Origin of the sequence: Bacterioplanes sanyensis (assembly GCF_014652515.1) — a bacterium.
Taxonomy (GTDB): Bacteria; Pseudomonadota; Gammaproteobacteria; order Pseudomonadales; family Oceanobacteraceae; genus Bacterioplanes; species Bacterioplanes sanyensis.
In genome coordinates, this window is the sequence record NZ_BMYY01000006.1 from 113,144 (window position 1) to 170,814 (window position 57,671).

Here is a 57,671-nt window from a genome sequence, read left to right on the forward strand (position 1 = left end):
TAGCCAAGTATTGGAGCAGGCCAGTGGTCGCTTTGATCTGCTGCTGTCGACGGTCAACGTCAAACTCGATTGGAATGCCTACCTCAACACACTCAAACCCAAAGGTCGTTTGCACCTTGTTGGTGCTGTGTTGGAACCGCTGGATATCAGCGTATTCCCATTGCTGGCCGGCCAGCGCAGTGTGTCCAGCTCGCCTGTGGGCAGCCCGGCGACCATTGCGCAAATGCTGGAGTTTGCAGCGCGCCACGACATCAAACCACAGGTGGAAGTCTTCGATATGCAAGACGTTAACCAAGCCGTTGAGCGCTTGCGTAATGGCAGCCCACGCTACCGGGTAGTACTGAAACGGTGATGAACATCTGATGCAACCCGCGCTGGAGCTCCGTCGCTATAGCCAGGAAACCAAGTCCCATCAGCATGACTATCATCAGCTGGTACTGCCGGTGCAGGGCCAGCTGGAAATGACGCTGGAAGGGCGAGGGGGCTGTGCCGACGAGTCGCATCTGGCGCTGGTATCGGCTGGTATTCGCCACGGGTTTGCGGCGCCGGTGAGCAATTGCTTTATCGTCGCCGATATTCCCACCGATTGGGTGCAAGGGCTGGAAAACTGGCCTGCGTTTCAACAGTTAGACGCCCCGTTGCGACAGTATGTGCAGTTCTTGTATGCCCAGCTGCAGCAGCATCCGGGCGGTGCTGCTGAACGCCATATGCTGATGCTACTGGTGCAACTGCTGCAGCAACGGCAAGGCGGTGATGCGGCCAAAGGGCCGGATCAGCGCATGCTGGCGGTGCGCAGTTACATCGACGAGCAGTTTAATCAACCGCTGACCCTGGCACGCTTGGCTGCCGTGGCTAACTTGAGCGTGCGCCAGCTATCCACGCGTTTTCGCGAGTTTCAAGGTGAAACCCCGCTGCAGTATTTGACCCGTTTGCGCATGCAGCGAGCGCAATGGTTGCTGCAAGCAACGCCGCTGCCGATTCAGCAAGTGGCCGAAGCGGTGGGCTACAGCAGTTTGGCGGCTTTCAGCGATCGCTTTCGTCAATTTAGCGGTCAGTCGCCGCGTTATTATCGCCAGCACGCCCCACGTTAACGCGAATAACCGCCAGATCGGCAAAGTATTCCTCCGGATGGGCAAAGACATCCACTCGCTCCGCGCTATCCTATGCACATTGCAAATCGGCTCAGTGCTTCGCTTTATATAGGTGTTCATCGGTATTTAGCGTGCTGATCGTCATTCGCAGAGTTGTTTTGGACATTGCTCGCAATGTCTATGTCATGTTTTCTCGTACTACCTCGCTCAGACTCTGATCTCTCTCCGCTGTGTGGATCAGCTTGAGGCGCCGCTTCTCCGTTGTGAGGAGCGGCTTTTTTTATGCCGATAATAAGTTGGCGGTGTAACACAACCCGTTACATCGAATCTTCCGGCGGCAAGCCAAGTTCGATCAGGCCGCCTGCGGCGCGCAGCTGCTTTAGGCCTTGATTAAAACGCCGTACCAAATCTGGGCCGTCGCTCTTTTTTTTCGACATCAGCAACAAGCCACCATCCTGGCGAATGGGTTTGGGGTGATAGGTGATTTGGGCACGCTGTTCGGCGCTGAACTCTTCTAAGAGGCCCATGCCGGCAATGCGGTCGATGGGGAATAAATCAATGCGATCATGCAATAGCATGGTGAACAGCATGCGATCATCGTGCGCGGCATGCAGGGTGGCCACGCCTTGTTCGTGTATCCGTGAGAAATCTTTGCCATAGCCGTCGCCGGTCAACGCATATTGAGCAACGCCGATGCGCATGCCTTTAAGATCGCTGTACTCCTGCCAATCAAACTCACGGTCAGAGCGGTGAAAGAATACGGTTTGCGCCATCATCACCGGGTCGCTCATGTGAAAGAGTTGTCGCCTTTCTTCGCTGTCGTACCAAACCGCGGTGGCATCAAACTCGCCGCTGGCGGCAATCTTGTAGGCTCGATTCCAGGGAAAAAAAGAAAACTCGACGTTAATGCCTTGGTTGGCAAAAGCTTGCTGGATGGCATGGGAGGCCAGACCAGCATGAGGGGCTTGGCTATCGTGGTAGGGCGGCCACTCACCGATGGCAATGCGCACGGTTTCAGCACCGGCATGGGTGGCTAGGCACAGTAGTAAACAAACAAGGATCTGGCGCATAGAACCTCCGACGGTTGGGCTAACCATAGTTCCAACTGTCGGAGTTAGGAAGGCTGATGCCAGCCAGTCAGCTCACCTCTTCTGGCAATGGAAGGCGATGCACTGACTGGCAAGACGCGTTACAGCAGCTCAATGGCCATAGCCGTGGCTTCACCGCCACCAATGCACAGCGCAGCAACGCCTTTGCTACCGCCGGTGTTTTTCAGTGCATTCATCAGCGTCACGATCAAGCGCGAGCCAGTGGAGCCTACCGGATGGCCTTGGGCGCAAGCACCGCCATAAATGTTGACCTTGTTGGCATCCAGCCCCAGCTCATCAATCGGCATCATGGCGACCATGGCGAAGGCTTCGTTGATCTCGTACAGGTCGACATCGTCTGTGCTCCAGCCGGTTTTTTCCAGCAGGGTTTTAATCGCACCAACCGGTGCACAGGTGAACTCGCTGGGGTGCTGAGACTGGGTGCTGTGCGCAACGATGCGTGCCAGTGGCTGTAGGCCTTTCGCTTTTGCCGCCGATTCGCTCATTAGCAACAAAGCCGAGGCGCCGTCGGAAATAGACGAAGCGTTGGCGGCGGTCACGGTGCCGTCTTTTTTAAAGGCCGGGCGCAGGGATGGAATTTTCTCGATATTGGCGTTAAACGGTTGCTCGTCTTGCTCTACCAAGGTTTCGCCTTTGCGCGTTTTTACCGTGACTGGCACGATCTCGGCGTTATTCAGGCCTTGCTCGATGGCGTCTTTAGCGCGGGTCAGTGAACGAATGGCGTAATCGTCCATTTGCTCACGGGTGTAGCCTTTTTGATCGGCCATGTCTTGGGCAAAGGCGCCCATCAACTTACCGGTTTCTGCGTCCTCCAGGCCATCCAGGAACATATGGTCTTTCGGTGCCGAACCATGACCCATGCGGTAGCCGGTGCGCGCGTTTTCCAGAATATATGGGGCATTGGACATCGACTCCATGCCGCCAGCGACAGCGATTTCAACCGAGCCTGCTTTGATGGCATCGTGGGCCATCATGGTGGCTTTCATACCAGAGCCACACAGTTTGTTGATGGTGGTGGCACCGGTGGCGTCAGGCAGGCCTGCCTGGCGCATGGCTTGGCGCGCAGGGCCTTGCTTAAGACCCGCTGGCAATACGTTACCCATGATGACTTCTTGCACGTCGGCAGCTTCGATTCCCGCGCGCTTAACCACTTCGGCGATGGCGATGGCACCCAGTTCGGTGGCCGGAACAGCCGCTAAGCTGCCTTGGAAGCCGCCCATCGGCGTGCGTGCGCCGGCGACAATAACAACAGCATCCTGATTAGACATACCACATGCTCCTAACGATTGGTGAATGGCGCATTCTAGGCTAAGCGACAGCCGCTGGACAGTTGCGGTCAATCGGGGGAACTACTAGGTCGTCTGGTACCGTCGACAATGTCCTATTAGCAGCGGCTGAAATGGTCCAGAAAAATGCGGCCCCATAAGCGTTGTTTCCCCATGCTGGCGGGGCTGAGCAAGCTTTGTTGCCCGCTGTCTCAGGCTGCCATCATGGCGTGCAATGTTACATTTAGATACAAAAACTGCAGAGGGATAAGCCGGAATCATACTTTCGAGTGATGAGGGTGAATGCGCGCCACCTTATAGTCGTCATATCTTTTTAGAACCATCCTGGCGTTCTGAAAGTGCACCGATAACCATAAAAACACAGACAGGTAGCAATATGGTGAAGAAGACCCTTCTCAGTCTGGCCGTCGCAGCGTCCGCTGTTGGCATGGCCGGTTGTCAGCTCAGTAGCGTTGATGGCAACGATAAAGTCGATGACAAGCCGATTACCTCTGGCCAAGAGGGCGCCGAGCGTAGCTCTGTCTCTCCGGTATTCTCACCGGCTAATTCATTACTGCCGCCCAACATTGATTTGCTGTTTGCGCAAGCGGCATCCACCGATGGCACGGCACAATTGAGCTCAGCCAGCTTGCCACCAGAAGTGGCCATTAATAAGCTGCCTGGCTTCTCTACGACGGCCGCATTTTACCTGCCATTTAACGGTGCACTGGATGCTGACAGCGTTGCCGCTGGCAGCACTGTCTTTCTGGTCAAGCTGAAAAATCAGGATGACGATGCCAGCATTGATCCGCTGGACATCACCTCGATCGTCGCTGCCTTCCCGCAAAACCCAATCGCCGAAGACAGCATTCAGTCTGGCTTCCAGGCGGATTACGTGGAGCTGGCTGATGGCACCCATACCATTCGCATTATGCCAACCGAACCGCTCGACCCGCGCACCAAGTACATCGTTGCTTTGACCGACGGCATTAAGGGTGCAGACGGCTTGCCGGTGCGTCCATCGGCGGATTATGAATTGTTAAGCGGTGATCTAGAGCTGCCTTCGTCAGCCCTGGCACCTGTGCGTGAGGCCGTTAAAGGTTGGGAGCAAATCGCCGGTGGTTTCTTGGCGCAAGCTTCTTCTGGCGCGTTGACTCAAGATAACGTCATCATGAGCTACGCCTTTACCACCAACTCAGATGCCAAAGGCCTGACCCGCTATGCGGCGCCAGGGCTGTTTGTGAAAGACCAGTTGCCGTTGGCGCAAGCGGAAGGCTTACTGGACGGTGCACAACCCGGGACTACCGACTTAATTGCCGCGGGCGTGGTACAAGCCGGCGGCGGTAATCCAACGGATCCTGCGCAAGTGGCAGCTGCCAAGCAATCACCTCAGTATGAAGCGGCGCTGTACAACACCATTATCTCTTTGGATGAAGAACTGGGCTTGCCAGCAGGGCTGAACATTAACAGCGCGGTGCGTGCACCGGCACCACGCAGTGTCGATATTATTGACGTCACTGCAGCCGTGGGCGCCATGGGTGTACCCGCAAACACCCTGAATCCAGCACTGCCAGCAACGGCCAGTGTTTATCAGGGCCAGATTCAGCTGCCGAACTTCCTAGAACTGCCAGTTAAAACCAGCGAAATGACGCCGACGGGCATCGCTGCGGCGATGTCGATGGATGCGGATTGGGAGGCCAATACAGGCGTCGGCGCGATTCTGGACGGAGCCTTCGGCAATCCATCGGGTACCACACCGCCGAAAGACGCTGACGGCAGCACCAACGTAACTTGGCGCTATCCGTTCCCGCAGCCGGTAGAAACCAATAACGGCATGAACTACGTGCCGTTGATGGTGACCTTGCCCAACTCGGGCGCGTGCGGTGAAGAAGTGCCTGTGGTGATGTTTGTTCACGGCATTACCTCGAACCGTGCGTCTTCTCTGGCTTATGCCTCTAATATGGCAGCCAACTGTGTCGCCACGGTGGCGATTGACTTGCCGTTGCACGGTATTGCTCCGGTGACCTCAGACAGCAACGGACAAGCGGTGGATAACTCCTTGCTGGGCTTAAGTGTTGATCCGGCAAATGCTGCATTTACCGGCTCGCCTTGGGCGGGTGTAGCGGCACAGAGCGGAGCCTTCCCGAACCTGCAAGAGCGTCATGGCAACATTTATCAGGATGGCAATAACATCCGTAAAGACATGGTGTTCGATGCCTCGCCACTGGCGACGGCGGCAGAAGGTGACGCCGTGCGCGAAGGTACCTCAGGCTCGACCTTTATTAATCTGAGCAACTTCACTCGTACCCGTGACAACATGCAGCAAGCGGTGGTGGATCTGCTGAACCTGAATGCGTCACTGGACAACATCGACAATACCCTGCCGATTAACTTCGATCTGGACAAAGTCTATGTGGCTGGCCACTCGTTGGGTGCGATTTTGGGCACGACTTACGCGGCGGTGAACAACGATGCTGAGGTGCTGGCGTATAACCAGAACCTGAACCGCATTCAGGGCGTGATCTTGGCAAATGGCGGCACCCATGTCTCCAAGCTGCTGGAAAACTCCATTGCCTTTGGCCCAACCATTTTGGGCGGCTTGAAAGCAGCCGGTGTTGAGCAGGGGACTGCCAACTTCGAAACCTTTATGCACGTGATCCAAGCCACCATCGACGTGGTAGACCCCGCCAACTCAGCGCAGAAACTGGCTGCTTCGGGTACGCCGGTCGCTCTGTTTAACATGGTCGGTGGTGCTCCGCTGCCAGCCGATGCCTCAGGTGTGAGCTTCCCGGATGCCTTGAAAGCGGCGAACATGTTCTTGCCTGACCACACGGTGCCAAACTTCGACTACTTCGGCAATGAGGCCACCAACCCATACGCTGCTTTTGCACCAGCACTGGGTCTGCAAGCGGGCATCATGACAGCACAGGCGCCCATGGTCGGTACCACAGGTCAGGCACAGCTGATGGGCTTGGATACTGTAAATGCCGCCACGGACGTGACCGCCTTGACCGCACCAGTACAGGTTCAAGTGCGCTTTAACCAGGGCACACACAGCACCTTCGCGGCCGGCGATGTACCTGCGGCCTTCGGTGAAATGGTGCGCCAGTCGCTGATGATGGTGAACGGTGCCTATAACACTGCGGCGAACACATTGAACACCAGTGTTCTGGAATCTAACTAAGGTCTGGCGGAGTAATAACAATGACAAGCAAAGCCAAGCAAACAATGTTTAAAAAAGCCCCGCTGGCACTGGCCCTGATGGGGGCGATGCAAGCCCAAGCGGCGGAATTTTATTTCGGTGATGTTTACGCCCAGTGGGACAACACCGTCAGTTACGGTGTGGGTTGGCGGCTAGAGGACCGAGATGAATATCAAATTATGCCGGGCAATGGCGGCAAAGGTTCGTCTTACAACTATGACGATGGCACGCTGAACTACGACAAGGGCGACATTTACACCCATGTTGTTAAGTGGAGCTCGGATTTTGAAATCAGCTACGAGAACTACGGTGCTTTCTTCCGAGCCCGCGCCTATTACGACACGGCGCTGATGGACGAAGAGACTGATTTCAAACCGCTGATTGATGAAACCAAGGATGCCGCAGGTAAGGGTGCTGAGTTGCAGGATGCCTATGTTTGGGCGGATTACTACGTCGGCGATGCCCCTGTTAGCTTGCGTGCCGGTCGCCAAGTGGTGAGCTGGGGTGAGAGCACCTTTATTCAAGGTGGCATCAACAGCATTAACCCAGTGGATGCTTCTGCTTTCCGTAAGCCGGGGGCTGAGGTCAAAGAGGGTTTATTGCCGGTCAATATGCTGTATACCTCGATTGGCCTGACCACCAATGTGTCGTTAGAAGCTTTTTACCAGCTGGAGTGGGAAAAAACCCGCTCTGACCCATGTGGCACCTTCTTCTCCACCGTCGACTTCGTTGCCGATGGCTGTGGCCCAGTCGTGCTGGGCGGTGAAGCGGATGAGCGCGATATCCTGGCTCACCGTCAGCTCGAAATCGACACCAATGTGCCGATGACTCAGCGCGTTGCGCCGATTACTGAGCGTTTGGATGATGATGAAGCAAAAGACTCCGGCCAGTACGGTATGGCGGTACGCTGGTACTCAGAAGAATTAGGCGATACTGAGTTTGGCTTTTACTACATGAACATCCACAGCCGTCTGCCGTACATTAACGGTGCGGTCAGCAACCAAGATCGTTTAGGCGCGATTGATGGTGTGATTGGTGGCGGCAGCTCTGCCCCAGTCAATGAGGATGCAACTTATAACTCGTATCGTCCGGTGTATCAGATTGCATACCCAGAAGACATTCAGATTGCTGGTGTTAGTTTTGCCACGTCCACCGAAAGTGGTGCCTCTATTTCCGGTGAGATCAGCTACAGGCCTGATGCGCCGGTACAGTGGAACGCTTTTGAGCTGATTCTGGCCGGTAACGCCGTGCCTTGGAGTCGTCTGTATCAGCAACGTGCTGCTGAGGCAGGGGGTGATGAAGAAGCGCGTCGTTCACTTTATGGCGAGCTGTCACAGGGGTATGACGAGTTTGATATTTGGCAAGTTCAAAGCACTTACATCAAGTTTTTTGATCGCGTGATGGGTGCAGACCGTGTGTCCTTGATCGCAGAGGCCGGTTTGACTTATGTCGACGGCCTGCCAGATACGGATGAAGCGCGCTATGGCCGCTCCGGCGCTTACGGTATTGGCAATAACGACGGTGTATTCTCCGGTCTGCCTGAGTCTTACAACCCGTGTTCGGCCGACTTTTTGCCGGACGGAACTACAGGCAATAGTTCCAAGAACACTCAGACCAAGCACTGTACTGACGAGGGCTACACCACTGAGTTGTCAGCCGGTATTCGCGCACGTGTGTCAGCCACTTACAACAACCTGTTCTCTGGTGTCAACGTGACGCCACAACTGAGCGTCGCCTATGACGAGGGCAATGCGCCTGAGCCAGGTGGGCAGTTTGTGGACGGCCGTCTAACGACAGGTCTGGGAGTGAACTTTGTGTATCTGAACCAAACCTCGTTTGATATCAGCTACACCAATTTCTCCGGTGGTGACTACAACCAGATCAAAGATCGCGACAACATCACGTTCTCGGCTAAGTATTCTTTCTAGGTCAGAGCTCAGTGCGAACACTATTGAGGTTTAAAACGATGTTTAACAAATACAAGCAATGGGGCGGCGCGTTAGCGCTGTCCCTGATGGCTGCTTCAGCGCAGGTTGGAGCCTCTGAGGCAGACGCCGCTAAGTTGGGTAATGAGCTGACGCCAATGGGCGCCATCATGGGGGCTGAGGGCGATATTCCAGCCTGGAACGGTGGCCTGACCCAAGCGCCTGCTGGCCATAAAAAGGGCGATAAGCCGACGAATCCGTTTGCCGACGACAAGCCTAAGTTTGTGATCACGGCGGCTAATTACAAAGACTATGCCGATAAACTGAGCGATGGCCAAAAGGCCATGTTCGAGAAGTACCCAGAAACTTTCCGCATGCCGGTGTACGAGACTCGCCGCACCGCGGCTTATCCGCAGCACATTTACGATGCGACCAAGCAGAACGCCACGCAAACCAAGCTGGTGGCGGGCGGTAACGGCCTAGAAAACTACGTTGAAGGCGCGCCTTTCCCTGTGCCAGAAAATGGTCTTGAAGCTATCTGGAACCACATCGTGCGTTACCGCGGTGGCAGTGTGCGCCGTGTTGTTGGCCAGGTAACACCGCAAGTAAACGGTGATTACACCGTGGTGCGCTTCCAGGATGAGTTCACCTTCCGTAATAAGTTGTCTGACTTCAACCCAGAAGAAGACCAAAACGTTCTCTTCTACTTTAAACAGGACGTTCTGTCACCAGCGCGTCTGGCGGGCAACGTACTGTTGGTGCACGAAACACTGGACCAAGTAAAAGAGCCACGTAAAGCTTGGGTTTACAACGCTGGCCAGCGTCGCGTTCGTCGTGCGCCACAGGTAGCTTACGATGGCCCAGGTACAGCTTCCGATGGTATGCGTACTGCGGATAACTTTGATATGTACAACGGTGCGCCTGATCGCTACGACTGGAAGCTGATCGGCAAGCAGGAAATGTACATTCCGTACAACTCTTACAAGTTGAAAAGCGGTGACCTGAGCTATGACGACATCGTTAAAGCCGGCCACATTAACCAAGACCTGACGCGCTACGAACTGCACCGTGTGTGGAAAGTCGAAGCTACCTTGCAAGACGGTAAGCGCCACATTTATGCCAAGCGTGTGTTCTACATCGATGAAGATACTTGGCAAGCGTCTGTGATCGACCATTACGACGGTCGCGGCGAGCTGTGGCGTGTGGCAGAAGCACACAGCCTGATGTACTACGACTACTTGGTGCCTTGGTACGCGCTGGAAGTACTGTACGATTTGAACTCTGGTCGTTACCTGGCTCTGGGCTTGGATAACGAAGAAGAAGGTGCATACGAGTTTGGCTTTGAGCGCAGCCAGCGCGACTATACCCCAGCGGCTCTGCGTCGCTCTGGGCGTCGCTAAGTGCTACTAAGAAAAAGGCCCTGCGGGGCCTTTTTTTATGTCTGCGAACTGGTTTTTTAAGCAAAGAGTGTCAGAGGTTCATCGTCGAGGCTGGCCTGCTGCTCTCGCAGTGACAGTAGATGTTGCGACCAAAACTGATGGCCGGTAAACCAAGGAAACGCTAGAGGGAATGCTGGGTCCTGCCAGCGCTGGCACAGCCAAGCGGCATAGCGAGCAATACGCAAGGTACGCAATAACTCAATGTGTTGTAACTCGTGGGCTGGAAAAGAGCGAAACACCTCATAGCCGCGAGCAATGGCTTGCAACTGAGACTGTTGTTCATCGCGCTGACCGCTTAACAGCATCCAGATGTCTTGAATGGCAGGCCCTTGTAGGCAGTCATCGAAATCGACGAAAAACAGCTCGTCATAGCGCAGCAGCAAATTGCCGTTATGCAAGTCGCCATGCAAGCGCAATGTTTGCCACTCTGGGTTGCTCAAGCGCTGAGCCAATGCGGTCATGGTGCTGTCATAAGCCGGGCGGTAGTCTTCCGGCATCAAGCCACTGTCTAGCACCTGTTGGTGTGCCTCGGTCAAGTCCTCCAGCGGCTGCAAGATGCGACGCGCACTGAAGGTTGCTCGGCTGCCGACCTGATGAATACGGGCCAGCCAACGGCCAATGGTTTCCAGATCATGTTCGTTACTCAGCTCCGGCGCATGCCCCCCGCGCTGGGGAAACAGCGCAAAGCGATAACCTTGGCATTCAAATAGGGTTTCACCTTGTTGCTGCAGCGGTGCGACAACGGGGACTTCTTCATCCGCCAGTTGTAATAAGAACGCATGCTCTTCTCTGATCGCCGCATTTGACCAGCGCTGAGGCCGATAAAACTTAGCGATGAGCGGCGCCTGGTCTTCAATGCCGACCTGATAAACGCGGTTTTCGTAGCTGTTAAGTGCAAGCACGCGGGCATCGCACAGGTAGCCAAGGGACTCAACGGCATCCATCACCCGGTCGGGGGTGAGGTCGGCATAAGGCAAATTTAATTCAGACATGATGGTGATCTTAGTTGGCATTTATGGCGCTTTTAAGGTGCGCGCCAGCGCCCAGCATCCTACCAGTTTTACGTCTTGTTGTTTGAGCAGCTTGGCTGCGCGCTCAAACGTTGCACCACTGGTCATCACATCATCGACCAATAAAATGTGCCCTAGATCGAGCTGTCGCTGTGCCTGCTGCCAACGATTTTTGTCCAGATGCAGACTGTGACGTAGGTTTCGGTGGCGCTCGGCTACGGTTAGGCCGCGTTGATCTCGGCCCGGTGTCAGACGAAAGACATGGATGAGTGGTCGATCGAGTATCTGTGCCAAATGGGTGGCCAAGGAATATGACAAATTAAAACCTCGTTTAAAGCGCTTTTTGTGTGCTGCCGGAATGCAGGCGATGGCATCTGGCAGAATACTCGGTGGAATAAACGCATCACCAGCCAAGCGCTGTAAGCGGTCATGCCACATTGCTGAGTGATGATCTTTGCATTGCATCAGCCAGCGGTCGAGCGGGAAGGTGTAGTGATAGCCGGTGCTGGCATAGTCGAACATGGGTGGGTGTTGCTGGCACTGACCGCAGCGCAGCAGGCCAGCGGTAGCGATGGGTTGCGCACATTGGCTACAAGCGTGGCAATTGATGGGGAGGTGTTGATAGCAGTTATGACACAAAAACGGATGTGATTGATCTAACCCGCTCAAACACCATTCGCAATGGGCCTGGGCTGTCATAAATAGGGTTAACTGTTGGTGTAAATTTAACCACTGGTTGCCGATATATTTCATCTGAGTTGACCACTTACGGTGCCGGTTTATATTGCCTAACTTCATTACAAGCATAATTAGGGGCATTCGATGATCACGGAGCAGCAGAATACGACAGCCATGCGACATGACTGGACCGTCGATGAGGTGCAGGCGCTATTCGCCAAGCCGATGAATGATCTGTTGTTTGAGGCGCAAACTGTTCATCGTCAGCATTTCGATGCCAACTCCGTCCAAGTCAGCACTCTGCTGTCAATTAAAACAGGCGCTTGCCCCGAGGACTGCGCCTATTGTCCGCAAAGTGCGCGCTACGACACCAAGCTGGAAAAAGAAAAACTGATGGAAGTCGAAGCCGTGATCGAAAAGGCCAAGGCTGCCAAAGCTGCTGGGTCGCAGCGCTTTTGTATGGGCGCGGCTTGGCGCTCACCACGCGAGAAAGATATGCCCTATGTCGAGGCAATGGTCAAAGGCGTCAAAGAGCTGGGGCTAGAAACCTGTATGACCTTGGGGATGCTGGATGCTGACAAAGCTAGCCGCTTGGCCGATGCCGGTCTCGACTACTACAACCACAACCTAGATACCTCGCCTGACTACTATGGTGAAATCATCACCACCCGCACTTACAGTGATCGTTTAGAAACGTTAGATAACGTGCGACGTGCCGGCATGAAGGTGTGTTCTGGTGGCATTTTAGGTATGGGAGAGTCGCATAAAGATCGCGCCGGCTTGCTGGTACAGCTGGCTAACCTGCCGCAGCACCCTGAATCTGTGCCCATCAATCAGCTGGTGCGTGTGGCGGGCACACCGCTGCAAGACCAAGAAGCAATGGACCCATTGGATTTTGTTCGCTGCATCGCCGTCGCGCGTATCATGATGCCGAAGTCTCATGTGCGCTTGAGTGCTGGGCGTGAAGAGATGACTGACGAAATGCAAGCCATGTGCTTTTTTGCTGGCGCTAACTCCATCTTCTACGGCGAGTGCTTGCTGACCACACCTAATCCAGCGGCCAACAAAGACCAAGCGCTGTTTGCTCGTCTAGGCATCAACCGTGACCATCAGGTGACGGCCGCACCGAAAGAGCTGGACGAATTGCTGGCGGTGAAAGAAAACCCAGAGGCTGCTTTTTACGACGCTGTGCAGTCATAGCAAAGCGCTCGACCAAATCGGCGTTTTCTTGAAATGTGATTCAGTAAACGCCGACTGTCATATGTGACACATTGAACGTTATCCCGTTATCTGGCGTTGGGGACTGGTTTTGTTTATATTTTGACCAATAAGCCAAAAACCACTACGGGAGGCGCTTATGAATATCGGATCAACTGCAGGCTCGGCGTTTACTACAGCCTCTACGGGTGTCGCTCAGGGCATTGACCAAGTGCGCCAAGCAGCCCAGCAGGTCAATGATGCCACCACAACTCGGCCAGTGGAAAACTCGCCTGAAGTGAGTGAAGGTCTGGTGAACCTGCGCGAAGGTGAGCGTCAGGTCGAAGCCAACGCTAAGGTATTGGAAGCCGCCGACCAGCAGCTGGGAACGCTGATTGATATTCAGGCTTAGCGGACAAGATCATGCAAATCGTCGCTTCACCTGCCAGTCTGCCGACGATTACTGCTGCGCCAGCGGCAGCGAATGTCAGACCTGCCAATAGCACCACTGCTCAGCCTGAGTTGAGCGGTAACAGTGCTTTTGCACCTGTCGCAGGTGCAAGTTCAAGCAGTGCTTCCCGCACCGCCGACACCTATCAACTGCCCCGTGGCAATGCCACCCAAATCGCATCAGAGTCCACTCAGGCGGCTGAGGATGATGTACGTGCAAGTTCGACTGGCAGCGACGAGGGTGTTTCTTCAGCACCAGATTCACAAGGCAAATCTGCCCCCGAGGCTGAGGCTGCCAATGAAGCGGACGGCTCCGCTAGCGATGCGCAGCAGCAGGCTGAAATCAAACAAATTCAACAGTTAAAGCAACGCGATGCCGAAGTACGTGCTCATGAGCAAGCCCATGCTGCTGTTGGCGGCAACCTAGCCGGTGCCGCCAGTTTTAGTTATCAGCGTGGCCCAGATGGTGTGCGCTATGCGGTGGGCGGTGAAGTCAGCATTGATGTCAGTAAAGTAAGCGGTGACCCACAAGCCACACTGGAAAAAATGGAGCGTGTACGCCGCGCTGCATTGGCGCCGGCGGAACCATCAGCTCAGGATCGTCAAGTCGCTGCTCAAGCGGCACAACTGGCGGCTGAGGCTCGGTTGGAAATGGCTGCTGAGCAGCGCCAGCTAGCACGTCAGCAAAGCAGTGCTTCCGAAGCGGAGCGCCAAGAAGTGCGTGCTGAGCTACAAGAAGCCCGCGAAAAGCAGCGCGCAGCCGAAGAAAAGGCCGAGAAAGAGGAAGAACCTACGGTGTCGGCTGCCGAGCGTTTTGCTGAATACAACGCTAAGGTACGCCGCATTAACGAAACCCTATTGCGTATTTCTCAGCCTTCCCCCATCACAGCCGGTCAATTACTCAACGATATCGCCTGATATCTGGTTCAAGGCTCTCATTTTCACTATCACTGTCACTCCTTCACCGCTTTGGCGGTAGGTCGCTTAGTGATGGCCCTTACGCCCTTCTCGATCTTTGTCTCTATTAATTTTCTGTGCGGATGGCTGTGACGGTTTCTACTTAACGGTTTGATGCACTTCGATGCTTGACAAGGGCGGAGGGCGAACGTATGTTTCAAACACTTGTTTGAAATGACGATGGTGGCGGTCGATATGCGATCAGCCTATTGTGATGACTCATCGTCGATTACAACGGCAGCTAGCGCTGCAAAAGATAACCGGCAACGAGGTCTCTCCCATGCCTGATTACAAAGCCCCTCTTCGTGAAATTAAGTTCGTAATGGATGAGTTGCTGGAAATGCCTAAGCACTATGCCAGCATTCCAGCTTATGCCGAGGTTGCGACACCAGATATGGTCGAAGCCATCATCGCTGAAGGTGCTAAGTTCTGTGAACAAGAGCTGGCCCCCATTAATCGCACGGGTGACATCGAAGGCTGTACCCGTCATGAAGATGGTTCAGTAACTACGCCAACGGGTTTCAAAGAAGCCTATGCAAAATATGTAGAAGGTGGCTGGCCATCATTGGCACACGAAGAAGAACACGGTGGTCAGGGCTTGCCAGAGTCTCTGGGCATTGTCATGTCGGAAATGGTGGGTACGGCGAACTGGTCTTGGGGCATGTACCCTGGCCTGTCGCATGGCGCTATGAACACGATTGAGTTGCACGGTACATCTGAGCAAAAAGAAACTTACCTGACCAAGCTGGTGTCGGGTGAGTGGACCGGAACCATGTGTTTGACCGAACCTCACTGTGGCTCTGACTTGGGCATTTTGAAGTCCAAGGCCGAAGCCAATGCTGATGGCTCATACAGCATCTCTGGCACCAAAATTTTTATCTCAGCTGGCGAACATGACATGGCTGAGAACATTGTTCATATCGTACTGGCGCGCCTGCCAGGAGCACCTGAAGGCACCAAGGGTATTTCGCTCTTTATTGTGCCTAAATTCCTGCCTAATGAAGATGGCACTATCGGCGAGCGCAATGCCGTAAGTTGTGGCTCAATTGAGCACAAAATGGGCATTCATGGTAATGCGACGTGTGTGATGAACTTTGATGGCGCTAAAGGCTGGTTGATTGGCCCAGAAAACAAAGGCCTGAACTGCATGTTCACCTTTATGAACACTGCTCGTATCGGTACAGCGCTACAAGGTTCAACTGCGGCAGAAGCGTCTTTCCAAGGTGCTCTGGCTTATGCCAAAGACCGCTTGGCGATGCGCTCTTTGTCTGGCCCTAAAGCACCGGAGAAAGCAGCCGACCCAATCATCGTTCACCCAGATGTTCGCCGTATGCTGCTGACCCAGAAGGCCTTCTCTGAAGGTGGTCGTGCGCTGGTATACCTAGCGGCGCAGCAAAATGACATCGTCAAAAAAGGCGAAGATGAAGCTGAGCGCAAAGCCGCTGATGAGCTATTGGGCTTTTTGACTCCAATCGCGAAGGCCTTCCTGACCGAGGTGGGTTGTGAAGCGACTAACTTGGGCGTTCAGGTATTTGGTGGTCACGGCTTTATTGCTGAGTGGGGCATGGAGCAACTGGTGCGTGACACCAAGATTGCGACTATTTATGAAGGCACCACCGGCATTCAGGCGCTCGACTTGCTGGGTCGTAAAGTACTGATGACCCAAGGTGAAAGCCTGAAAAACTTCACCAAGATTGTGCATAAGTTCTGTCAGGCCGAAGAAGGCAATGAAGACATGGCACAGTTCGTAGCACCACTGGCGGCACTCAACAAGGAGTGGGGCGACCTGACCATGAAGGTGGGCATGGGCGCAATGAAAAACCGCGATGAAGTCGGCAGTGCCTCGGTCGATTACCTGATGTATTCCGGCTACGCTGTATTGGGTTACTTGTGGGCACGTATGGCCAAGGTGGCGCAAGATGCACTGGCGGCCGGCACCACGGAAGAAGACTACTACAAGGCTAAAATTGCCACAGCGCGCTTCTACTTCACGCGTATTCTGCCTCGTACCAAAGGTCATGCTGAAAGCATGTTGGCGGGTGCAGATACACTGATGGATATTGCGGAAGAGCACTTCGCCTTCTAATAGATAAGACTTTTTGCTGAGTCTTAGTTACGAGAAAGCCGCGCTTGTGCGCGGTTTTTTCGTATCCTGAACTGGGAATGTCACACAGAGTCGCTACAATTAGCGTCATTTAAGTTGTTCGCCTCGTACAGGGCGGGCGGCTCATTGGTTAAACAAACATGAGGTGAGTCATGGCTGATTACAAAGCACCGTTGCGCGATATGCGTTTTGTTCTGAACGAGGTATTCGAAGCCGATAAGCTTTGGTCTTCGCTGGCGGGTTTACAGGGCGCTGTCGATGTAGAAACGGCTGAGGCGATTCTCGATGAGTGCGGCAAGATCGCCAGCCAGGTTCTGGCGCCGATCAACCGTGACGGTGATGAAATCGGCTCAAAGTGGGTAGATGGTGAGGTTGTGGCTGCACCTGGCTTTAAAGAGGCCTACCAAACCTATGTCGAAGCTGGCCTAAATGGCTTAGGCGGTAACCCGGACTTTGGCGGTATGGGCATGCCCAAGACGCTGGTGGGTCAGGTAGAAGAAATGATTCAGGGCGCCAATATGTCATTCGGTTTGGCGCCTATGCTAACCGCCGGTGCATGCTTGTCGTTGAACGCACATGGCTCTGAGGAGCTAAAAGAAAAATATCTGCCAAATATGTATTCAGGCCAATGGGCCGGTGCGATGGACTTGACTGAGCCTCACGCTGGCACTGACTTAGGCATCATCCGCACCAAGGCTACACCGAATGCCGATGGCTCTTACGACGTGACGGGCACCAAGATCTTTATCACTTGGGGCGAGCACGACATGGCCGAGAACATCATTCATCTGGTGTTGGCGAAAACGCCGGATGCACCAGCAGGCCCGAAAGGCATCTCTATGTTCTTGGTGCCAAAAATGCTGGTGAACGATGACGGTTCTCTGGGTGAGCGTAACTCACTGAGCTGTGGCTCTATCGAGCACAAAATGGGCATCAAGGGCTCGGCGACGTGTGTTATGAACTACGATGGCGCCAAAGGCTGGCTGGTCGGTGAAGAGAACAAAGGTCTAGCCGCTATGTTCACCATGATGAACTATGAGCGTCTGGGTGTGGGTATTCAGGGTATTGGTGCGGCAGAGGCTTCGTACCAGAATGCCGTTGAGTATGCGCGTGATCGTCTGCAAAGCCGTGCGCCGACCGGTGCTGTTAACAAAGACAAAGCCGCTGACCCGATCATTGTGCACCCAGATGTGCGTCGCATGCTGCTGACTCAAAAAGCGTTGACCGAAGGTGGCCGAGCGTTCTCTACCTACGTGGCAAAATGGCTGGATATCGCCAAGTTCACCGACAATGACGATGACCGCAAACATGCCGATGCCATGCTGGCATTGCTGACGCCGGTGGCGAAAGCGTTCCTGACGGATACCGCACTGGAAGGTGCCATTGCGGGCCAGCAGGTATTTGGCGGTCACGGCTTCATTCGTGAATGGGGTCAAGAGCAATACGTGCGCGACATTCGTATCACTCAGATCTATGAAGGCACCAACGGTATTCAGGCATTGGATCTGATGGGCCGCAAAGTCGTGGCTAATAATGGTGCTTTCTATCGTTTGTTTGAGCAGGACGTCAACGACTTTATTGCCACTCATGAAGGTAACGAAGCCGCTGGTGAGTTTATCGAGCCACTGAAGGCAGCGATGGAGAACCTCGGTGATCTGACACAATGGGTCATCGACCAGTCGCAGCAAAATGCCAATGAAGTGGGTGCCGCTTCGGTTGAGTACCTGCATGTGTTTGGTTACACCGCGCTGGCTTATATGTGGGCGAAAATGGCGCTGGTCGCCTTGGGCAACGACAGTGAAGCTTTCTATAAGGGCAAAGTGGCAACGGCACGTTTCTACTTTAAGCGTTTGCTGCCACGTTACATCGGTTTGACTGCGGCCATTCGGGGCGGCTCTGAACCTCTGTATGAACTGGACGAAGAGCTGTTTGCCACAGCGTAACGTTGCTCGTGCCAGCATGAGAGCCGCCTTCGGGCGGCTTTTTTATGTCTAATAGACACATGTCTGATGGCGGTCACCACTGCCTTGGGGTTAAATACTGGCTTCCTTGCTATGGGTAGTGATGGCATGTCGCAAGAACAGGATAAACGCGTGGAGCGCAGCCGCCGGCTGTTGATGGAGTCTCTGTTGGCGTTAATGGCGGAAAAGCCATACGCTCGTATCTCCGTCGCGAACATTTGTCAGCACTCTGGCGTTGCTAGGCCTACGTTTTATTTGCATTTCGGCAGTAAAGACGACTTGCTGCGCGGCTATATCGGGCAAATGTTTATGGCCTTTTACCAACAGATTGACCCGTATCTAACACGCTCTCTGGATGCTGACCCCATGATTGCGACGCTGATGTTTCGGCAGTGGTCGGATAACGCTGAGTTCGCTCGCTTGCTGGTGCAAGCCGATGTTGAGGCTTTGATGCTAAGCGAGTTTAAACGCTATGTGCGACGCGTGATCGAACGATTTGCGGATGCCCATCAGTTGGCGGTGGCTGACAGTGGACGCCTGGATTATGTGATTGATTTTCTAACCGGTGCGTCGTTTATGGTGATCGTGCGTTGGATTCGTGAAGACTTTCCGATCACTGCCGAAGAGATGGGGGCTTTATATGCTGATCTGGTACGCCCCGGCTTGTTACAGGTATTGCTAGCGGGGCGTTTGTAGCAGACGGCAGGAGCCGTCTGCTAAACGAGTTTATTCAGCGACCAGAGGGGCGGTCGCGTTGCGGCGCTTGTTGTCGACACGACGCTCATGGATCTTACGGACTTTGCGTTGCGCTTTATCAAAGGCATGGCGAATGGCGAGATACATATCTTCATGCTCAGCCTGATCATGTTGATCATGAGTAATGGCTACAGTTTCGCCGGGCAACCCAACTTCCAAAGACACATGAGCTAGCTTGCCTTTGTTGCTGTGATTGTGGGGCAGGGCCACCACTGCTCGAATACCAGTGATGTCGTCAAAAGTACTGGTGAGCTTATCGGCTTTGTCACGGATGTGCTGCTCAATGGCATCGGAGTGGTCAATATCGCGGAAGCTGATTTCCAAACCTTTCATAAAAACTCCTTGATCGGTAACGGGTGGTGATCACCACCTCTGTTATTGAGAATGGATCAGGTTGGCCAGCAAAGCTATGCCATAGATCAAGTCTTTTCACGTCTATACTGACACTGACATTTGGTTCAACGTAACGGCTGTGGCCGTCAGGAATTGTTTGATATGCACCCTCTGCTCGCATTTTATCGAGGCATCGGCACCGATCACCGGGGGCGAACGCTCAGTGGCATCCTAGCTTTCAGTAATGCGGAGCTGGAGACCTGCCATGACTACATTCAGTGGTTGTTTCCATTGCGGGAATCGAGTCCTTTTAATCCTGAAGCCCCCGTATTAAATGACGAGTTGATTGTTATTTTTCGCCAAGATGAGCAACTGCAAACGGAGCTGCACCGAGTGTTGCTGCGTATGACACAATTCTTTGGCGTGACGCTACGCGAGACGCCGCAGGGGTTTGAGCTGTTGCTACCAGCCGACGTTGGTGAATATCACTGGATGACTCCGGATAATCATAACCATCGGCGCATATCACGCATGATGGCTTCTCTTAAAATACTGGGGTTAGAAACCCACGTCGCCGCCCTGTGGCAGGGGTTGCAGCAACTGGCAGTTCGTCACCCAGAGGCATTTTCAGCTGCCACCATCACTCATTGGGGGCTGGCAGCGATGGGTGACGATCGCGGTACCGGCTGATGGAAACTCAGCATTGCCATGACGCCAAGTCTATGTGTGGTACAGTGCAGAACCGCACATAAATGGACTGGGCATGCAGGTTTACGACTATCCAGTGGTGTTTTTCGACCTTGACGATTCGTTGATTAATAAAGATGCCAATAGTCTGTGGATCAAATGGCGTTTTAAGCACGAACGCTGGGCTCTGGTCGAGGCTAGCCTGGCGTTAGCATCGCTGTATCGTGCCTATAAAAAAGGCCGAGTGACGCATTGGCGCCTGTCGAACTATTACCGCACTCGCACTCGTGGTATGACCATGGCGCAGTATCGTCATCAGGTGGATCGCTTTTTCCAGGAGCGCGGCCGTCTGCATATCTACCCGCAAGCGGCGTCGTTATTGTTTGCTTATCAGCGCCAGGGTACGCGTTTAGTCATGATTACGGGTTCGGATGATGTGGTGGCGCAGGCATACAGTGAGGCTTTGGGCATTGATTCCGTCATCAGTAACCGCCTCAAGGTAGAAGGTGAGCGCATTGTCGGATTGCAGCAGCCCATGTGCTACGGCCAAGGCAAGGTTGAGTTGGCACAAGATTTTTTGGCACAGCAAGGTCTGACGTTTAACGACTGTGCGTTTTATACCGACAGCCACTCAGACCTGCCTCTTTTGCAAGCGGTTGCTCAACCCGTCGTCTTGAACCCCAACCCATCGTTGCGTACCACTGCGCAACGCCTGCGCTGGCCTTGCTTGGATTGGCGCCACGATTAAGTCGCTTGACGCTCTGGCTGTTCCCTCTCTAGGGCTTCTGCTATAGTGCTGAGCCTTATTGATTCTTGCTCCGGAGTTTGCGGTGTTTTTTCAATACAACCGCCCCTTGCAACAGGGACAGCATTTGACCCGTCGATGGTGAACCTAGCCAAACATTTGTCTTGGCCTGTTGGCCGTTCTGTTGGTTTGTTCACTGCAAAGGTTTTCTATGACTCCGCAACAATTTGCTGCTCTGGTAGAGCAGGGCTATAACCGTATTCCCATCGCACGGGAAGTGCTGGCCGATCTTGATACACCGCTTACGACGTTTCTAAAGCTCGCCTCTCAGCCATATACCTACTTGTTTGAATCTGTTCAGGGCGGGGAAAAGTGGGGGCGTTTTTCCATTATTGGTTTGCCCGCGCGAGAAGTTCTTAAGGTCTTTGGCCACGACGTTAAGCTGGAGCGCGATGGTGAAATAGTTGAGCAACATCAGGTGGTTGATCCACTGGCGTTTGTCGATGAATTTCAGCAGCGCTTTAAAGTGCCAGATTTGCCAGACTTACCTAAGTTTAATGGCGGCCTGGTTGGCTACTTTGGCTACGATACCGTGCGCTATATCGAACCGCGTCTGCAAAGCAGTTGCCCGCCGGATCACTTAAAAACACCAGACATACTGTTAATGGTATCGGAAGAAGTGGTCGTGTTCGATAACCTCAGTGGTAAGTTGTACCTGATTGTATTGGCTGACCCTGAGCAAGATCAGGCGTATGAACATGCTCAGCTGCGTTTGCAGCAACTGCGTGAACAGTTGCGTCAACCTTATCAAGGCATGATCGGCCAGGCGAAAGAAGACTCGCGCCCAGTTCAAGAAAGTGACTTTGCTTCTCTATTTGGAGAGCAAGACTTTCAACAAGCCGTGGCCGATATTAAAGAATATGTTCTATCGGGAGATATCATGCAGTGCGTTTTATCACAGCGCATGCAGATTCCTTTTGATGGCGATCCGGTCGATATTTATCGTGCCCTTCGAACCCTCAACCCGTCTCCGTACATGTATTGCCTTAATCTGGGTGATTTTCATGTGGTGGGGTCATCGCCAGAAATTCTCGCGCGCCTAGAAGATGGTGAGGTCACCGTCAGGCCGATTGCCGGTACTCGTTACCGCGGCAAAACAGATGCAGAAGACCAGGCGCTAGAGCAAGAGCTGTTGTCTGACCCTAAAGAAATTGCCGAGCATTTAATGTTAATCGACCTTGGGCGTAACGATGTGGGTCGCGTTGCGCAAACGGGTCAGGTAGCCGTGACCGATCAAATGGTGGTCGAGCGCTACAGCCATGTGATGCATATCGTTTCTAATGTTAAAGGCCAGGTAAAAGACGGCGTTAGAGCCATGGACGTGCTTCGGGCCGTTCATCCAGCCGGCACATTAAGCGGTGCGCCAAAAATTAGGGCGATGGAGATCATTGACCAATATGAATCGACCAAACGTGGCGTTTACGGCGGCGCCGTCGGTTATTTAAGTTGGAATGGCAATATGGATACCGCCATAGCCATTCGCACTGCTGTGATTAAAGACGGTTTTCTCAATATTCAAGCCGGTGCGGGCGTCGTGGCAGATTCAATCCCTAGGCTGGAATGGAAAGAAACCATGAATAAAGGTCGAGCCATGTTTCGTGCTGTTGCTATGGCTTCAGCCGGCCTTGATCAGTAAATGAAGTTGAGGATACCAATATGCTGTTAATGATTGATAACTACGACTCATTTACCTACAACGTGGTGCAGTATTTTGCGGAATTAGGCGCAGATGTTCGAGTCTATCGCAACGATGAAATCAGTCTGGCAGAAATAGAGCAACTCAAGCCTGATCATCTGGTTATTTCACCTGGCCCGTGTACGCCTAACGAGGCAGGTATTTCTATGGCGGCCATTCAGCACTTTGCAGGCAAGATACCAATATTGGGTATTTGCTTGGGCCATCAAAGTATTGGCCAGGTGTTTGGTGGCCATGTTGTTCGCGCGGGTCAGGTTATGCATGGCAAAACATCGGCTGTGCACCACACCAATCAAGGGGTTTTTCACGGTTTAAAAAATCCTTATCGAGCTACTCGCTATCATTCATTGGTGATTGATAAAGAGCGCTTACCGGATTGCTTGGAAGTAACCGCCTGGACACAAAACGATGACGGTAGTCGGGAAGAGATTATGGGTATTCGCCATAAAACCCTGCCGATAGAAGGGGTGCAGTTTCATCCTGAATCAATTTTGACTGAGCACGGTCACGATTTATTAAACAATTTTTTGCAGAATTATGAGTGAGGTCATGATGAATATTCAACAAGCACTGGCTCGCGTTGTCGAACGACAGGATCTCACAACCGACGAAATGATAGCGGTGATGCGCCAAATCATGACGGGCCAATGCGATGCGGCACAAGTCGGTGGCTTTTTGGTGGCACTGCGCATGAAAAGTGAAAGCATCGATGAGATTGTGGGGGCGGTCACTGTCATGCGCGAGCTGGCGGAGGGAGTAGCCGTTAACGCCGAGCACGCCGTTGACATTGTCGGCACCGGTGGTGATGGCGCCAACTTATTCAATATATCCACCGCCTCTGCGTTAATCGTGGCTGCAGCGGGAGGTGTTGTCGCCAAACACGGTAATCGCGGTGTGTCGTCAAAATCAGGCAGTGCAGATTTGCTCGAAGCGGCCGGTGTTAACTTACAGCTGACACCATCACAAGTTGGACGATGCATAAATGAGTTGGGCGTTGGCTTTATGTTTGCGCCTACCCATCACAGTGCGATGAAACATGCGATTGCCCCTCGCAAATCGCTGGGTATGCGCACGATCTTTAATATTCTTGGGCCAATGACTAATCCAGCCGGTGTGAAGAAACAGCTGATTGGGGTCTTTACTCAAGCGCTGGTGCGACCCGTCGCTGAAGTGCTGCAGCGCTTGGGCGCTGAGCATGTGTTGGTTGTTCACTCACAAGATGGATTGGATGAAATCAGCCTAGCTGCACCGACCTGGGCCTGTGAACTTAAAAATGGAGAACTGCACGAGTTTATTATTACCCCCGAAGAGCTAGGTGTTGAGGCACAAGTGTTGTCTGGTTTGGAAGTGGACAGTGCTGAGCAAAGTCTTGCGCTGATACGCGATGCATTAGGCAAACGCGAAACCGCAGCAGGTAAAAAAGCCGCTGATGTGCTGGCCTTAAATGCAGGTGCCGCGATTTATGTCGCCGATTTGGCTGGCACCATGAAAGAAGGTGTCGAAATGGCCGAGGATGCAATTTACTCCGGCTTGGCGCTAGAAAAACTGCGTGAGCTCAGTAGTTTTTCACGCTATATCGATGCAGATTTAGAAGGAGGCGTGCAGTGAATACTCCCACTGTCCTAAAACGTATTCTCGATACCAAAGTGGTAGAAGTGCAGCAGCGCAGCGCCAAATTGCCCATTCATGAGCTAAGAGCACAGGCACGTGATTGCGATGCGGATGAACTGCGTGGCTTTTATCAGGCTATGCGGGCCAAAGTGGATGCCGGTCTGCCCGCAGTCATTGCAGAAATAAAAAAAGCGTCACCATCCAAAGGTGTCCTGCGAGAAGACTTTGTGCCGCAGGCCATTGCCGAGTCTTACGAGCAGGGTGGTGCTGCCTGTTTGTCGATATTAACCGATCGTGATTATTTTCAAGGGCATGAAGACTATTTAATGGCTGCTCGCAGTGCCTGCTCGCTGCCCGTGATTCGCAAAGACTTTCTGATCGACCCTTATCAGGTTTATGAAGCACGCACACTGAATGCAGACTGCATTTTGCTGATTGTCTCGGCCTTATCGGATATGCAGTTACAGGATTTAGCCGGCCTAGCTCATGAGTTGGGTATGGACGTTTTGGTAGAAGTCCATGATGGCGAAGAGCTGACATCGGCATTGAAGCTTGAAACGCCACTCATTGGTATTAATAACCGCAACTTGCACACCTTTGATGTGAGCTTGCAAACGACTTTTGATTTGCTACCCCGCATTCCAAAGGATCGCTTATTGGTAACAGAAAGCGGCATTCTCGCACGGCAGGATGTACAAAGCATGAGAGAACATGATGTCCATGCGTTCTTGGTGGGTGAAGCCTTTATGCGGGCACCAGAGCCTGGCGAAGCCTTGGCAGAGTTGTTTGATTGATATTTTACAGATAAAAAAACAGCGGCTAAACGCCGCTGTTTTTTTATCTTAGTTAAACTGTACTGGGACAGTAATACCAGTTCTACAACCCGCTTCTTCAGTACAGCCAAATACATGGATGTTAAGGCGAGCTGGCAGTTCAGCTGGTGGGTTATCCATCTTGATATCAAGGTTCTCACAAGAGATATCAGTTAGGCTACCGCCATAGTTGCAGTTGAGAGTCAGCTTAGAACCGAATGTGTGAAGGTTGTTTACGGTGAGCTGGGTTTTGATGTTGGAAGTGCCATTAATGGCACTTTCAGCGCTCACTTCAGCGGAACTGAAGGCGATGCGAAGTTTCGCCGCGCTACCTTCATTAACGAAGAACATGTCACGGGTGTCGATGGTGAAAGAAAAATCTCCATCCTCCAGGTTGCTGTGAACCTGCGCATAGCTGACACCGTCCTCAGTAATGGCTTCGGCATTACCTTCGACCGTCATGCTATCGAAGTTAACAAAGTCATCTGATAATTCATTAACCTTTGCGAACTCGGTTGAGTTAGTGACGCGGTAAGCTGAGCGGTCTACCGCTGCTTCTTGCGCTTCACATTGAATCAGCAGACCGTTGCCGCTCAATGTGCCTGAGTTAATACCGCCTAAGCTGATACGACCATTTGAACAGCTCACCTCATCGGTACCGACTGAGATAGAAATTTTGTCAAGCTGCTCCGGTGAGAGCTGACAGCTTGCACCTTCAGCCAAAGTAATGGTGTTATCGACGGCTTCACAGTAGCTGGTCTCTGGCTGCGGAGCAGGATCAACTGGATCGGTCGTGTCGTCGTTCGAGGATGACGAACTACCGCCGCCACCACAGGCTGTTAATGAGGCCACCAATGCCAAAGAAAAAATATGCTTATTCATTTGGGTGTTTATCCCTGAAGGTTGAAGGTGTCCGCGCTAGCGGAGGAGAGCGGCATTGTAATGAAGCTGTAAAAGAAAGAAAGGAGTTTTTGGATAAAAAATGATCTATGTGATGCGTGTCGTATTTTAACCAGTTGTCATACTAAGTCTGGTTTTATCTTTAGTCCGGATAGTTGTCGCGAATGTCGGTAATGTCATCTAGGTTATCCAGCAGGATTTGCACCAGTGTGGGGTCAAAGTGCTTACCGGCTTCTGCTTGTATGAGGGCAAGAATATCCTCTAGCTCCCAAGCATTCTTGTAACAACGATCGCTGCCCAGTGCATCGAACACGTCTGCCAAAGCAGTGATGCGCCCGGCGATGTGTATTTCTTCACCTTTCAAGCCATGCGGATAGCCGCTGCCATCCCAGCGTTCATGGTGTTGGCCCGCAATAATCGCTCCCAGACGCAGTATGCGACGATCTGACTTGCTGAGAATATCCGCGCCGATCTGGGCATGGGTTTTCATGACGGTCCATTCATCGGCATCGTGTTTGCCAGGCTTGTGCAGAATGCTGTCAGGAATGGCTATTTTGCCAACGTCGTGCAACGGAGACGCCAACTTTATTAGGTTGGCTTCATCTTTTGATAGGCCATAGCGCAGTGCGAGCAGCTCTGAGATTTTGGCTACACGTTTAACATGAGCCCCAGTTTCTTTGGAACGTTTTTCAACCGCTTCGCCGAGCATGTACACCAGCTCGCGCTGGGTCTCGAGGATGTCATCGCGCATCAACAAGTTTTCATAGGTGATGGCGACATTGGTGGCGTAGATTTCGAGCAGTTGTTTATCCAGAGGCGTGGGCTTGTCTTGGCAGCTAACGTACAGCAGGCTTTCACTACCGCGCTCGGAGGCGAAGTAGCCAATATAGTAGTCATCGAAATACAAGCTGCGCTTTTCTCGCATCGCTTGCTCAAAGCCCTGGCGAATCTGAGTGGGCATATTGTCAAAAGACTCGACATCGGTCAGTTCCTGCATTTCCCCTGTGGCTGCTAATACCCGAAAACGCTGATTGTCATTAATCAACGAGGCACTGGGCATCGAGTTGGAGCAATACAAGGCACTTTGCTCAAGCCCTAGCAGGTTGGTGACTTGTTCGAGCACAGCAGAGGCGAATTGATGAATTTCACCGGAGCTAAATACGCGCGCAGACGCTTCAATGACTTTTTCCAGCCCGCGGCGATGTTCATTGAGTATGCAAATATCCCGATAGCTACGCAGTGTGGCATACATGAGCGTGTTGAGTTTGGTGGTGGTCAGTTCGGTTTTGTCTTTGTAGTCATTAATGTCGTAAGTACGAATGACCTCATGCTCGGGGGCCTGCCCCGGCTGGCCTGTGCGCAGTACGATGCGAGTGTAGCGATTGTTTAGTTGCTCGCGAATATAGCGCGCGACTTCTAGGCCCGCGTTGTCGGTTTCCATGACAACGTCCAGCAAAGCCATGGCGATGTCATCATTTTGCGCCATGATGTCACAGGCTTCTTCGCCACTGTAGGCGCTAATGAGCTCTACTTTACGACCATCGAAATTGAAGCCAGACAACACCATGCGGGTGATGCGGTGTACATCTGGCTCGTCGTCAGCAACCAGCACTCGCCATGTCAGGCTGGCATCGCGGTTTAGAGAGGTATTGCCGGCGTTGTCGTCATCGGCAAACAGCAGATCATCGTTCATGCACCGCTCCGTCAGTCGGGTTACTGAGAGTTTAGCTGCTTCACCGTGGTTTGTTAGCTGACATGGTTGGACGGGTACCAAAAACGACCATGGTTTTGCCTTTAACGGATACTAGGCCTTGATCTTCTAGGTCTTTTAATACGCGGCCAACCATCTCGCGTGAGCAACCGACGATGCGGCCGATTTCTTGGCGAGTAATTTTGATCTGCATGCCATCTGGGTGGGTCATGGCGTCGGGCTCTCGGCTCAGATCCAGTAACGTGCGGGCAACGCGACCGGTGACATCCAAGAAAGCTAAGTCACCTACTTTGCGTGTGGTGCGGCTCAAGCGATTGGCCATTTGACGGAACAAGCGGAACATCAGCTGGCTATCTTCATCAACTAACTCGCGAAACTTGCTGTAGCTGATCTCGGCCACTTCGCATTCGGTTTTGGCTTTTACCCAAGCTGTACGGGCTTGTTGGGCTTCGTCAAACAGGCCCATTTCGCCAAAGAAATCACCCTCATTGAGATAGGCCATGATCATTTCGCGGCCATCTTCATCTTCGATGATGACGGTAACTGAGCCTTTGAGTAGGTAATACAGGGTGTCACTTTCTTCACCGGCATAAATCAGCGTGCTGCGGGCCGGATAGCGGCGTTTGTGACATTGCGCCAAGAAGTCCTGCAGGGGCTGATGTTTGTCGGGCAGCAATGGAAGACTCATAGACAGGTCCAAACATTAATGAAGCTTCTTCAGGTGCTCGCTGTGAACGCCTGGGCGGTTTTTATAGGGAATATAGCAGCCACTGACCAGATTGCCGACCTAGGCGCTGATTCAGGGCGGCACAATGCTACTCCACCCTTGGCTTGCTGTGGTACCCTCCGCGTCTTTCAAAGCTGGAGTGGTTCGCAATGAAAGCAACAGTCAAGTGGGTCGATAACGCCATGTTCCTAGGTGAGTCGGGCAGTGGCCATAGTGTCGTCATGGATGGGCCGGAAGATCACGGTGGTCGCAACATGGGTGTTCGCCCGATGGAAATGCTGTTGCTGGGCTTGGGGGGCTGCACCAGTTTTGATGTGATGAGCATTTTGACCAAGCAGCGTCAGCAAGTAACGGATTGCCATGCTCACATCGAGGCACAGCGCGCTGACTCTGTGCCCAGTGTGTTTACTGACATCCACATCCACTTTGTGGTGACGGGTAAAGCACTGAAAGCATCAGCGGTAGAGCGTGCTGTGGCGTTATCTGCAGAAAAATACTGCTCGGCTTCCATTATGTTGGAGCAGGGTGGTGTGAATGTGCGCCACAGCGTCGAAATTATTGATGAACACTAACCTCGCTCTGAGGAGGATCTGCCCGTGAATGACCAGCTGCGTTTGCATGGCTTTAACAACCTGACTAAGTCACTCAGCTTTAATATTTACGATATTTGCTATACCCAAACCGAGAAAGAACGTCAGGAATACATTGCTTATATTGATGAGCTGTATAACGCCGAGCGGCTGACCGCGATTTTGAACAATGTGGTAGATATTATTGGTGCCAACGTACTCAATATCGCCCGCCAGGACTATGAGCCGGAAGGTGCCAGTGTCACCATGCTGATTGCTGAGCATGAAATGCCACCGAGTGAAGAGTTTACGGCGGAAAAACCTGGGCCGTTAAAAGACTCCGTGGTAGGGCACTTGGATAAAAGCCATGTGACCGTGCACACGTATCCAGAAAGCCATCCTTACGGTGGTATCAGTACTTTTCGTGCTGACATTGATGTGTCGACCTGTGGCTTGATTTCTCCCTTGCGGGCGCTGAATTACCTGATTCATAGCTTTGAGTCAGATATCGTGGTGATGGACTATCGCGTACGGGGTTTTACCCGCGATGTGGACGGTGTTAAGCATTATATTGATCATGACATCAATTCTATTCAGAATTATCTGACTGAAGATACGCGCAATGCGTATCAAATGATTGATGTGAATGTGTATCAGGAAAACACCTTCCACACCAAAATGATTTTGAAAGACTTCGAGCTGGATAACTACTTGTTTGGCGAGGGCGTGAAAAGTTTATCGCTAGAACAGCGTACTGAAATCGAGCAGAAGCTGAAGAAAGAAATGCTGGAAATTTTCTATTCTCGCAATATGCCGTAAGGCACATCACATGGGCGCATCCGTGCGGCCAGCTCAATGATGGACTAATAGCCTCTGTGATCAGGGGCTTTTTTATGCCGTTCGATCTTGATGGGTTGGCGAATCATTTGGGTCGATGCCTGCATCAGCGCAAGCAGTGCAAGACACAATAAAACGGTGGCAGTCAGCATGGTGGTACTCCGATAGCGGCAACTTCCCCAGCTTAGCTGCTGGCCATCGAACTACCAACGAAAACGCAAACCGAAGTGCCAGTCATACTGTCCCACCTTATTAGCGGTCTGGCTCATTAAGCCGGGGCGGTGATAGCCAAGACGCGCATTGATATGCCACTGAGGTTTAGGCAGCCAGCTGGCGCTGAGTCCTAGCCGATAGCCTGCGGGAGCATCGGCTACTTGGGTGAGAACGCTGTGATCCCGGCTGCGGCTTTGCCATTGCCAATCGGCCGCCCATCTCAATTGTGCGGTAACGATATTGACCAAAGCCGCTCGTGCTTGGCTAAAGGTCGTCGTACGGGTGGTCGGATTATCCAAACTTAAGCGGCCACGCCAACGGTAGAAGCCAACGCTGGTGCTAAGGCGCCAAGATTGCTGGTGCAGGTAGTATTGATCTTGCCATTGCCATTCATAGCCTTGCAGTTGCTGCACTTCGTCACTGTTTTGTGGCTGCAGACGACCCGCTTCTGTGCGCTCTGCCACCAAGCTGTTATGCCACGTCTGACGTAGCCAACGCAGTTGCCATTGTTGGCGCGTGTCGCCTTGGTGATGCCAGCTCAACTGCATTCTGTTCAAGACTTCGGCACCTAAGCTGGCGTTGCCTAGCAACGTGTCATCACTGGCAAGACGCTGACGAGCACTGGGGTGCTGACTGTATTGACCGAGCTGCCAATGCAGCTGGTTGTGTTCATCGTAGGTGTGGCGCAAATGCAGGTAAGGCAGCCAGTGGGTATCGGATACCTGCTGCTCCTCATCTTGTGCAGACTGGCGTTGAAGATCGTGCTGGTACGTCTGTAAGCGATAACCCAGGTCTATTTGCCAATCTCGGCTGAGCTGCCAGTTATCGGCCAGCGTCATCCCCGCACTGTGGCTACGCAATCGGTAGTCGTATGTGGCATGTTGCAGCTGGCGCTCCTCATGCTGCCATTGCAATTGCCAGCGCCAGCGATGCTCGCCTGTTGTGCGCTGCAGGCCAGTTTGCCACAGCCACTGTTGGTTGTTGTGCTCGCCAACGCTGTCTCGATGATAATGGCTGTAGGTCAGCCGGCTGTTGAGCTGTAGGTCGGCGAAAGGGCGCTGTAAATGCAGCTGTAGACGATAACTCTGCTGAGGATAAGAGCTGCCGGTTGGCATCGGTTGCTCAGCATCCAGCAGCAGCCAGCGTGCGTTGAAGTCTGTTTGCTGCCAATTCCAGCGCTGGTGGCTGCTGAACAAGGTTTGTTGATCATCGAAGCGAGAGCCACTGTGCATCAGTTGCAGCTGCTGTCGGCGCGAGTTCCAGCGCAGCGCGACCGCGCCATCATCAGGCCCTGTGATGCGCTGACGCAGTTCTCCGCCCGGTGGTGTGCTGTTGGCGTCATGCAGTCGAACTCGAATGATGGCGCTGCCCAGCGATAGGGCATCCGGATGATCGGCGTTGAGTTCAATGCTGGCCACGGCTGCGGCGGGAATTTGCGCCGCCAGACTCTGCCCCGAGCCGTCCTCGTCGGTCATGGCGACGCCATCGATTAACAAGCGGGTCTGGCCTGATGGTGTGCCCGAGACTTGAATGCGTCGTTGCTCGCTGGCGCCGCTTAAACTAACGCCGGGCAGCAGCTGTAGCATGTCGAGCAGAGTTTCGGGTAAGTGAGGTGCAAAGTCGCGCGCGCTGTACACCTGTGCCATGGCGTAAGGGCTAGCACAGATAAGCAGTAAGGCGAGCCAACGCATCGATGATTATTGCTGGCTGGCCAGCAGCAGTTTAAAGCCGTCGCTCTGGACCATCACTTCTACTCTGGCGAAGTGCTGCTGCGCCCACTCTTCATAAGGTAAATGTCGGTTGGCAATCAACCACAGCTGGCCATCTTGAGTCAGGTGCTGAGGTGCATCGGCAAACAGCCTTTGGGCGAACTGATAATCTGTGTCTTTGCCTTGATGAAAAGGGGGGTTGCAGACGATGTAATCGTAGCGGCCTTGAATGGCGTTTAGCCCATCACTGGCCTGCAAGCGCACCGGCAGCTGTTGGCGCAGGCTGTTCAGCTCGGCACTGCGCAATGCCAGTGCGTCGACATCGCTAAGGGTCAGCTCTAATCCTGGGCTGCGTCGCTTGAAAGTGAGGCCGATCACACCGGCGCCGCAGCCCAGATCGAGCACACGGCCATGCTCCGGCGCGGGCAAATGTTCCAGTAATACGGCCGTGCCGCGGTCAAGGCGATCAAAGCTGAACACGCCCGGCAGAGCCATAAAACTTTGTTGCTCAGCGCTAAAGGAGCTGGCATGGCGCAGCCAGTTAAAGTCAGCGTTTGGCTGTAAGGTTAACTGCCAGAGGCTGCAACGTCTGGCGCTGTCTATTTTTTCGGCACTGTGGCCCGCTTTACTGGCACAACTGCCAATGCTTTTACCGCCCGCGTCGTTGGCTGCCACGGCAAACACTTGTTGTGCAGGCACCGCCATGGCGGCTAAACAGTGCAGTAAGGCCGTGGCCAGAGCCTTCGATTTCGGCCACATCAATATCAGGGTATGGGCCTGTAATTGGCTAGGGTCGGGTATGGCGTGACGGGCATCGACGTGCTGCTGCTGAAAGCGCTGCTGGGTGGGCAAATCCCAACTCAGCAAGGGAACATTATGCTCGCGTAAGATCGCCGCAAACTCAGGCTCGACGCTTTGGTGGCCACAGACGATCAATGCATCCTGACGTTGCCAGCTGTCATGGCGTAACAGTAATTGTTGCTCTGCACTCATGCGTTAGGGCCTGCTAGCATGTCGCGAATATTTAACGCCGATTGTTGTACATCGTCTTGCAGGGCGATGACGCCCATCTGGCGCAAGCGATCATGACTGTCGGCGGCTGCGCCGCTCACAAACACGGGCCGGCCTGATTCGACCGCAATATCGCGAGCAACGGCCAGTTGGGCATCATCGGCACTGGCAGGTAACTGCAATAAGGCCGCTTGCCAGTCCATGGTGGTTAAACACTCGACCACTTGTTCTGCACTTAGCAAGCCGTTCATCCACACACAGCGCAGCCCCATTTGTTTGAGCAAAATGGCCGTTAATAGCAGTTCAATGCTGTCATCGTTACTGGTGCTGGCGACCAGCAGACTGGCGCTGGGTGCGCGCTGTTGCTGCTCAGATAAGCGCCAGGCTAAGCGAGCGTGTAAAAAACCGCTATAAAACCGCAGCCTTGCTTGCCCCAGCGGCTGAGTGACGGTATCGCGCAGTTGGTTGTAAATAGGTATGAGCAAAAAACGCAGGGCGATATCAATCGGAAAAAACTGACTGACCTCATCAAAGGTCTTGCCGAGCGCCTGGTCGTCAAATGCTTGCACGGCGCTGGCCAATTGCTCGCGGTATTGGTGCCATTGCGATGGCTGTGCCTGGCTAGTGATCGCAACATCGGGGGCGTTTTGATCATGATCCAACATGGCTCTGGCTTGTGAAATGGGAATGCCGCGGTTAAGCAGAGAAACCACTTGTTTGATCAGTCGAATGTCTTCTTCGGTGTACAGGCGATGGCCCTTCGCCGTGCGCTTGGGTGTGATTAAACCGTAGCGACGTTCCCAGGCACGCAAGGTGATGGCATTTACTCCGGTTTCGTTGGAGACAACGCGAATCGGATAATAGGCGGCCTGTGGTTCATCCTGATGACGGGTCATGGCGGGCTCTTGCTGCACAACTGAGTGGTACAGCATTCTATAAGCACTTATACACAATGTAAAAAGGGTGCCTGCAAAGCGCCTGTGTTTTGGCTGAGGACTGAACCTTCCTTTTCTGTTGCGGCCTATAGTATGGTTACGCGGACATCGACACTGGAGACAACACATGGTCACCGACCTGAACAATGGCGGCCCTATCAGTTTGGAACTGCTAAAAAAAGCAGTGGATGCCTCCAACGACGGAATTGTGATCGCCGAGCAGGAGGGTGATGACAACATTCTGATCTATGTGAATCGCGCTTTTGAACGCCTGACGGGTTACAGCGCCGACGAAATCCTCTACCAAGATTGCCGTTTTATGCAGGCGGGCGATCGTGCACAGGACGGTTTGGAGGCCATTCGAGAAGCAATAGAACTAGGGCGCTCCAGTCGTGTGGTGCTGCGCAATTATCGCAAAGATGGCAGCCTGTTTTGGAATGAGCTGAGCATCTCACCTGTGTACAACGACGATGATCAGCTGACCTATTACATCGGTGTGCAAAAAGACGTCACCGCGCAAATCGAAGCCGAGGAGCGAGCCAAACAGGCTGAGCAAGAGCTGGCGGAGCTGAAAGCCCGCCTCGCACAGTGAGTGATAGCATTACTCGCCGGCATTAAAAAAGGAGCCAATGGCTCCTTTTTTATTTGATCCGCACTTAGCCTTTGTAGGCCGCTGCAGAGTCGGTAATCATCTTGCGCGCAGCCTCGGCGTTGTCCCAGCCTTTGACTTTGACCCATTTGCCTTTTTCTAAGTCTTTGTAGTTTTCGAAGAAATGGCCGATCTGGTCACGCAGCAGTTGTGGCAAATCATCCACGTCCTGAACGTCATTGTACAACTGGGTCAGTTTCTCATGTGGCACGGCCACCAGCTTGGCGTCTTCACCGGCTTCATCTTCCATGTTCAATACGCCCACGGCGCGCGCACGAATCACAGAGCCTGGTTGCACTGGGTAAGGAGTGACCACCAGCACATCCAGAGGGTCGCCGTCATCGGCCAAAGTGTTGGGGATGTAGCCGTAGTTGGCAGGGTAGAACATCGGCGTTGCCATAAAGCGGTCAACCAGCAGGCAATCCATGTCCTTATCGATTTCGTACTTGATCGGCGAGTGATTGGCGGGAATCTCAATCACAACATAAACGTCGTTAGGCAAGTCTTTGCCTGCGGGAATAGAGTTGTAGCTCATCTTGGTGATCCACCGAGTTGCAGAATTTAAGGTGGGCGGATTATAGCCGCAAGCTTGGCCTACTGTCAGGCGCACCATGGGTTGTATCTGCTGACGCAGGTTTACCATTGATGGATTTGTTCCTAGACTTCGTGAACAAACAGCTATGAATGATCGTCCATCATGAGAACTTGGCCCTATTTGTTGCTCGCTACCGTGGCCGTAGAAGCCATAGCAACGTCACTGGAGGATGAACTGGCAACAGAGTCTTTGGGCCTTGAAGAGCCCTTTGCACTGGCCACCGAGTTGCCTGTTGTGCTGAGTGCATCGCGCTTGCGACAGGCTCGTGCCGATGCACCTGCCAGCGTCACCGTCATTGAGGCTGAGCAAATTGCGGCTTGGGGCGTTCGCACCATACCTGAGCTAATGCGTTTCGTGCCCGGCATGTTTATTGGCCATGGTGATGGCGATAACAACGCTTCTGTCACTTATCATGCCGGTAACCCCAACCTGACTCGTCGCATGCAGGTGCTGGTCGATGGTCGCTCAGCCATTCGCCCAGGAATAGCGGCCGTTGTTTGGGATGATCTGGCGGTAGCGCTGGAGGACATTCAACGCATTGAGGTTATTCGGGGGCCGAACTCAGCCACTTACGGCACCAACGCCTTTGTCGGTGTGATCAATATCATTACCCGCCACCCAGCCGACAGTATCGGTACTCGGTTGCGTTATCAAGCTGGTAATCAAGCCATTCGTGGTGGGTTTGCCAGTCATGCTGGTATGGGCGAACTGAGTAGTTACCGCATTACTGCAAACTTTAATAGCGATGACGGGTTTGATGGTCGTGCGACAGGTGAGGATGATTTTCGTGACGGTCGTCGTCATGGCTTTGTGACCGGCTATTACCATCGCCAATTAAGCCCAGTGTCGCAATTAAATCTGCAAGCGTCATTAAAGCGTGGCGCGACGGAAATGCACATTAATGATGGCGACCCTTGGCAAGATCCCCCCGATCAGCACGTGAATCAGCAATACGTATTGGGCCACCTGCAGTTCGATCATTCAGCTGAACACAGTTCGTCGCTGCGCGCCTATTGGCAGCGTAATGATCGGCGAGTAGACAGCCGCGCGTGTGTGCCTTCTATTGGCTTTGATCCGGGGTTGTTTACCCTGTATCAACAGAACCCAGCTTGGGTGGAAACGGTATTTGCAGCAGATCAACAACTGCTTGGGCTATTGCTCTCTGGAGCGGCCACCCCTGAGCAAGTAGAGCAGTTAACCGGTGTCACTGTGACTCAACCCCAAGTGGAGCAGGTGCTGGCGGTCTTGGGGCGCGCGATTGACACCAGCGATCCGTCGACTCTGGCCAACTTGCAGGAAGAGAGCTGTGGGTTGGTCAACTGGGACATTGTCGAGCAACGCTACGATGTGGAATGGCAGGATACCTACGTCTGGTCTGACACCCTGCGTACCGTGATGGGCGCCAATTTGAGGCGCGATCAAGCAGACTCAGACACCTACTATAACGGCTACGCCAAAAACGACACTTATCGCTTGTTTGCCAGTGGCGAATGGCGCTTTGCTAAGCGCTGGTTACTCAATCTTGGCGCCACCTATGAAAGTGAAGATAACAACGATAACGTTTTCTCTCCGCGGCTGGCGCTGAACTGGCAACTACAACCACAGCACAGTCTGCGTTTTGTTGCTTCTCAGGCGGTGCGCTCGCCCGATTTACTGGAACAGGAGCCTGAGTATTCGCTGACCGCACGGGACCTGACAGATAACTATCTGGGCCTGGATCAAGGCACCTACTTTATGAATCAAACACCTGATTCGCGCCAGCTGGATCATGAAAAAATTACCAGTTGGGAGTTGGGTTATTACGGCAACTTCTCTCAGTACGGTGTTGAAGTCGATCTTAAGCTGTATCGTACTTTCCAAACTCAGCTGATCTCGGACCCCATCAACTTGCAAACCATCAGCGTGCGCTCAGACACGGCAATGCAAGTACAGGGGGCGGACTTGCAAGTCAACTGGCAAATTTCACCACGCAATCAGCTGTGGCTGGCCAGTGCATATGTGGATGCGGATGTCACGCTGGGAGATACCAGTGGTCTGACAAGCAAAGACATTCGAGACTTACAGAGGGTAGAATTGCGCGCCAGCGCTCGTGACAGCGTGGTCGCTAGCTGGATTCACACGGCCGATGACTGGCGCTTTGCCGTGTCCCACTTCTGGGCTGATGCGTATGGCGATGCTGCAGGTTTGAGTCAGCGTTACCGGCGCTACGAAGTGAATGTTAACCGGCACTGGCAGCTAGGGCGCTATCGACCCTATTTGGGCGTTTTCTGGCACCACCTGATTGACGATTCAGCGCTGGTTTACTTGCGTCAGCGCTACGAGGTCAATGATATTTATTTCCTCCGCCTTGGGTTGGAGTTCTAACGAGATCGCACCCGCATGGATGCAATGCATAAATCGTGGTGGTCAGTGCTGATGGCGCTGATACTACTTGCTCTGACAATGCCTGCTTGGGCAGCCGAGGTGATGGTGTTTAGCCATCGACCGATGCGCTCCGTTGAGAGTTTTACTCAGCAATTGCAGCAGTTGAGCAAACACGATATCGCACAAACGACTCAAGTCGATGCCCTGGCAGGTGCCAAGCTCGTGGTCGCGGTCGGTGCCCCCTCGGTGGCGGCGTTGGCCGGCAAAGTGAGCCAGCCTGTGTTGGCGGTCTACATCACTCGCCAACATTACCTGCAATATCAAGCGCAATTGCGCTCTGCTTTGTTTATTGAGCCGCCGTTAGCACGCCAGCTGGCGTTGGCGCGTGCGCTATTGGGGCCAGAGCAACAACTTGGCGTGTTGTTAGAAGCGCGGGAGCAGTGGTCTGAGTTTTCAGCGCAACCGCTGCGTGCGGATGGCACTGTCGACTCGCTGCTAGGGCCGCTTAGAGTGGTGGCGGTGAGCGATTACGATAGCCTGAACCATGCGTTGGTAGCGCTGTTAAAAGACAGCCATGCGTTGGTGGGGGTCTATGACCCCGAACTGTACAGCGCGGCCAATATTAAGAACATCCTGATTACCGCCTACCGCCAGAACGTCCCTTTATTCGGCCCATCCAATGCTTATATCAAGGCCGGTGCACTGGCCACCACTCACAGTGATATGGCGCAGATGGCGCAGCGCACTGCAGAAATGTTGGACCTTGCCATCGCCGGCAACTGGCCTGCAGCAGGTTACAACCCATACTTTCACGTGCGCTACAACGAGCAGGTGGCGCGCTCCCTCAATATGGTGCTACCCGATGCGCAAGCACTGGCAGCAGAGTTAGCCGATCCGTCACCATGAGTATTCGTCAGTGGTCGATTCGCCGTCGCATTACGCTGGTGGGCGCGATACCGGCACTGATCACAGTGGTGATACTGACGGCTCTTAATCTATGGCAACGCTGGAATGATATTCGTGAAGACAGCGCTCGCCAGGCCGAAATCCTGATGGCCAACCTGACGGCCGCTGCCGAATATCCTCTGATATCGGGCAACTACGATTTATTGCGGCCTCTGATTAGCCAAATTCTGCAGCAACCCGCCTTTGTCTCTTTGCAGTTGCAAGCACCGACTGGCGCAACCTTGTTAGAAACATTCAGTGACGACTACGCCAGTTTGGAGTCGCAAGCCGTGCGTTATCAGGCTTACCCTGTGACGCGCTTGGTGGAGCCGCTGTCGGATTCCGAGCTGTCGGATCTGGCCGCAGAGCCTGCCACCGAAGAAACACTCGCCGTCATTATTTTAGGTGTATCGGATCATTTTATTCGCCAGCAGCAGTTGCAAAGCCTGTATCAAACACTGGTGTCTGGTGTGTTGGTGGTGGTGCTTGCTGCGGTTTTTGGTCGTCTGGCAGCGATGGGCATTATTCCACCGTTGGAGAATGTGTCGCGCTTTATCAGTCGCTTGGCATTGGGCAATATCAGTGGTCGTATTGCCGTTGATCACGGTGCCGAAATCGGCCAGCTGCAAGAATCTGCCAATCGCTTGGCCGAGTCGCTGGAGCAGGCAGGTAAGGATCAACGCGCCTTTACTCGCCAGCTGATGTCGGAGCAACAAAAAACCCAAGCGGCTAGCCGTGCCAAAAGTGAGTTTTTGGCCATGATGAGTCACGAGCTGCGCACACCGCTAAATGGCGCCGTGGGCATGTTGCAGTTGCTGAGTCTGGAGAACAGTGAGCAGGAGTTTACCGAGTTCAAAGGTTTGGCCGAGCAATCGCTGACGCATCTCACACAGCTGTTAGAAGACGTGCTGGTGGTGGTGGATATCGAGAAAAACCGCCTTAGTGTGCATCCGGAGGCACAGCGCATTCCCGTGCTGCTGGAGAACTTACTGCTGTCTTTTCGTCAGCGGGCACTGGAAAATGGTTTGTCACTGGTGGTGGATTATGAGCCAGCCGTGCAACGCAGCTGGCTGCGTGTGGATCCTTCTTTACTGCGGCAAACGGTGCGTCATCTGGTCGATAATGCACTTAAGTTCACCGAGCAGGGCATGGTGGTCTTGCATCTGGCCTTGGATCAGAGCCTCACGCCGGCCCAGTTACGCATCGCCGTCACGGATACGGGAATTGGCATTGCGGATGAGCAAAAAACGCGCGTGTTAGAAGCCTTTGCTCAGGTCAGTTCATCCTTCAACCGCCGCTATGAAGGTGCCGGCTTAGGCCTGACCATTTGCCATCACATCAGTCAAATACTCGAAGGTGAACTGCACATTGAAGATAATGCCGGCCATGGCACCCGGGTGACGGTGATCTTGCCCGTCGACATGGTCGAGTCAGAGTCGTCCCAGCCGGCGTCAACCAGCTCGGAGCCACTGCGATTGCTGGTGGTGGAGGATAACGCCGTTAATCTTAAAGTGACGCGCAAGATGCTTAGCCGGATACTGCCTGCCGCTGCTATTGAAGCAGCAGAAGATGGCAACGAATGCCTAGAGATGTGTCAGCAGCAGAGCTTTGATTTGGTCTTGCTGGACTGCCATATGCCAGGCTTGGATGGCTTTGAAACCAGTCGAGCATTACGCAAAAATGGCCATACCATGCCGATCATCGCCTGCACCGCCAGTACAACGGACAATATTCACGAGCGCTGCCTACAAGCCGGGATGTCCGACTATCTGCCCAAACCGCTGCGGGTCGCTACTTTAACCGCGACCCTGCAGCGTTGGTTGCCTCAACCGTGATAGCGCTCGACGTTGTCCACTTCTTGCGCTGAACCCATGACCACAGACACACGCTCGTGAATGCCTTGCGGCTGAATGTTCATGATGTCAGTAAAGGCGGTTGAAGCCTTGCCGCCGGCTTGCTGAACCAAAAAGCTCATCGGGTTGCCTTCGTACATCAGGCGCAGCTTGCCTGGCTTGTTCGGCTCGCGGCGATCATACGGGTACATAAACAGGCCGCCACGGGTCATGATGCGATGAATCTCCGCCACCATGGAGGCAATCCAGCGCATGTTGTAGCGCTTGCCTAATGGGCCTTCTTCACCTTGTAGCAGGTCGGCTACATAGTTTTGCATCGGCTCCAGCCAGAAACGCTGGTTGGACATATTGATGGCAAACTCTTTGGTCTCGGTCGGAATGGCAATTTGCTCGCGCTGCAGCACGAACTCGCCAATGCGTGGGTCCAGGGTGAAGGAATACACGCCGTTACCCAGTGTCAGCACCAAAATGGTGGACGGGCCATACAGCACATAGCCGGCCGCTAATTGAGCGCTGCCGGGTTGCAAGTAGGCACTTTCGGCACCGGCATCATCGCCATCGCGGGCAGGCAAAATGGAAAAAATAGTGCCAACGGTGACGTTAACGTCAATGTTAGAAGAGCCGTCCAGTGGATCGAACAGCACCAACAAGCTGCCATCTGGGTTGGCGGCTACCGGCAGCTCTTCTTCTTCGCTGGCCATGCCTTTGACCGCAGGCTGCTGTGCCAGAGTTTGCTTCAGGATGTCATTGGAAATGACGTCGAGCTTTTTCTGACACTCGCCTTGCACATTTTCGCGCTCTGCACTGCCCAACACACCCGCAGCGGCACCGAGCTGAATACGATGTGCGATGTCTTTGCATGCCACCATCAGGCCATCGATTACATCGGTCAGAGCCGGGTTGTCACTGTGTTGTTGAAGAAAGGTGCGTAAGCGTTGCATGGATTTTCCCGCAGTTGATCGAAAAGTGCGCGCAGTCTACCTGAAGCGCTGGCAAATTTCAGTGCCATGACAATGGGAACTTGGGCACCGAAACGCCAGCCAGTACACTATGCGTCATAAATGACAGATACAGGTGGTAACACAGCCCATGCGGGTTCACATTCTTGGCATTTGCGGCACCTTTATGGGATCGCTGGCACAGTTGGCAAAAGCCGCGGGTCACGACGTGAGCGGCAGCGATGCCGGCGTTTATCCGCCAATGAGCGACCAGTTACAGGCTGCCGGCATTGAGCTGTTTGAAGGTTGGTCACCTGAGCATATTCCGGCGGACGTCGATCAGGTCATCATCGGCAATGCGCTGTCGCGTGGTAACCCCGCGGTGGAGCATGTGCTGGAGCGGGGCATTCCCTACACCTCAGGGCCGCAGTGGCTGAATCAGCATGTGTTGCCACAGCGCTGGGTGCTGGCAGTGGCGGGCACCCACGGCAAAACCACCACCAGCTCCATGCTGGCTTGGATTCTGGATCATGCTGGCATGGCGCCTGGGTTTTTGATTGGCGGTGTGCCAGAAAACTTTGGCTGCTCGGCGCGTTTAGGTGATACGCCGTTTTTTGTCATCGAAGCGGATGAGTACGACACCGCGTTTTTCGACAAACGTTCCAAGTTTGTCCACTACCAGCCACGCACCTTGGTATTGAACAATCTGGAGTTTGATCACGCCGATATCTTTGCAGATTTGGCCGCCATTGAACGTCAGTTCCATCATGTGGTGCGTACCGTTCCGGCCTCTGGCCAAGTGATTTATCGTGCCGACGAAGCGGCATTGCAACGCGTATTGAGCCAAGGGCTGTGGTCATCCTCGCAAGCCTTTGGCCCGGCCAGTGATTGGCACTGGCAGTTGCACGCCGCCGATGGCAGTGATTTTGATATCTGCCATCAGGGGCAAGCGGTTGCCCGCATTCGCTGGTCGTTAAAAGGCTTACACAACGTCAGCAATGCCATGGCCGCGGTGCTGGCGGCACGTCATGTCGGCGTTGCGCCGGAGCTGGCGGCGAAGGCGCTAGAGTCTTTTCAATCGGTTAAGCGGCGGCTGCAATGCTTGGGGGATGCGGCCGGTGTGCAGATCTTTGACGATTTTGCCCATCACCCAACGGCCATTGCCAGCACTTTGGAGGGCATGGCGGCGGCGCTGCAGCCTGGACAGCGCTTAATTGCAGTGCTGGAGCCGCGCTCAAATACCATGAAAATGGGGAATCATCAGGCTGCACTGGCCAACGCCGTTGCCGCGGCCGATCATGTGTATTGGCTGCAGCCAGAGGGATTGAGCTGGTCGCTGGCTGAGTTGGCTGCGCAGCACGGTCATATCTGTTGCCACAGCACTGACGCACTGCTGCAAGCGCTGTTGGCTCAATTGCAGCCAGGTGATCAGGTGGTGTGCATGTCTAATGGCAGTTTTGAGCAATTGCCGCAGCGGCTGCTGGAGCAGTTACAACAACAGGAGACATCTGCATGAGAGTCTGCGTTGCCATGACCGGAGCTTCGGGCTCTTTGTATGCGTTGCGCCTGGTCCAGGCGTTAGTCGGAGCAGGTGTGGGCGTGGATGTCATTGTGTCGAAGGCGGCGCAACTGGTGTTTGCCACGGAAACGCCGGTGAGTTTGCCTGGCAAGCCGCAAGGGCAGGCGCAGGTGTTGCGTGAATACGTCAACGCCAATAGCGAACAGCTCAGAGTGTTTGCCCGTGAAGATTGGATGGCCCCCTGGGCCTCCGGCTCCGGCCAGCCGGGTCCGGTGGTGGTGTGCCCATGCAGCACAGGCACCTTGTCGGCCATTGCCACCGGCGCCAGTAACAACTTGATTGAGCGCGCGGCTGATGTGGCGTTAAAAGAGCGGCGTCAGCTTATTTTGGTGCCACGAGAAGCGCCGTATTCTGAGATTCATCTGCAAAACATGCTGAACCTAACCCGCATGGGCGCGGTGATATTGCCGGCCAGCCCGGGGTTTTATCACCAGCCACAAAGCATTGAAGACCTGATTGATTTTGTCGTCGCCCGCATTTTGAATCAGCTCAATATTGACCATCAACTGATGCCCGCCTGGGGCAAAGATCATCCTTCAACAGAGGACCCATCATGAGTAATGAGCAGTCACAGCCACAAGCGCCAGAAACCGACCGCGGTAAGTGGACCGGTGTTGGTTTCTTTATCGGTGTCGTGGTGGCGGTGGTCGCCTTGGAATACTACGGCTATTTGCAGCATTCGGACCAACAAGATGCCGCGGTCGTCGACCAGTTTAAACTGCTGACCCTGGCGCCCGGCTACGAAACGCGGGTATCGCCGAAAGACTCTGGCAAAGAAGGCTTTTGCGTCGACGGTTATTTGCTGCTGCGGCCTACCAATGGCTCGGCCACAGCGGGCGTCTTGGTGGACGGCAAAAATCGCGGCATTCGTTGCCGTGATGGTTTGGCGGTGTCAGATCAGCAAGCCGAAGCGATGAAGTCCAGCCAGCCTGCAGAGTAAGCTGGCGGAGTAAACCGGCCCGCAGTCAGCGGGCCGGCGCTTGCTTGCTAGGAGCCAACACCGCATTCGGCACAGCGGTCCATCAAGGCTTTGCCCAAGTGCAAGTTGGCGTTCACGTCGCGCAACGCAGTGCGCAGGCCTTCTTCGATTACCGGGTGATAAAACGGCATATCGAGCATCTGCGGAATGGTCATGCGCTGCTGATGGGCCCAAGCCAACAGGTGGGCAATGTGCTCGGCGCGTGGGCCGGCCATTTCTGCGCCCAAAAACATGCCCGTGCCTTGCTCGGCATACACCCGCAGCAAGCCTTGGTTTTTCAGCATTACCCGTGAGCGCCCTTGGTTTTTGAACGACACTTCACCGATGGCGAAGCAGTCACGGTCGTAGCGCTTTACTACGTCGTCATAGCGCATGCCCACGGTGGCCAGCTGCGGGTCACTGAATACCACGCCAATGGCCGAACGGCGCAGACCTGAGCGCACGTCTGCCAAGCTTTTGAGCGAGCGCCCGGCGTTATCGCCGGCGATCTTGCCTTGGTCTGCCGCTTCGTGCAGCAGCGGGATTTGGTTCGACGCGTCGCCAGCAATAAAGATCGGTGTCTGACCTACTTGCATGGTGTAAGGGTTGGCGATGGGCACGTCGCGCTCATCGAGGGGCAGCTCTAGGTTTTCCAGCCCCAGGTTATCGACGTTAGGCCGCCGGCCGGTGGCGGCAACCAAATAGTCGACGATCACTTCTTCTCCTCCGTCGTAGCGAATTTTTACGCCCTCTGACGTGCGTTCGATGCTGTCGACTTGGGCGTCGGTATTGAAATAGCGGAACTGGCCAGCAAAAGCTTGGTGTGCGCTCGCGCGCACTTCGGGGTCAGTGAATGGTCCTAACGCACCGCCGACACCAAACATGGATACCTCAACGCCCAAGCGGCTCAATGCCTGGCCCAGCTCTAGGCCGATGACGCCTGGGCCAAATACCGCCACTGAGCTGGGCAGCGCGTCCCACTCGAAAATATCGTCATTGACGACTAAGCGATCTTCAGCGGCTTGGAAAAAGCCCGGATAGCTGGGGCGTGAGCCGGTGGCAATCACAATGCGCTTAGCGTCGATGCGCAGGTCTTCGTCGTCTTGCCGTTCCACCAGCAAGGTGGTGTTGTCGATAAAGCGGGCGTAGCCACGCACACGGTCTTGCTCGTCGATGCTGTCGACGGATTCCAACACAAAGCCAACAAAGCGGTCGCGCTCAGATTTAACCCGCTGCATCACGGCTTTGCTGTCGATTTTAGGTGGCTCAGCGATCACCCCAAACGCATGGCTGTGGCGAATCTCATGGGCGGCATCGGCGGCGGCAATCAATAACTTGCTCGGCATGCAGCCCACTCGGGCACAAGTGGTGCCGTAAACCCCGGCTTCAATTAACACCACCGAATCTGTGTGCTCCTTGGCGGCACGATAAGCCGCCAGACCGGCGGTGCCGGTACCGATAATGGCGACATCTTTGCTGAGTGTGGACATAAACCTTCTCCTCGAATAGATGCGACCTAGTATGCTGGCGGCAGTTTGTTAGTAGAAGTTAATTAGATCTATAGAATCGATAGCTATCAAGAATTACCACTCGCCGCTGTTGGGCATAGATGCCCAAGGTTCTTGTGCCGGCAAAGCCTCGCCTTTTTGCAGCAGCTCGATCGATATGTTGTCTGGGCTACGCACAAAGGCCATGCGACCATCTCGCGGTGGACGGTTAATGCTTACCCCAGCGTCCATTAAGGTTTGGCACAGGGCATAAATATCGTCGACCTCATAGGCTAAGTGGCCAAAGTTTCGGCCACCGCCGTACTCTTCGCTGGAATCCCAGTTATAGGTCAGCTCAATTTCTGGTGCACCTGCTTCGGTGGCCAAAAATACCAGGGTGAACTGGCCGGCGGGCACATCTTTGCGGCGGATTTCTTTAAGGCCCAGCAGGTTGCAATAAAAGTTGAGGGAAGCGTCTAGGTCAGTAACTCGGACCATGGTATGTAGGTAGCGCATAGTGACTCTCTTTGTTTAACAGCTGCGTGAAAAGCGATTTTGACAGAGTTGAATGGGCTTGGTTTCGGCCACACGGCAAAAAGCCCAACCGGTAAACCGGTTGGGCTAAATTGATCAATTTGTCGCAGGGCTTTAAGCGTTGAGGTAAGCGCTCAACTCTTCACTGCCACCAATCAACTCACTGCCAATATATACTTGCGGCACCGTTTCACGACCTGTGATGGCACGCAGTGAGGTGGTGCTGGCGTCACGGCCGAGAACAATTTCCTCGAACTGAATGCCGGCTTTGTTCAACTCTTCTTTTGCGCGCGCACAGAACGGGCAACCTGGCTTGGTAAACACCGCCGCCGATTGTGGCAGCTCGGCCTCAGCATTGATGTAGTTCAGCATGGTATCGGCGTCAGACACTTCAAAGGGGTCGCCTGGCTTTTGTGGCTCGATAAACATCTTTTCCACCACGCCGTCTTTTACCAGCATGCTGTAGCGCCAGCTGCGCTTGCCAAAACACAGGTCGGCCTTGTCGACCAACATGCCCATGCCATCGGTAAACTCGCCGTTGCCATCAGCAATCATGCGAATGTTCTCGGCTTCTTGATCTGCCGCCCAAGCATTCATCACAAAGGTATCGTTGACGCTGACGCAGACAATTTCATCCACACCATTGGCCTTAAATACGGGCGCCAACTCGTTGTAGCGTGGCAAGTGTGTGCTAGAGCAGGTAGGGGTAAAAGCACCGGGCAGCGAAAACAGCACCACGGTGCGTCCTTTAAAGATATCGTCGCTTTGAATGTTGACCCACTCATCGCCGATGCGGGTCGGCCAAGTAACGGATGGAACGTTTTGACCTTCTTTGTTAATCAGTTCAGACATCATGTTCTCCAAAATAGATGATGTGAAACGCTGCTGTCTTTGGCATTGCACGTTTCGTTAAGTTCGAGTGCAGTATGGTGTGACTGATTCGATTGTTGAAATCAATAAATTAAATCCCTTTGTTAGTTTTTGGTTATCTTTGTTTGCTGTCCGGCACCTAGGTATACTGAGCGGCCGCAGTAAGGTCAGTACAGTGGAGATAGGCATGCTGTTAGAGAACAGTTCAGATTTGATTGCGCGCTTAGAGCGCACACAGCTGGCCAATGGCGAGCCTGTTGACTTGGCACACCTGATTAATGGCCAGGTACTGGCAGTCAGCAGTGATGCTTTGGCCTTGTACAGTCGCGCTGACGCTGTTCAGGATGCTCTTGGCAATGGTTTGCTGAGCAGTGTTGCTCTGCCTGAAGGCGTGCGCTTGTCAGTGCAAGACGATGGCTTTATTCAGCAACATCGAGCGGGTTATGTGGGCTTGAGCGATGATTATGTATTGCTGATTACCCTGAACGATGTGCAGTTATTCGCCAGCAAGTCCGATGCACTGCGCAATCAAAACGAGCTGGCGAGGTTGCCTTTAGCGCACTAAGGTCGGTCGTTACAGTGCCCAGCGCAAGCCGATGGCTGCGGAGTTAACGTCCGTGGTCATTTCACCTTTTAAGCGCGCACCAGAGCTGGCCAGGTTGTTTTGGTCAATGTCACGTTGTTGTTGCAGTGTGTGTTGCAGGCCCGCATCCAGTGTGAGCTGCTCACTAAGCGCATAACTCAAGCCAACCGAAATCGCACGATAGTCGGCGAAGCCAAAGTCGATGGTGACCTTGTCGTCATCAATGGGAGACTGATCCATCGCAACGCCTGAGCGCAGCTGCAGCTTGGGTGACAGTTGATAGCCGACACCGACCGCAATGCGATAGGACTCATTCCAGTCATACACTTGCGGTGCCGAGGCGAGAGCGGAGACGGTATTGTCGCGGCTGTCGATGGCCAGCTCCTGATAGCGTGACCACTTGGTCCAGGAGGCATCCGCTTGCCATGACCAATCGCCCGCCTGTTGGAAATAGCTCAAGTTAAGGGTTTCTGGCGTCACAATTTGCGTGCTGCCGTCTGCTTTACCCGCTTCCAAACCAGCCAACGACACCAGCGTGCTGGTTTGCTCGGGAAACGACACCGTCGCCGTACCGCTCAGCTCATGGACGATACGACTGCGGTAATGTAAGCCTAAGCGTGCATTGTCTGACAGGTGATAGAGAGCGCCGGCGGTAAAGCCAATGGCGGTATTGTCGCCTTCCATTTCAAACTTGCCATCCAGCTCGTCACTGCCTAATAGCGCGGGGTCAACGCCCAGTGCGGCACACGTGGCGGCGTCTTGTTGTGATAGGCAAAATGCGGGCGTATTGACGGCGACGGCGTTGTTAGCACTGAGGTATTGAATCACCATGCTGGCACCGAGATCCAGTTGCTCGTTGACGCTAAAGCCCAGTGCTAAACCAAGGTCAATACCGGTGATTTCGCTCTCTGTGACCTGATAACGGGCCACGGAGTCATCGCCAAAATCCGTGCCAGTGGCGAAGGGGGCGTTCAGGTAGATACCGGCGGCTAACCCTTCCCGTATTTGCCGCACCGCGTAGGCGGTGGGCAGTAAATCAAAGTTGTCTGCTTTGGCATCGCTGCCTTGAATCGGCACACTGCCATCCCCTGTGGTGGCGTCGCCGTCGAACTCGGATTGCACGGATACACCCGCTAGGTTAATGGCGATTTCATCCCCCGCTAGCAGCATGCTGGCGGGGTTGTAATAGGCGGCTGAAGCGCCTTCCCCCGAGGCTGCGCCACCGGAAAAAGCATTGCCTAGGCGCAAAGCGGACTGTTCGTCGACGTAATAGCCCTGGGCGAGGGAGGCGAGGGAGGCTAGCGAAAGGGCGATTGCTAGGTAAGATCGTTGCATTGTTATTTATTCTCTCAGTTATTATTTGATACGAAAGTACCGAAAAGTAGTCTCTAGGTAAATACTTTTGGCTGAGCTCGGCTGGCGTGTAATGCCATCAACAGCGATCATCGCAATGGCTGCCAGCACCGTCGACTGGTGGCATAATTTGGGTACGGCTCAATGACAACGGAACTTAGCTTGGTTAACTCAGGATTCAGTCCACTGGTGGTGGGTGCTGATCGCCCAGTGGGGCAGCATCTTATTCGCTTGCTGCAACAACAAGATTTTTTATGCAAAGGCGTGACGTTGGAGTCGCGCGAGCGCCTGCCCGCCAGCAGCGGTATGCCGGTGATGATTTTGCTGCCATCCATGTGGCGGCCAGACGACCTGCAACACATCCCGTATTGGCTGGATTTGGCGCAAGCCGAGGACATGCCCGTAATTTTGGTGTCGTCAATGACGGTCTTTAAAGCTGCGGTAGACATCAGCTACAGCGAGCATGATGATGGGCATGATGATTCTCCGCTGGCGCTGCAGCTGTTACAGCTTGAGCAACAAGCCAGAGCTAACCCGAGGCATTTGATTATTCGCCAGGCGCAAGGGTTTTCTTTGCAGGGCGGTGACTATGCCAGTGAATGGTTAAATCAGATGCGAGCGGAAGCAGTGCTCGAGTTTGATATGCAGCGCTTGTTTAACCCAACACCGGCGGATGATATTGCTGAGGTAGTGTTGGCGCTGTTAAAGCAAAGCTTGTGTGTGGATGGCTTGTGGGGTACTTATCACTTGGGAGGAGTTGAGCCGGTTTCTTCGTATGCCTTTGCTGAGGCGTTGTTGGCGGAAGCCAGCCAGTATGAAGATCTCAGTCATTTGAACTTGCGCTCACGCGAAGGCGGTATCATGCCGTCGATCTGGGCACCAATGAGCAACAACACCCTGCTGTTTCATACCTTTGGAGTGCAGCCCAAAGCCTGGAGGCAAGGGTTAAGTCGACTGGTACGGCGTTTTTATCGTGCAGATGAGGGGCGAGTAGGAGAAAAGGAGTAACCGTGGGCAAATTACCCCACGGTCAAATAACTTTGAAGCTGCCAGATTCTTGGTACAGACGCATCAGTTTGTCGGTAATGATATTGCGGATGCCATCACACTCAAGCGATGACAGACCAGCCAACTCGCCGAGACGCAGGCGGTGCAAGTGCAGGCATGGCAACTTTTCATTGAACTCGCGTAAATCCCCCTTCATCAGCACTGGCAAGAACGGATCATCTGAGTTGGAACGACGCAGAATTTGACGAATGCCCTCTTGGAAAGGAATCGGCACCGAACGCACCTTTTTGTTCTTGTGAGAAATCACCAAGTACAACCCTTTTTTGCCAATCAGGTTGCCCGGAATCACATGCAAACCAGTGGCTTGCACGGCATCGCGGTTCAAGTGGCTAAAGGTGTCGTGGAACGCGTAAGGGTCAGGCAGAATCACCATCTGACGGTTGGCTTCTTCGGGAAAGAAAATGCTGTAGTTGGTGTAAAGCTGACGCACAGACGTAGAGAACACACAAAAGCGGTTTTCAAACTGCTGAATAAAATCAATGGCACGCTGGTGCTGGTGGAGCTTATCAAGGTCCCATACCAGATCGGCATTATTTTGTTGCACTGCAGGATTCATAGTCAGCCTCTCGTTGTTTCTCGATGCCTACTCAAACAGCGTCAGCGGCATGCTGTGACATCTTAAGCGATTTTCCAATGATTGCTACGGTCTTTGCTGACCTCCGTCGCTAACTGACGCTTTTTGTCAGTTCCGGATACTCGCTAACCAGTGTTTAGTATAGGTGGTGCCGTGGCTCGGGTCTGTGAACCAGCCTGCAAGGCTGATGTTAAACCGCCCCCAGTCTGGTGCCGCACAGACAAGTGACCAATTCAGTCAGAAGCAGCCAAGGTGCGTCACCGCTGCCCTTGATGGCGTTGTCAGTCTTTTCCGCCAGACGCAGAGCGTCATGCAGCTGGGCCTGCGACAGTCGCTGCAGCGCCTTTTTATACGGCCCTTGCTGTCTTGGCCAAACGTTTTGCTGCTTAAACGCAGCGCTCAGCTGCTGGCCGGACTGACCGTGTAAGGCGATCAACTGGCGTATTTTGCGGTTCAGCGCCCCCAAAATCATGATGGCATCGACGCCTTCGCTGTGCAGATGTGACAACATTCGACTGCTTTGGGCCAGATTGCCTTCTAAGCAGGCGTCGGCTAGACCAAAGGCGTCAAAACGTGAACTGTCGCCAATGGCCTCGGCGACCAGTTCTTCTGTTATTTGGGTGCTGCCCAGCAGCCGCAGTTTTTCAATTTCTTGTACTGCTGCCAGCAAGTTGCCCTCGGTTTGCTGCGCTAAGGCGGCCAGTGCCGCAGGCTCAGCATGCAAGCCGGCGGCGTGTAAGCGCCGTTGCAACCAGCCGTTGTATTGGCCGCGATCGATGGGCCAAATGGGTAAAAACACGCCCGCTTTATCCAGTGCTTGAAACCAGCTGCTGCGCTGCGCTTTGGCATCAATGCGAGGTAGCACCACCAGTAACAGGTTGTCTGGGTTCGGGTGCTCGGCTAAGGCCTGCAATGTGGCGCCTTTGTCGGACGGTTTGCCATTGGCAATGCGCACTTCCAGTATGCGGCGCGAGGCAAACAATGACATGGCGTTGGCTTCTTCACGCAAGCCTGACCAGTCAAAGCCAGCTTCGGCATGAAACAGCTCGCGTTCTTCGATGCCTTGCTGACGCGCCGCCGCGCGAATGCTGTCGCAGGCTTCCATCACCAGCAAGGGGTCATCTCCCGACACCACATAGCAAGATGCCAGTGTTTTTTGCAGATGATCGTGCAGCTGGTCTTGACGTAGCTTCATGGCGTATCGAGCTGGGTAAACTGCAGTCGGCGTAGCAACTGGCTAGCAAGTTCTTGGTGCAATGCCTGGTGCTGCTCGTGCTCAGTATTGGCGGTGCCGGTGACATTATTAATGTCGTTAGCAAAGATGCGCCGGGCTTCCAGCTCGTAGACCACTTCGCTGTCTTGGCTCGGGCGCAGCAGACGAGCGCTCAATCTGCCATTGAGTTCGTATTCTGACACCTGGCCATCCTCGCCCACAGACAGCTCGCGGCGCTCTATCACAGGCGCATTGACCCACAGCTGCACCGGCGCATCGCTGGCGCTTTGGGTTAGCAGCACGCCGCTGTATTCCAGCTGCAAACGCAAATACTGGTTAAAGCGGTTGCTGGCCTGGCTGTTCAGGTGCATGACTTGCAGCGCCGGTGACAGTTCGGTGGTGCCGCGTAGCTGCCAGCCGCAGCCTGATAATATCAGGCTGGCCAGCAGCATCAGCGCGGTGAAAGCGTTAGTTCGCAACGATGTTCACCAGCTTGCCAGGTACCACAATCACTTTGCGCACGGTTTTGCCATCGATCTGCTTTTGCACCGCGTCGTTGGCCATGGCCATGGCTTCCAGCTCGTCTTTGCTAGCGTTGGCTGAGGCTTCCAGCTTGGCGCGTACCTTACCGTTAACCTGCACCACCAGTTGAATGCTGTCTTTCACCAGTGCATCTTTATCAACAGCGGGCCAATCGGCATCCAATACCAGACCTGTTTGGCCAAAGGCTTGCCAGATCACCTGACAGATATGCGGCGCAATCGGGCTTAGCATGCGCACGATGGCCTGCAAACCTTCATACACTACAGCAGCACCTTGGCCTTGGCTGCGATCGGCCTTTTGCAAGGTGTTCATCAGCTCCATGATGGCGGCGATGCCGGTATTAAAGTGGTAGCGACGGCCAACGTCATCGCTGACCTTGGCAATGGTTTCATGCACTTTGCGGCGTACGTCTTTTTCGTCCTTGCTCAGAGAGGTGGTATCAACGGCTGCTGGCAGGCCATTGCTGACCAGCTCATGGGCCAAGCGCCATACGCGTTGCAGGAACTTCTGTGCGCCTTGAACGCCGTTTTCTGACCACTCCAGGGTTTGTTCTGGGGGCGCGGCGAACATGGTGTACAAACGCACGGTGTCGGCGCCGTAAATGTCGATGGCTTCTTGTGGGTCCACGCCGTTGTTTTTCGACTTGGACATTTTAATCATGCCCTCGTGGGTCAGCTCCTTGCCGTTCCACACAGCTTTGACCAAGCGGCCTTTGTCATCGCGTTCGACTTCGACATCTTTCGGTGCGACATATTCTTTGCCGCCTTTGTCGTTTTGGTAGCTGAACGCATCGGCCAACACCATGCCTTGGCACAGCAAGCTGGCAAAAGGTTCATCGCCCTTCACCAAGCCAACGTCACGCATCAGCTTGTGGAAGAAACGCGCGTATAACAGGTGCAAGATGGCGTGCTCAATGCCGCCGACATATTGGTCCACTGGCAGCCAGTAATCGGCCTCAGTCGGATCCACCATCTGGCTGTCGTCCCACGGCGAGCAGTAGCGAGCGTAATACCAAGACGATTCCATAAAGGTGTCGAAGGTATCGGTTTCGCGGAATGCGGCTTCGCCTTCAAATTCGATGTTTTCGAACTCAGGGTTGTTTTTAATCGGGCTGTTAACGCCGTCCATGACCACATCGGTTGGCAGTTCAACCGGCAGCATGTCTGCTGGCGTCGGAACTTGCTCGCCGTTGGCTTTGTTGATCATAGGCACTGGGGTGCCCCAATAACGCTGGCGGCTAACGCCCCAATCGCGCAGGCGATAGTTGGTTTTTACCTGGCCTTTGCCGGCAGCGGTTAACCATTTGGCAATGGCATCAAAGGCGGCATCAAATTCCAGACCGTCAAACTCACCTGAGTTCACCAACCTGCCTTTTTCGGTAAAGGCCGCTTCTGCCAAGTTAATGTCTTCACCCTGATTGTCAGGTGAAGAGACCGGCTCAATCACCTGAGTGATTTCCAAGCCGTATTTTTGCGCAAATTCAAAGTCACGCTGATCGTGGGCGGGCACGGCCATCACAGCACCGGTGCCGTAATCCATCAGTACAAAGTTGGCGACCCAGATCGGCACTTCTTTGCCAGAAATTGGGTGAATCGCCGTCATACCGGTGGCGATGCCTTTTTTCTCCATGGTGGCAATGTCCGCCTCAGCGGTACCGCCTTTTTTGCACTCTTCGATAAATGCGGCCAGCTCGGCGTTGCTTTCAGCAGCTTCGGCGGCCAGCGGGTGGCCAGCGGCGACGGCCACGTAGCTCACACCCATTAAGGTATCTGGACGAGTGGTATAGACCTCCAACGTGTCTTGTCGATCCTTAAGACCAAAGTGCAACTCAACGCCCTGGCTCTTACCAATCCAGTTGCGCTGCATGGCCACCACTTGCTCTGGCCAGCCTTCCAGTTGGTCTAAGTCATTCAGCAGTTCTTCGGCATAGTCGGTAATGCGAATAAACCACTGTGGAATTTCTTTGCGTTCAATCGGGGTATCGCAGCGCCAGCAGCAGTTGTCGATGACCTGCTCATTGGCCAATACGGTTTTATCGTGTGGACACCAGTTCACCGCCGACACTTTTTTGTAGGCTAGGCCTTTTTCGACCAGCTGAGTGAAGAACCACTGCTCCCAGCGGTAATACTCAGGTTTGCAGGTGGCCAGTTCGCGGCTCCAATCATAGCCAAAGCCCAGCGATTTCAGCTGGCCTTTCATGTAGGCGATGTTTTCATCGGTCCACTTGCCAGGTGCGGTGTTGTTTTTGATGGCGGCGTTTTCTGCCGGCAGACCAAAAGCATCCCACCCCATTGGCTGCATGACGTTTTTGCCCTGCATGCGCTGGTAGCGGGAGATCACATCACCAATGGTGTAGTTACGCACGTGACCCATGTGTAGTCGACCGCTGGGATAAGGAAACATGGATAGGCAGTAGAACTTTTCTTTGTTGGTGTCGACGACGGCCTTAAACACCTGGTTCTCTTCCCACTGCTGCTGCACAGTGGCTTCAATTTCCTGCGGTTGATAGGTCTCTTGCATCATGGTGATCTGTGTTGTTTGGGTGAAGAAAAAAGAGTCAGCAGTGTACCGCAATGGCGCCAGAGGGGCTATGCCGTGGCGTTGCCAGCAAGGGGTGCCGCTGGCTTGACTCAAGTCAGCTTTGCTGATGATTTTATGATCCCGCTTTCGTCGCTCCCTTGGCCCACTCGGTCAATCGTCGTAATGTGGCCGCCGTGAATAGGGTTGCAGTCAAGGGCGAGTAATCGCCCATGCAGCATGATTTCGGCAATGGAAGTACATGACGAGATGAGTAAAAAATATACTGCCAGGGTACGCCTAGCGTCTTTCGTTGTGGCTGCGATGGTCTGGGTAATATCGCCTGCAAAGGCGCAAACGGTAGAGCAGCTGCTGCAGGAAATGGCAGCCATTGAGCAAGATGCCAGCGCCCGTCAACAGGCCCTAAAAGATGGCGAAGAGCGTGCGCAATTATGTTTTCGCTGTCATGGCCAGGACGGCAACAGCAAGCGTGATTACATTCCCAACTTGGCCAGCCAGAACGCTGCCTACTTATTTACTCAGTTCGAGAAGTTTGCCAATGGCGAGCGCCAAGACTACGTCATGAGCACGCTGGCAAAGCATCTTTCGGCCGATGATCGCATTGATATTGCGCTGTATTTTTCCGAGCGTGAGGTCGAGCCGCGTGAGCCGCAAGTGGAAGCCAGTGCTGCCGGTGAGCGTATTTACAATTCGGTGTGTTTTGCGTGTCACGGCAAAGAAGGTCACGGCAGTGCCAGCTATCCCCGCATTGCCGGTCAGCCTTATGAGTTTTTAGAAACGACTTTGCTGAAGTTTTTGCACAACGACCCGAGTCGTGCCAACTCGCCTATGATCGCGGTGATGAAGAACCTCGACGAGCAGCAAGTCAAAGACGTGGCAGCCTACGTGGCGCATATGCCTTGATGCCATTCTGATACACTGTCGCACCTTTCAATGGATGGCGGGGGCGACATGTCTGACTCCAGTTCAACGCACGTCAGTTCAACCCACAATAGCGAGCCAGGTTGGCGCTTTTGGATTGATCGTGGCGGTACCTTTACCGATATCGTCGCGACGACGCCAGACGGTCAGCAGCTGGTTCATAAGCTGCTGTCGGAAAATCCTCAGCACTATGCCGATGCCGCCATCGAAGGCATTCAGCAACTGCAATCTCAGTGGCCACAGCTGCCCAATCGCATCAGCGAAGTGCGCATGGGCACCACAGTGGCGACTAACGCCTTGCTAGAGCGGCGTGGCCAGCCGACCGTGTTGCTGGTTTCTCAGGGGTTACGCGATCAGCTGCAAATTGGTTACCAAGCGCGGCCCGAAATTTTTGCCCTGCACACGCCGCAGCCAACGCCGCTATATGAACGGGTGTACGAAGTGCCTGAGCGCGTGTTAGTCGATGGCACGGTGGAATTGGCTTTAGACGAAGAAGCCTGCTGGCTACAGCTACAAGAAGCCCATCGCCAAGGTTATCGCGCCATCGCGGTGGCGCTGATGCATGCCTATAAATACCCCGAACACGAGCAACGCCTAGGCGAGCTGGCGCGTGCGGCCGGATTTGAACAGGTGTCGCTCAGTCATGAGGTCAGCCCACTGATTAAACTGGTGGCGCGTGGTTCAACCACCGTCGCCGATGCGTATTTATCGCCGGTGCTCAAACGCTACGTGGAACAAGTACGCCGGGCACTGCCGGGCGTGGATGTGCAGTTTATGCAGTCCAATGGCGGGCTGACGTCGCCGGCTCAATTTGCTGGCAAAGATGCGGTATTGTCAGGCCCTGCCGGCGGTGTGGTGGGCATGGTCAAGACCGCCTGCGCCGACGGTTTTGATCGCATTATTGGTTTTGATATGGGCGGCACCTCCACCGATGTCAGCCACTACGGCGGTGAGCTGGAGCGCGACACTGAAACCCTAATAGCGGACGTGCGCTTGCGTGTGCCCATGATGAGCGTGCACACCGTCGCCGCGGGCGGCGGCTCTGTGGTGCAGTTTCGTGATGGCCGTTTGCAAGTAGGGCCGGAATCGGCCGGTGCTTACCCCGGGCCGGCCTGTTATCGCAATGGCGGCCCGCTGACCGTGACGGACTGCAATCTGCTGCTGGGTCGCATTCAGGCCGAGCACTTCCCAGCCATCTTCGGCCCGCAGCAAAATCAGCCTGTGGATGTTGAAGGTGTGCAGCAGCAATTCGAGCAGCTGGCGCACAGCGTCAGTGTGGAATCGGGTCGTGATTACAGTCCGGAGGCGCTGGCCGAAGCTTTTCTTACTGTTGCCGTCGATAACATGGCCGCCGCGATACGCAAAATATCGGTGCAGCGTGGTCATGATTTGGCCTCCTACGTGCTCAACGCCTTTGGTGGCGCAGGCGCACAGCATGCGTGCCAAGTGGCCCAAGCGTTGGGCATTGAGCAAGTGTATTTGCACCCGCAAGCGGGCGTGCTGTCGGCTTACGGCATTGGTCTGGCCGAACAGCGCTGGCTGGCCGAAAAGTCGATGGATGTGCCACTGGCACAGTTGGCTCAAGATTCCCGTGCAGCTGAACAGGTGTTAGAAGCATTATGGCAAGACTATTTGCACCAGCCGGGCAGTGATACCTCAGCGGTGAAACAGGTGCGCTTGTATTTGCGCTATGAAGGGGCGGATACGCCCTTGTTGGTGGCCTATGGCGATGCCGCTACCATGCAGCAAGCGTTTGAGCAGCAACACCGCCAGCTGTACGGCTTTATCAATGAGCAGCGCGCCATCGTGGCCGATGCGCTGCAGCTGGAATGCATTGCCGGTGGCGAGGATGCAGCCCCGGTATCAGGGCCTGCCCCCGCTCAAACTGTGCTACCCAGCACAGTGCGCATGCATTGTCAGGGGCAATGGTGCGAGGTGCCGGTGTATGCGCGCTCAAGTATTGCTGAAGGTGAGCCGCTGCAAGGCCCGGCGCTGTTAACGGAGCGCACTTCCACCATCGTGCTTGAGCCTGGTTGGCAACTGCAATGCCTGGCCAGCGGTGCCTTACTGCTAACGCAACAGCAAGCAAAGCAGCCAAAGGTCACAGACACAGAGCGTGACCCGTTGCGGCTTGAACTGTTCAGCCACTTGTTTATGTCGGCAGCCGAGCAAATGGGCGTGGTGCTGGAGCAAACCGCCAGCAGCGTGAACATTAAAGAGCGGTTAGATTTTTCTTGCGCTGTGTTTGATCAGCACGGCAACTTGGTGGCCAACGCACCGCACATTCCGGTGCACCTAGGCTCAATGAGCGACAGCATTCGCGTGGTGATACAAGGGCAACCCGACATGCGCCCGGGCGATGCTTTTGTATTGAATACGCCCTACAACGGTGGCACGCATCTGCCC

The 57,671-nt window shown here is 54.0% G+C and carries 51 protein-coding genes (2 of these 51 running past the window's edge); 30 read left to right on the top strand and 21 right to left on the bottom strand.

Annotation, left to right across the window (positions count from 1 at the left end):
• Window positions 1-352: the 3' end of an NADPH-dependent aldehyde reductase Ahr gene (gene ahr, locus IE090_RS10675; protein WP_189388372.1), read on the top strand. 650 nt of this gene lie to the left of the window's left edge; the window shows 352 of its 1,002 coding nt (coding positions 651-1,002); its start codon lies beyond the left edge, outside the window; the stop codon is at window positions 350-352.
• A 10-nt stretch (window positions 353-362) separates the two neighbouring features.
• Window positions 363-1,091, top strand: coding sequence for an AraC family transcriptional regulator (locus IE090_RS10680; RefSeq protein WP_189388373.1), 729 nt, complete (start codon window positions 363-365; stop codon window positions 1,089-1,091).
• Between the two features lie 317 nt (window positions 1,092-1,408).
• Here the strand turns inward: IE090_RS10680 and IE090_RS10685 are convergent, their stop codons facing one another.
• Together IE090_RS10685 and IE090_RS10690 are read right to left on the bottom strand one after the other, a co-directional pair.
• Window positions 1,409-2,161, bottom strand: a complete 753-nt coding sequence (locus IE090_RS10685; protein ID WP_189388374.1) for a substrate-binding periplasmic protein — start codon at window positions 2,159-2,161, stop codon at window positions 1,409-1,411.
• Between the two features lie 119 nt (window positions 2,162-2,280).
• Window positions 2,281-3,468, bottom strand: coding sequence for a thiolase family protein (locus IE090_RS10690; RefSeq protein WP_189388375.1), 1,188 nt, complete (start codon window positions 3,466-3,468; stop codon window positions 2,281-2,283).
• 394 nt (window positions 3,469-3,862) lie between these two features.
• Here IE090_RS10690 and IE090_RS10695 point away from each other — a divergent pair, with 394 nt between their 5' ends.
• Genes IE090_RS10695 through IE090_RS10705 form a run of 3 tightly spaced genes read left to right on the top strand, consistent with a single transcriptional unit; the run spans window position 3,863 to window position 9,992 of the window.
• Entirely contained in the window at window positions 3,863-6,649 is a 2,787-nt protein-coding gene (locus tag IE090_RS10695) for a hypothetical protein (RefSeq protein WP_189388376.1), read from the top strand.
• A gap of 20 nt (window positions 6,650-6,669) precedes the next feature.
• Window positions 6,670-8,595, top strand: a complete 1,926-nt coding sequence (locus tag IE090_RS10700; protein ID WP_189388377.1) for a DUF1302 domain-containing protein — start codon at window positions 6,670-6,672, stop codon at window positions 8,593-8,595.
• A gap of 38 nt (window positions 8,596-8,633) precedes the next feature.
• The gene (locus IE090_RS10705; protein WP_189388378.1) at window positions 8,634-9,992 is read left to right on the top strand and encodes a DUF1329 domain-containing protein; all 1,359 of its coding nucleotides are present in this window, start codon (window positions 8,634-8,636) and stop codon (window positions 9,990-9,992) included.
• A gap of 56 nt (window positions 9,993-10,048) precedes the next feature.
• Here the strand turns inward: IE090_RS10705 and IE090_RS10710 are convergent, their stop codons facing one another.
• On the bottom strand, window positions 10,049-11,023 hold the full coding sequence (locus IE090_RS10710) for a serine/threonine protein kinase (RefSeq protein WP_189388379.1): 975 nt from the start codon (window positions 11,021-11,023) through the stop codon (window positions 10,049-10,051).
• 21 nt (window positions 11,024-11,044) lie between these two features.
• The gene (locus tag IE090_RS10715) at window positions 11,045-11,794 is read right to left on the bottom strand and encodes a ComF family protein (protein WP_189388380.1); all 750 of its coding nucleotides are present in this window, start codon (window positions 11,792-11,794) and stop codon (window positions 11,045-11,047) included.
• 69 nt (window positions 11,795-11,863) lie between these two features.
• Between IE090_RS10715 and bioB the strand changes: the two genes are divergently transcribed.
• From bioB to IE090_RS10745, 6 genes are all read left to right on the top strand, one after another.
• Window positions 11,864-12,919, top strand: a complete 1,056-nt coding sequence (gene bioB / locus IE090_RS10720; RefSeq protein ID WP_189388381.1) for a biotin synthase BioB — start codon at window positions 11,864-11,866, stop codon at window positions 12,917-12,919.
• 157 nt (window positions 12,920-13,076) lie between these two features.
• Window positions 13,077-13,328 (top strand): flagellar basal body rod C-terminal domain-containing protein, encoded by a 252-nt coding sequence (locus tag IE090_RS10725; RefSeq protein ID WP_189388382.1) that lies wholly within the window; start codon window positions 13,077-13,079, stop codon window positions 13,326-13,328.
• An 11-nt stretch (window positions 13,329-13,339) separates the two neighbouring features.
• Window positions 13,340-14,284, top strand: coding sequence for a putative metalloprotease CJM1_0395 family protein (locus tag IE090_RS10730; RefSeq protein ID WP_189388383.1), 945 nt, complete (start codon window positions 13,340-13,342; stop codon window positions 14,282-14,284).
• Between the two features lie 319 nt (window positions 14,285-14,603).
• Window positions 14,604-16,409: an acyl-CoA dehydrogenase C-terminal domain-containing protein gene (locus IE090_RS10735; RefSeq protein ID WP_189388458.1), complete on the top strand. Its 1,806-nt coding sequence runs from the start codon at window positions 14,604-14,606 to the stop codon at window positions 16,407-16,409.
• Window positions 16,410-16,579: 170 nt separating this feature from the next.
• The gene (locus IE090_RS10740; protein ID WP_189388384.1) at window positions 16,580-18,370 is read left to right on the top strand and encodes an acyl-CoA dehydrogenase C-terminal domain-containing protein; all 1,791 of its coding nucleotides are present in this window, start codon (window positions 16,580-16,582) and stop codon (window positions 18,368-18,370) included.
• A gap of 66 nt (window positions 18,371-18,436) precedes the next feature.
• On the top strand, window positions 18,437-19,084 hold the full coding sequence (locus IE090_RS10745; protein WP_189388385.1) for a TetR/AcrR family transcriptional regulator: 648 nt from the start codon (window positions 18,437-18,439) through the stop codon (window positions 19,082-19,084).
• Window positions 19,085-19,114: 30 nt separating this feature from the next.
• Here the strand turns inward: IE090_RS10745 and hpf are convergent, their stop codons facing one another.
• The gene (hpf, locus tag IE090_RS10750; protein ID WP_189388386.1) at window positions 19,115-19,477 is read right to left on the bottom strand and encodes a ribosome hibernation-promoting factor, HPF/YfiA family; all 363 of its coding nucleotides are present in this window, start codon (window positions 19,475-19,477) and stop codon (window positions 19,115-19,117) included.
• A gap of 162 nt (window positions 19,478-19,639) precedes the next feature.
• On the opposite strand from hpf, the gene IE090_RS10755 reads away from it, so the two are divergent.
• The 6 genes from IE090_RS10755 (at window position 19,640) to trpC (ending at window position 25,070) form a co-directional block, all read left to right on the top strand.
• Window positions 19,640-20,167 carry an opioid growth factor receptor-related protein gene (locus tag IE090_RS10755; RefSeq protein ID WP_189388387.1) on the top strand — a complete coding sequence of 176 codons (528 nt, stop codon included), beginning with the start codon at window positions 19,640-19,642 and terminating at the stop codon, window positions 20,165-20,167.
• Between the two features lie 73 nt (window positions 20,168-20,240).
• Complete coding sequence (locus IE090_RS10760) at window positions 20,241-20,912, top strand: HAD family hydrolase (RefSeq protein WP_189388388.1); 672 nt, start codon at window positions 20,241-20,243, stop codon at window positions 20,910-20,912.
• Window positions 20,913-21,120: 208 nt separating this feature from the next.
• Window positions 21,121-22,605 carry an anthranilate synthase component I gene (trpE, locus tag IE090_RS10765; protein ID WP_189388389.1) on the top strand — a complete coding sequence of 495 codons (1,485 nt, stop codon included), beginning with the start codon at window positions 21,121-21,123 and terminating at the stop codon, window positions 22,603-22,605.
• Window positions 22,606-22,625: 20 nt separating this feature from the next.
• Window positions 22,626-23,210, top strand: a complete 585-nt coding sequence (locus tag IE090_RS10770; protein ID WP_189388390.1) for an aminodeoxychorismate synthase component II — start codon at window positions 22,626-22,628, stop codon at window positions 23,208-23,210.
• A 7-nt stretch (window positions 23,211-23,217) separates the two neighbouring features.
• Window positions 23,218-24,273 (top strand): anthranilate phosphoribosyltransferase, encoded by a 1,056-nt coding sequence (gene trpD / locus IE090_RS10775; protein WP_189388459.1) that lies wholly within the window; start codon window positions 23,218-23,220, stop codon window positions 24,271-24,273.
• Complete coding sequence (gene trpC, locus IE090_RS10780; RefSeq protein WP_189388391.1) at window positions 24,270-25,070, top strand: indole-3-glycerol phosphate synthase TrpC; 801 nt, start codon at window positions 24,270-24,272, stop codon at window positions 25,068-25,070. Before trpD ends, trpC begins: the two co-directional genes overlap by 4 nt.
• Before the next feature lie 48 nt (window positions 25,071-25,118).
• Here the strand turns inward: trpC and IE090_RS10785 are convergent, their stop codons facing one another.
• The 3 genes from IE090_RS10785 to crp form a co-directional block, all read right to left on the bottom strand.
• Window positions 25,119-25,970, bottom strand: coding sequence for a hypothetical protein (locus tag IE090_RS10785; protein ID WP_189388392.1), 852 nt, complete (start codon window positions 25,968-25,970; stop codon window positions 25,119-25,121).
• A gap of 160 nt (window positions 25,971-26,130) precedes the next feature.
• Window positions 26,131-27,681, bottom strand: coding sequence for a DUF3369 domain-containing protein (locus tag IE090_RS10790; protein ID WP_189388393.1), 1,551 nt, complete (start codon window positions 27,679-27,681; stop codon window positions 26,131-26,133).
• 40 nt (window positions 27,682-27,721) lie between these two features.
• Window positions 27,722-28,387 carry a cAMP-activated global transcriptional regulator CRP gene (gene crp / locus IE090_RS10795; RefSeq protein ID WP_189388394.1) on the bottom strand — a complete coding sequence of 222 codons (666 nt, stop codon included), beginning with the start codon at window positions 28,385-28,387 and terminating at the stop codon, window positions 27,722-27,724.
• A gap of 188 nt (window positions 28,388-28,575) precedes the next feature.
• Between crp and IE090_RS10800 the strand changes: the two genes are divergently transcribed.
• Both IE090_RS10800 and speD read left to right on the top strand, forming a co-directional pair.
• Window positions 28,576-28,998, top strand: a complete 423-nt coding sequence (locus IE090_RS10800) for an OsmC family protein (protein ID WP_189388395.1) — start codon at window positions 28,576-28,578, stop codon at window positions 28,996-28,998.
• A gap of 24 nt (window positions 28,999-29,022) precedes the next feature.
• The gene (gene speD / locus IE090_RS10805) at window positions 29,023-29,814 is read left to right on the top strand and encodes an adenosylmethionine decarboxylase (RefSeq protein WP_189388396.1); all 792 of its coding nucleotides are present in this window, start codon (window positions 29,023-29,025) and stop codon (window positions 29,812-29,814) included.
• Between the two features lie 221 nt (window positions 29,815-30,035).
• On the opposite strand, the gene IE090_RS10810 is transcribed toward speD, so the two are convergent.
• From IE090_RS10810 to IE090_RS10820, 3 genes are read right to left on the bottom strand one after another with little or no spacing between them, the layout of a single operon-like run.
• Entirely contained in the window at window positions 30,036-31,736 is a 1,701-nt protein-coding gene (locus tag IE090_RS10810) for a TonB-dependent receptor domain-containing protein (RefSeq protein WP_189388397.1), read from the bottom strand.
• 6 nt (window positions 31,737-31,742) lie between these two features.
• Window positions 31,743-32,747, bottom strand: coding sequence for a class I SAM-dependent methyltransferase (locus tag IE090_RS10815; RefSeq protein WP_189388398.1), 1,005 nt, complete (start codon window positions 32,745-32,747; stop codon window positions 31,743-31,745).
• Window positions 32,744-33,661 (bottom strand): MerR family transcriptional regulator, encoded by a 918-nt coding sequence (locus IE090_RS10820; RefSeq protein ID WP_189388399.1) that lies wholly within the window; start codon window positions 33,659-33,661, stop codon window positions 32,744-32,746. Before IE090_RS10820 ends, IE090_RS10815 begins: the two co-directional genes overlap by 4 nt.
• A 166-nt stretch (window positions 33,662-33,827) precedes the next feature.
• On the opposite strand from IE090_RS10820, the gene IE090_RS10825 reads away from it, so the two are divergent.
• Window positions 33,828-34,292, top strand: a complete 465-nt coding sequence (locus tag IE090_RS10825; RefSeq protein ID WP_189388400.1) for a PAS domain-containing protein — start codon at window positions 33,828-33,830, stop codon at window positions 34,290-34,292.
• A 64-nt stretch (window positions 34,293-34,356) separates the two neighbouring features.
• Here IE090_RS10825 and ppa read toward each other — a convergent pair whose 3' ends face one another.
• On the bottom strand, window positions 34,357-34,884 hold the full coding sequence (gene ppa, locus IE090_RS10830; RefSeq protein WP_189388401.1) for an inorganic diphosphatase: 528 nt from the start codon (window positions 34,882-34,884) through the stop codon (window positions 34,357-34,359).
• Between the two features lie 162 nt (window positions 34,885-35,046).
• On the opposite strand from ppa, the gene IE090_RS10835 reads away from it, so the two are divergent.
• The 3 genes from IE090_RS10835 to IE090_RS10845 all read left to right on the top strand — a co-directional run bounded on the left by IE090_RS10835 (window position 35,047) and on the right by IE090_RS10845 (window position 40,088).
• The gene (locus IE090_RS10835; protein WP_189388402.1) at window positions 35,047-37,308 is read left to right on the top strand and encodes a TonB-dependent receptor plug domain-containing protein; all 2,262 of its coding nucleotides are present in this window, start codon (window positions 35,047-35,049) and stop codon (window positions 37,306-37,308) included.
• Window positions 37,309-37,386: 78 nt separating this feature from the next.
• On the top strand, window positions 37,387-38,214 hold the full coding sequence (locus IE090_RS10840; protein WP_189388403.1) for a hypothetical protein: 828 nt from the start codon (window positions 37,387-37,389) through the stop codon (window positions 38,212-38,214).
• Complete coding sequence (locus IE090_RS10845) at window positions 38,211-40,088, top strand: response regulator (protein ID WP_189388404.1); 1,878 nt, start codon at window positions 38,211-38,213, stop codon at window positions 40,086-40,088. The genes IE090_RS10840 and IE090_RS10845 overlap by 4 nt, the downstream gene beginning before the upstream one ends.
• Here IE090_RS10845 and IE090_RS10850 read toward each other — a convergent pair.
• Complete coding sequence (locus IE090_RS10850) at window positions 40,079-41,047, bottom strand: class 1 fructose-bisphosphatase (RefSeq protein ID WP_189388405.1); 969 nt, start codon at window positions 41,045-41,047, stop codon at window positions 40,079-40,081. The genes IE090_RS10845 and IE090_RS10850 overlap by 10 nt on opposite strands.
• Window positions 41,048-41,195: 148 nt before the next feature.
• On the opposite strand from IE090_RS10850, the gene mpl reads away from it, so the two are divergent.
• Genes mpl through IE090_RS10865 form a run of 3 tightly spaced genes read left to right on the top strand, consistent with a single transcriptional unit; the run spans window position 41,196 to window position 43,563 of the window.
• Window positions 41,196-42,560, top strand: a complete 1,365-nt coding sequence (gene mpl, locus IE090_RS10855) for a UDP-N-acetylmuramate:L-alanyl-gamma-D-glutamyl-meso-diaminopimelate ligase (protein ID WP_189388406.1) — start codon at window positions 41,196-41,198, stop codon at window positions 42,558-42,560.
• Window positions 42,557-43,180, top strand: coding sequence for a flavin prenyltransferase UbiX (locus tag IE090_RS10860; RefSeq protein WP_189388407.1), 624 nt, complete (start codon window positions 42,557-42,559; stop codon window positions 43,178-43,180). Before mpl ends, IE090_RS10860 begins: the two co-directional genes overlap by 4 nt.
• On the top strand, window positions 43,177-43,563 hold the full coding sequence (locus tag IE090_RS10865; RefSeq protein WP_189388408.1) for a PA3694 family proteiin: 387 nt from the start codon (window positions 43,177-43,179) through the stop codon (window positions 43,561-43,563). The genes IE090_RS10860 and IE090_RS10865 overlap by 4 nt, the downstream gene beginning before the upstream one ends.
• A 47-nt stretch (window positions 43,564-43,610) precedes the next feature.
• Here the strand turns inward: IE090_RS10865 and IE090_RS10870 are convergent, their stop codons facing one another.
• The 3 genes from IE090_RS10870 to IE090_RS10880 form a co-directional block, all read right to left on the bottom strand.
• A complete protein-coding gene (locus tag IE090_RS10870; RefSeq protein WP_189388409.1) occupies window positions 43,611-45,071 on the bottom strand; it encodes a dihydrolipoyl dehydrogenase in 1,461 nt (486 codons plus the stop codon).
• A 93-nt stretch (window positions 45,072-45,164) separates the two neighbouring features.
• Window positions 45,165-45,584: a VOC family protein gene (locus tag IE090_RS10875; protein ID WP_189388410.1), complete on the bottom strand. Its 420-nt coding sequence runs from the start codon at window positions 45,582-45,584 to the stop codon at window positions 45,165-45,167.
• 132 nt (window positions 45,585-45,716) lie between these two features.
• The gene (locus tag IE090_RS10880; RefSeq protein WP_189388411.1) at window positions 45,717-46,454 is read right to left on the bottom strand and encodes a glutathione peroxidase; all 738 of its coding nucleotides are present in this window, start codon (window positions 46,452-46,454) and stop codon (window positions 45,717-45,719) included.
• Between the two features lie 205 nt (window positions 46,455-46,659).
• Between IE090_RS10880 and IE090_RS10885 the strand changes: the two genes are divergently transcribed.
• Window positions 46,660-47,037 carry a hypothetical protein gene (locus IE090_RS10885; protein WP_189388412.1) on the top strand — a complete coding sequence of 126 codons (378 nt, stop codon included), beginning with the start codon at window positions 46,660-46,662 and terminating at the stop codon, window positions 47,035-47,037.
• 9 nt (window positions 47,038-47,046) lie between these two features.
• Here IE090_RS10885 and IE090_RS10890 read toward each other — a convergent pair whose 3' ends face one another.
• Window positions 47,047-48,390, bottom strand: coding sequence for an OmpP1/FadL family transporter (locus tag IE090_RS10890; protein ID WP_189388413.1), 1,344 nt, complete (start codon window positions 48,388-48,390; stop codon window positions 47,047-47,049).
• Window positions 48,391-48,552: 162 nt separating this feature from the next.
• On the opposite strand from IE090_RS10890, the gene IE090_RS10895 reads away from it, so the two are divergent.
• Window positions 48,553-49,416, top strand: a complete 864-nt coding sequence (locus IE090_RS10895; protein ID WP_189388414.1) for a sugar nucleotide-binding protein — start codon at window positions 48,553-48,555, stop codon at window positions 49,414-49,416.
• A gap of 22 nt (window positions 49,417-49,438) precedes the next feature.
• On the opposite strand, the gene IE090_RS10900 is transcribed toward IE090_RS10895, so the two are convergent.
• The 4 genes from IE090_RS10900 to leuS all read right to left on the bottom strand — a co-directional run bounded on the left by IE090_RS10900 (window position 49,439) and on the right by leuS (window position 54,326).
• On the bottom strand, window positions 49,439-50,032 hold the full coding sequence (locus IE090_RS10900; protein ID WP_189388415.1) for a hypothetical protein: 594 nt from the start codon (window positions 50,030-50,032) through the stop codon (window positions 49,439-49,441).
• A 208-nt stretch (window positions 50,033-50,240) separates the two neighbouring features.
• Entirely contained in the window at window positions 50,241-51,245 is a 1,005-nt protein-coding gene (holA, locus tag IE090_RS10905) for a DNA polymerase III subunit delta (protein ID WP_189388416.1), read from the bottom strand.
• Window positions 51,242-51,742: an LPS-assembly lipoprotein LptE gene (locus IE090_RS10910; protein WP_189388417.1), complete on the bottom strand. Its 501-nt coding sequence runs from the start codon at window positions 51,740-51,742 to the stop codon at window positions 51,242-51,244. Before IE090_RS10910 ends, holA begins: the two co-directional genes overlap by 4 nt.
• A complete protein-coding gene (leuS, locus tag IE090_RS10915; RefSeq protein WP_189388460.1) occupies window positions 51,732-54,326 on the bottom strand; it encodes a leucine--tRNA ligase in 2,595 nt (864 codons plus the stop codon). Before leuS ends, IE090_RS10910 begins: the two co-directional genes overlap by 11 nt.
• Before the next feature lie 321 nt (window positions 54,327-54,647).
• Between leuS and IE090_RS10920 the strand changes: the two genes are divergently transcribed.
• Window positions 54,648-55,247 carry a c-type cytochrome gene (locus IE090_RS10920; protein WP_189388418.1) on the top strand — a complete coding sequence of 200 codons (600 nt, stop codon included), beginning with the start codon at window positions 54,648-54,650 and terminating at the stop codon, window positions 55,245-55,247.
• 48 nt (window positions 55,248-55,295) lie between these two features.
• A protein-coding gene (locus tag IE090_RS10925; protein WP_189388419.1) for a hydantoinase B/oxoprolinase family protein crosses the window boundary here: on the top strand, window positions 55,296-57,671 show its 5' portion. It continues 1,260 nt past the right edge of the window; 2,376 of the gene's 3,636 nt are visible here — the first part of the coding sequence; its start codon is at window positions 55,296-55,298; its stop codon lies off the right edge, out of view.

Excerpts from the sequence above, each read along its gene's own strand:
- IE090_RS10680 (WP_189388373.1), top strand. The coding sequence starts at position 363 with ATGCAACCCGCGCTGGAGCTCCGTCGCTATAGCCAGGAAACCAAGTCC.
- IE090_RS10685 (WP_189388374.1), bottom strand. The coding sequence starts at position 2,161 with ATGCGCCAGATCCTTGTTTGTTTACTACTGTGCCTAGCCACCCATGCC.
- IE090_RS10690 (WP_189388375.1), bottom strand. The coding sequence starts at position 3,468 with ATGTCTAATCAGGATGCTGTTGTTATTGTCGCCGGCGCACGCACGCCG.
- IE090_RS10695 (WP_189388376.1), top strand. The coding sequence starts at position 3,863 with ATGGTGAAGAAGACCCTTCTCAGTCTGGCCGTCGCAGCGTCCGCTGTT.
- IE090_RS10700 (WP_189388377.1), top strand. The coding sequence starts at position 6,670 with ATGACAAGCAAAGCCAAGCAAACAATGTTTAAAAAAGCCCCGCTGGCA.
- IE090_RS10705 (WP_189388378.1), top strand. The coding sequence starts at position 8,634 with ATGTTTAACAAATACAAGCAATGGGGCGGCGCGTTAGCGCTGTCCCTG.
- IE090_RS10710 (WP_189388379.1), bottom strand. The coding sequence starts at position 11,023 with ATGTCTGAATTAAATTTGCCTTATGCCGACCTCACCCCCGACCGGGTG.
- IE090_RS10715 (WP_189388380.1), bottom strand. The coding sequence starts at position 11,794 with ATGAAATATATCGGCAACCAGTGGTTAAATTTACACCAACAGTTAACC.
- bioB (WP_189388381.1), top strand. The coding sequence starts at position 11,864 with ATGATCACGGAGCAGCAGAATACGACAGCCATGCGACATGACTGGACC.
- IE090_RS10725 (WP_189388382.1), top strand. The coding sequence starts at position 13,077 with ATGAATATCGGATCAACTGCAGGCTCGGCGTTTACTACAGCCTCTACG.
- IE090_RS10730 (WP_189388383.1), top strand. The coding sequence starts at position 13,340 with ATGCAAATCGTCGCTTCACCTGCCAGTCTGCCGACGATTACTGCTGCG.
- IE090_RS10735 (WP_189388458.1), top strand. The coding sequence starts at position 14,604 with ATGCCTGATTACAAAGCCCCTCTTCGTGAAATTAAGTTCGTAATGGAT.
- IE090_RS10740 (WP_189388384.1), top strand. The coding sequence starts at position 16,580 with ATGGCTGATTACAAAGCACCGTTGCGCGATATGCGTTTTGTTCTGAAC.
- IE090_RS10745 (WP_189388385.1), top strand. The coding sequence starts at position 18,437 with ATGGCGGTCACCACTGCCTTGGGGTTAAATACTGGCTTCCTTGCTATG.
- hpf (WP_189388386.1), bottom strand. The coding sequence starts at position 19,477 with ATGAAAGGTTTGGAAATCAGCTTCCGCGATATTGACCACTCCGATGCC.
- IE090_RS10755 (WP_189388387.1), top strand. The coding sequence starts at position 19,640 with ATGCACCCTCTGCTCGCATTTTATCGAGGCATCGGCACCGATCACCGG.
- IE090_RS10760 (WP_189388388.1), top strand. The coding sequence starts at position 20,241 with ATGCAGGTTTACGACTATCCAGTGGTGTTTTTCGACCTTGACGATTCG.
- trpE (WP_189388389.1), top strand. The coding sequence starts at position 21,121 with ATGACTCCGCAACAATTTGCTGCTCTGGTAGAGCAGGGCTATAACCGT.
- IE090_RS10770 (WP_189388390.1), top strand. The coding sequence starts at position 22,626 with ATGCTGTTAATGATTGATAACTACGACTCATTTACCTACAACGTGGTG.
- trpD (WP_189388459.1), top strand. The coding sequence starts at position 23,218 with ATGAATATTCAACAAGCACTGGCTCGCGTTGTCGAACGACAGGATCTC.
- IE090_RS10785 (WP_189388392.1), bottom strand. The coding sequence starts at position 25,970 with ATGAATAAGCATATTTTTTCTTTGGCATTGGTGGCCTCATTAACAGCC.
- IE090_RS10790 (WP_189388393.1), bottom strand. The coding sequence starts at position 27,681 with ATGAACGATGATCTGCTGTTTGCCGATGACGACAACGCCGGCAATACC.
- crp (WP_189388394.1), bottom strand. The coding sequence starts at position 28,387 with ATGAGTCTTCCATTGCTGCCCGACAAACATCAGCCCCTGCAGGACTTC.
- IE090_RS10800 (WP_189388395.1), top strand. The coding sequence starts at position 28,576 with ATGAAAGCAACAGTCAAGTGGGTCGATAACGCCATGTTCCTAGGTGAG.
- IE090_RS10810 (WP_189388397.1), bottom strand. The coding sequence starts at position 31,736 with ATGCGTTGGCTCGCCTTACTGCTTATCTGTGCTAGCCCTTACGCCATG.
- IE090_RS10815 (WP_189388398.1), bottom strand. The coding sequence starts at position 32,747 with ATGAGTGCAGAGCAACAATTACTGTTACGCCATGACAGCTGGCAACGT.
- IE090_RS10820 (WP_189388399.1), bottom strand. The coding sequence starts at position 33,661 with ATGACCCGTCATCAGGATGAACCACAGGCCGCCTATTATCCGATTCGC.
- IE090_RS10825 (WP_189388400.1), top strand. The coding sequence starts at position 33,828 with ATGGTCACCGACCTGAACAATGGCGGCCCTATCAGTTTGGAACTGCTA.
- ppa (WP_189388401.1), bottom strand. The coding sequence starts at position 34,884 with ATGAGCTACAACTCTATTCCCGCAGGCAAAGACTTGCCTAACGACGTT.
- IE090_RS10835 (WP_189388402.1), top strand. The coding sequence starts at position 35,047 with ATGAGAACTTGGCCCTATTTGTTGCTCGCTACCGTGGCCGTAGAAGCC.
- IE090_RS10840 (WP_189388403.1), top strand. The coding sequence starts at position 37,387 with ATGCCTGCTTGGGCAGCCGAGGTGATGGTGTTTAGCCATCGACCGATG.
- IE090_RS10845 (WP_189388404.1), top strand. The coding sequence starts at position 38,211 with ATGAGTATTCGTCAGTGGTCGATTCGCCGTCGCATTACGCTGGTGGGC.
- IE090_RS10850 (WP_189388405.1), bottom strand. The coding sequence starts at position 41,047 with ATGCAACGCTTACGCACCTTTCTTCAACAACACAGTGACAACCCGGCT.
- mpl (WP_189388406.1), top strand. The coding sequence starts at position 41,196 with ATGCGGGTTCACATTCTTGGCATTTGCGGCACCTTTATGGGATCGCTG.
- IE090_RS10860 (WP_189388407.1), top strand. The coding sequence starts at position 42,557 with ATGAGAGTCTGCGTTGCCATGACCGGAGCTTCGGGCTCTTTGTATGCG.
- IE090_RS10865 (WP_189388408.1), top strand. The coding sequence starts at position 43,177 with ATGAGTAATGAGCAGTCACAGCCACAAGCGCCAGAAACCGACCGCGGT.
- IE090_RS10870 (WP_189388409.1), bottom strand. The coding sequence starts at position 45,071 with ATGTCCACACTCAGCAAAGATGTCGCCATTATCGGTACCGGCACCGCC.
- IE090_RS10875 (WP_189388410.1), bottom strand. The coding sequence starts at position 45,584 with ATGCGCTACCTACATACCATGGTCCGAGTTACTGACCTAGACGCTTCC.
- IE090_RS10880 (WP_189388411.1), bottom strand. The coding sequence starts at position 46,454 with ATGTCTGAACTGATTAACAAAGAAGGTCAAAACGTTCCATCCGTTACT.
- IE090_RS10885 (WP_189388412.1), top strand. The coding sequence starts at position 46,660 with ATGCTGTTAGAGAACAGTTCAGATTTGATTGCGCGCTTAGAGCGCACA.
- IE090_RS10890 (WP_189388413.1), bottom strand. The coding sequence starts at position 48,390 with ATGCAACGATCTTACCTAGCAATCGCCCTTTCGCTAGCCTCCCTCGCC.
- IE090_RS10895 (WP_189388414.1), top strand. The coding sequence starts at position 48,553 with ATGACAACGGAACTTAGCTTGGTTAACTCAGGATTCAGTCCACTGGTG.
- IE090_RS10900 (WP_189388415.1), bottom strand. The coding sequence starts at position 50,032 with ATGAATCCTGCAGTGCAACAAAATAATGCCGATCTGGTATGGGACCTT.
- holA (WP_189388416.1), bottom strand. The coding sequence starts at position 51,245 with ATGAAGCTACGTCAAGACCAGCTGCACGATCATCTGCAAAAAACACTG.
- leuS (WP_189388460.1), bottom strand. The coding sequence starts at position 54,326 with ATGCAAGAGACCTATCAACCGCAGGAAATTGAAGCCACTGTGCAGCAG.
- IE090_RS10920 (WP_189388418.1), top strand. The coding sequence starts at position 54,648 with ATGGTCTGGGTAATATCGCCTGCAAAGGCGCAAACGGTAGAGCAGCTG.